This is a genomic window from Treponema sp. OMZ 855 (assembly GCF_024181145.1).
GTDB lineage: Bacteria > Spirochaetota > Spirochaetia > Treponematales > Treponemataceae > Treponema.
This window is the reverse complement of sequence record NZ_CP051194.1, coordinates 2,645,686-2,689,385: the sequence shown is the minus strand read 5'-3', so window position 1 is coordinate 2,689,385 and position 43,700 is coordinate 2,645,686. Positions and strand designations below refer to the sequence as shown.

Annotated in this window: 38 protein-coding genes; 23 read left to right on the top strand and 15 right to left on the bottom strand. The window is 43.5% G+C overall.

The window, feature by feature from the left end:
• Positions 1-221 precede the first annotated feature (221 nt).
• From E4N65_RS12175 to E4N65_RS12150, 6 genes are all read left to right on the top strand, one after another.
• Positions 222-1,247, top strand: a complete 1,026-nt coding sequence (locus E4N65_RS12175) for an ABC transporter substrate-binding protein (protein ID WP_253673400.1) — start codon at positions 222-224, stop codon at positions 1,245-1,247.
• Between the two features lie 156 nt (positions 1,248-1,403).
• The gene (locus E4N65_RS12170) at positions 1,404-2,510 is read left to right on the top strand and encodes an ABC transporter ATP-binding protein (protein ID WP_253673398.1); all 1,107 of its coding nucleotides are present in this window, start codon (positions 1,404-1,406) and stop codon (positions 2,508-2,510) included.
• Positions 2,511-2,530: 20 nt separating this feature from the next.
• Positions 2,531-4,258, top strand: a complete 1,728-nt coding sequence (locus E4N65_RS12165; RefSeq protein WP_052185479.1) for an ABC transporter permease — start codon at positions 2,531-2,533, stop codon at positions 4,256-4,258.
• Between the two features lie 2 nt (positions 4,259-4,260).
• Positions 4,261-5,370, top strand: coding sequence for an ABC transporter ATP-binding protein (locus E4N65_RS12160; protein WP_044014263.1), 1,110 nt, complete (start codon positions 4,261-4,263; stop codon positions 5,368-5,370).
• Between the two features lie 76 nt (positions 5,371-5,446).
• A complete protein-coding gene (locus E4N65_RS12155) occupies positions 5,447-6,286 on the top strand; it encodes a YARHG domain-containing protein (RefSeq protein WP_044014265.1) in 840 nt (279 codons plus the stop codon).
• Positions 6,287-6,347: 61 nt separating this feature from the next.
• Complete coding sequence (locus tag E4N65_RS12150; RefSeq protein WP_044014267.1) at positions 6,348-7,535, top strand: MalY/PatB family protein; 1,188 nt, start codon at positions 6,348-6,350, stop codon at positions 7,533-7,535.
• A 94-nt stretch (positions 7,536-7,629) separates the two neighbouring features.
• Here the strand turns inward: E4N65_RS12150 and E4N65_RS12145 are convergent, their stop codons facing one another.
• Positions 7,630-9,183 (bottom strand): BCCT family transporter, encoded by a 1,554-nt coding sequence (locus E4N65_RS12145; RefSeq protein ID WP_253673396.1) that lies wholly within the window; start codon positions 9,181-9,183, stop codon positions 7,630-7,632.
• Positions 9,173-10,954, bottom strand: coding sequence for a sugar phosphate nucleotidyltransferase (locus tag E4N65_RS12140; protein WP_253673394.1), 1,782 nt, complete (start codon positions 10,952-10,954; stop codon positions 9,173-9,175). Before E4N65_RS12140 ends, E4N65_RS12145 begins: the two co-directional genes overlap by 11 nt.
• Positions 10,955-11,151: 197 nt before the next feature.
• Between E4N65_RS12140 and E4N65_RS12135 the strand changes: the two genes are divergently transcribed.
• Positions 11,152-13,023: an MFS transporter gene (locus tag E4N65_RS12135; RefSeq protein WP_371921820.1), complete on the top strand. Its 1,872-nt coding sequence runs from the start codon at positions 11,152-11,154 to the stop codon at positions 13,021-13,023.
• A 36-nt stretch (positions 13,024-13,059) separates the two neighbouring features.
• On the opposite strand, the gene E4N65_RS12130 is transcribed toward E4N65_RS12135, so the two are convergent.
• From E4N65_RS12130 to E4N65_RS12115, 4 genes are all read right to left on the bottom strand, one after another.
• Positions 13,060-13,560: a hypothetical protein gene (locus tag E4N65_RS12130; protein WP_253673391.1), complete on the bottom strand. Its 501-nt coding sequence runs from the start codon at positions 13,558-13,560 to the stop codon at positions 13,060-13,062.
• A gap of 44 nt (positions 13,561-13,604) precedes the next feature.
• The gene (malQ, locus tag E4N65_RS12125) at positions 13,605-15,326 is read right to left on the bottom strand and encodes a 4-alpha-glucanotransferase (RefSeq protein WP_253673390.1); all 1,722 of its coding nucleotides are present in this window, start codon (positions 15,324-15,326) and stop codon (positions 13,605-13,607) included.
• A gap of 39 nt (positions 15,327-15,365) precedes the next feature.
• On the bottom strand, positions 15,366-15,842 hold the full coding sequence (locus E4N65_RS12120) for a hypothetical protein (RefSeq protein ID WP_044014275.1): 477 nt from the start codon (positions 15,840-15,842) through the stop codon (positions 15,366-15,368).
• 293 nt (positions 15,843-16,135) lie between these two features.
• Entirely contained in the window at positions 16,136-16,579 is a 444-nt protein-coding gene (locus tag E4N65_RS12115; RefSeq protein ID WP_044014277.1) for an Hsp20/alpha crystallin family protein, read from the bottom strand.
• A 512-nt stretch (positions 16,580-17,091) separates the two neighbouring features.
• Between E4N65_RS12115 and E4N65_RS12110 the strand changes: the two genes are divergently transcribed.
• Positions 17,092-18,261, top strand: coding sequence for a type III PLP-dependent enzyme (locus tag E4N65_RS12110; protein WP_044014281.1), 1,170 nt, complete (start codon positions 17,092-17,094; stop codon positions 18,259-18,261).
• 51 nt (positions 18,262-18,312) lie between these two features.
• On the opposite strand, the gene E4N65_RS12105 is transcribed toward E4N65_RS12110, so the two are convergent.
• Together E4N65_RS12105 and E4N65_RS12100 are read right to left on the bottom strand one after the other, a co-directional pair.
• Positions 18,313-18,738 (bottom strand): flavodoxin, encoded by a 426-nt coding sequence (locus E4N65_RS12105; protein WP_044014283.1) that lies wholly within the window; start codon positions 18,736-18,738, stop codon positions 18,313-18,315.
• A 51-nt stretch (positions 18,739-18,789) separates the two neighbouring features.
• Positions 18,790-19,374, bottom strand: a complete 585-nt coding sequence (locus tag E4N65_RS12100; protein WP_044014285.1) for a DUF3793 family protein — start codon at positions 19,372-19,374, stop codon at positions 18,790-18,792.
• 219 nt (positions 19,375-19,593) lie between these two features.
• Between E4N65_RS12100 and E4N65_RS12095 the strand changes: the two genes are divergently transcribed.
• The 7 genes from E4N65_RS12095 (at position 19,594) to E4N65_RS12065 (ending at position 27,268) form a co-directional block, all read left to right on the top strand.
• The gene (locus E4N65_RS12095; RefSeq protein WP_044014287.1) at positions 19,594-20,031 is read left to right on the top strand and encodes a GAF domain-containing protein; all 438 of its coding nucleotides are present in this window, start codon (positions 19,594-19,596) and stop codon (positions 20,029-20,031) included.
• A 28-nt stretch (positions 20,032-20,059) separates the two neighbouring features.
• The gene (locus E4N65_RS12090) at positions 20,060-21,508 is read left to right on the top strand and encodes a TolC family protein (protein WP_253673389.1); all 1,449 of its coding nucleotides are present in this window, start codon (positions 20,060-20,062) and stop codon (positions 21,506-21,508) included.
• 66 nt (positions 21,509-21,574) lie between these two features.
• Positions 21,575-23,041, top strand: a complete 1,467-nt coding sequence (locus E4N65_RS12085) for an ATP-binding protein (RefSeq protein WP_081984402.1) — start codon at positions 21,575-21,577, stop codon at positions 23,039-23,041.
• Entirely contained in the window at positions 23,038-24,036 is a 999-nt protein-coding gene (locus E4N65_RS12080) for an efflux RND transporter periplasmic adaptor subunit (RefSeq protein ID WP_081984403.1), read from the top strand. The genes E4N65_RS12085 and E4N65_RS12080 overlap by 4 nt, the downstream gene beginning before the upstream one ends.
• Before the next feature lie 22 nt (positions 24,037-24,058).
• Positions 24,059-24,823: an ABC transporter ATP-binding protein gene (locus E4N65_RS12075; protein ID WP_235619824.1), complete on the top strand. Its 765-nt coding sequence runs from the start codon at positions 24,059-24,061 to the stop codon at positions 24,821-24,823.
• Positions 24,816-26,039, top strand: a complete 1,224-nt coding sequence (locus E4N65_RS12070; protein ID WP_044014293.1) for an ABC transporter permease — start codon at positions 24,816-24,818, stop codon at positions 26,037-26,039. Before E4N65_RS12075 ends, E4N65_RS12070 begins: the two co-directional genes overlap by 8 nt.
• Positions 26,040-26,044: 5 nt before the next feature.
• Positions 26,045-27,268 carry an ABC transporter permease gene (locus tag E4N65_RS12065; RefSeq protein WP_044014295.1) on the top strand — a complete coding sequence of 408 codons (1,224 nt, stop codon included), beginning with the start codon at positions 26,045-26,047 and terminating at the stop codon, positions 27,266-27,268.
• A gap of 70 nt (positions 27,269-27,338) precedes the next feature.
• Here the strand turns inward: E4N65_RS12065 and E4N65_RS12060 are convergent, their stop codons facing one another.
• From E4N65_RS12060 to E4N65_RS12045, 4 genes are read right to left on the bottom strand one after another with little or no spacing between them, the layout of a single operon-like run.
• Complete coding sequence (locus E4N65_RS12060) at positions 27,339-28,028, bottom strand: hypothetical protein (protein ID WP_253673388.1); 690 nt, start codon at positions 28,026-28,028, stop codon at positions 27,339-27,341.
• A gap of 4 nt (positions 28,029-28,032) precedes the next feature.
• Positions 28,033-29,196, bottom strand: a complete 1,164-nt coding sequence (locus E4N65_RS12055; RefSeq protein WP_044014299.1) for a DUF8084 family protein — start codon at positions 29,194-29,196, stop codon at positions 28,033-28,035.
• A gap of 32 nt (positions 29,197-29,228) precedes the next feature.
• The gene (locus tag E4N65_RS12050) at positions 29,229-32,723 is read right to left on the bottom strand and encodes a tetratricopeptide repeat protein (RefSeq protein ID WP_044014301.1); all 3,495 of its coding nucleotides are present in this window, start codon (positions 32,721-32,723) and stop codon (positions 29,229-29,231) included.
• On the bottom strand, positions 32,716-33,453 hold the full coding sequence (locus tag E4N65_RS12045) for a tetratricopeptide repeat protein (protein ID WP_044014303.1): 738 nt from the start codon (positions 33,451-33,453) through the stop codon (positions 32,716-32,718). Before E4N65_RS12045 ends, E4N65_RS12050 begins: the two co-directional genes overlap by 8 nt.
• A 151-nt stretch (positions 33,454-33,604) precedes the next feature.
• Here E4N65_RS12045 and E4N65_RS12040 point away from each other — a divergent pair, with 151 nt between their 5' ends.
• The 4 genes from E4N65_RS12040 (at position 33,605) to E4N65_RS12025 (ending at position 38,069) form a co-directional block, all read left to right on the top strand.
• Positions 33,605-34,858: a tetratricopeptide repeat protein gene (locus E4N65_RS12040; RefSeq protein ID WP_235619784.1), complete on the top strand. Its 1,254-nt coding sequence runs from the start codon at positions 33,605-33,607 to the stop codon at positions 34,856-34,858.
• Between the two features lies 1 nt (position 34,859).
• The gene (locus E4N65_RS12035) at positions 34,860-35,549 is read left to right on the top strand and encodes a metallophosphoesterase (protein WP_044014307.1); all 690 of its coding nucleotides are present in this window, start codon (positions 34,860-34,862) and stop codon (positions 35,547-35,549) included.
• A gap of 76 nt (positions 35,550-35,625) precedes the next feature.
• Positions 35,626-36,681 (top strand): ribonucleotide-diphosphate reductase subunit beta, encoded by a 1,056-nt coding sequence (locus E4N65_RS12030; RefSeq protein ID WP_044014309.1) that lies wholly within the window; start codon positions 35,626-35,628, stop codon positions 36,679-36,681.
• Between the two features lie 8 nt (positions 36,682-36,689).
• Positions 36,690-38,069 (top strand): MATE family efflux transporter, encoded by a 1,380-nt coding sequence (locus tag E4N65_RS12025; protein ID WP_044014311.1) that lies wholly within the window; start codon positions 36,690-36,692, stop codon positions 38,067-38,069.
• A 67-nt stretch (positions 38,070-38,136) separates the two neighbouring features.
• Here the strand turns inward: E4N65_RS12025 and E4N65_RS12020 are convergent, their stop codons facing one another.
• From E4N65_RS12020 to E4N65_RS12010, 3 genes are read right to left on the bottom strand one after another with little or no spacing between them, the layout of a single operon-like run.
• On the bottom strand, positions 38,137-39,975 hold the full coding sequence (locus E4N65_RS12020; protein WP_044014313.1) for an ABC transporter ATP-binding protein: 1,839 nt from the start codon (positions 39,973-39,975) through the stop codon (positions 38,137-38,139).
• A gap of 49 nt (positions 39,976-40,024) precedes the next feature.
• Entirely contained in the window at positions 40,025-40,285 is a 261-nt protein-coding gene (locus tag E4N65_RS12015) for a Txe/YoeB family addiction module toxin (protein WP_044014315.1), read from the bottom strand.
• Entirely contained in the window at positions 40,282-40,542 is a 261-nt protein-coding gene (locus E4N65_RS12010; protein WP_044014317.1) for a type II toxin-antitoxin system RelB/DinJ family antitoxin, read from the bottom strand. The genes E4N65_RS12015 and E4N65_RS12010 overlap by 4 nt, the downstream gene beginning before the upstream one ends.
• Before the next feature lie 200 nt (positions 40,543-40,742).
• Here E4N65_RS12010 and E4N65_RS12005 point away from each other — a divergent pair, with 200 nt between their 5' ends.
• The 4 genes from E4N65_RS12005 to E4N65_RS11990 all read left to right on the top strand — a co-directional run bounded on the left by E4N65_RS12005 (position 40,743) and on the right by E4N65_RS11990 (position 43,644).
• On the top strand, positions 40,743-41,381 hold the full coding sequence (locus E4N65_RS12005) for a GNAT family N-acetyltransferase (RefSeq protein ID WP_044014319.1): 639 nt from the start codon (positions 40,743-40,745) through the stop codon (positions 41,379-41,381).
• Between the two features lie 74 nt (positions 41,382-41,455).
• Positions 41,456-41,923: a GNAT family N-acetyltransferase gene (locus E4N65_RS12000; protein ID WP_044017048.1), complete on the top strand. Its 468-nt coding sequence runs from the start codon at positions 41,456-41,458 to the stop codon at positions 41,921-41,923.
• A 103-nt stretch (positions 41,924-42,026) separates the two neighbouring features.
• Positions 42,027-43,340 carry an AAA family ATPase gene (locus tag E4N65_RS11995; RefSeq protein ID WP_044014321.1) on the top strand — a complete coding sequence of 438 codons (1,314 nt, stop codon included), beginning with the start codon at positions 42,027-42,029 and terminating at the stop codon, positions 43,338-43,340.
• The gene (locus E4N65_RS11990) at positions 43,309-43,644 is read left to right on the top strand and encodes an RloB family protein (RefSeq protein ID WP_044014323.1); all 336 of its coding nucleotides are present in this window, start codon (positions 43,309-43,311) and stop codon (positions 43,642-43,644) included. Before E4N65_RS11995 ends, E4N65_RS11990 begins: the two co-directional genes overlap by 32 nt.
• The last annotated feature ends 56 nt before the right edge of the window (positions 43,645-43,700 follow it).

Below are 43,700 nucleotides of genomic sequence, written 5' to 3'. Positions count from 1 at the left end.
AACTTTCATTATACTACTACTTTCCTTTTTTTGACAATATGAAATTTCAAGGTAAACACATCAGACGTTTTTTTAACACCCCCGCGGATCCGATAAGCGATTTCCTTATAGAACACGCTGATAGGCTTTGATTTTTAAGGTTTTTAAGATTCCCTATACAATTAAAAGAATAAAGTATATAATCGGCCAATTATATTTTCTATATACAAGGGGAAAAAGGTATGATGAAAAAAATTATATCGATAAGTCTGGCTGTCTTGGTTGCGGCATTGTTTATGTCGTGTGCAAAAAAGCCTGCCGATTCCGCGGCTTCCGGTTCTGAGAACAGCGGTTCGGTTATGTTGTATTCTTCTTTAAAAGAAGCCCAGCTTGAAGCGATTAAAGCCGGTTTCACCGCAAAATATCCGCATATCAAAATGGATTATTATGCAGCCGGTACAAGCAAAGTTACAACCAAAATGGCTGCGGAAAAACAGTCCGGACAAATTGCCTGTGATGTAGTATGGATAGGAGACCCGTCAAACTATATTACCTTTAAACGGCAGGGCATTTTGGAACAGTATGTTTCGCCTGAGGCTGCAAACATTGACGCAAGCTTTAAAGATGCCGACAACTACTACTGCGGCGGCCGTATGATCGTTATGGGGCTTGTTTATAACACAAACAACGTAACAGCCGAATCTGCACCCAAAACATGGGATGACTTGTTAAATGCAGAGTTTAAAAATCAGATTGTCATGACTGACCCGGGCGAAGCGGGAACAACTTTTTATGCGGTTGCCGGTTTGATGGCAGACAGCCACTACGGTATTGATTTTTTCAAGAAACTGAAAGCAATGGGGACGGAGCTTGAAAGCGGAACAACATCAACCCACTCTAAAGTAGCGGCAAATGCGTATAAGGTTTGTATCGGAGTCGATTATGTTGCGGAAACATTGGAAAGCAACGGTTCAACCATTAAGTTTGTATACCCCGAAAAAGATTTGATTGCAATTTCAAGCCCTATTGCACTTATAAAGAATTCTGCGAATCAAGAAAACGGAAAACTGCTATACGATTTTATTCTTTCAGCGGAAGGTCAGCAGATTCTTGTTGATCACAATGTTTCACCTATTCGGTTTGATGTTTCAAAGCCGGGCGCAATGTCCACAAGCGATATTGTTGCGCGTTCTATGAAAATTGATAACGAAAAAATTGCCGATCAGAGCGCAGATATTCTTGCAGCATTTGACGCAATATTCAAATAACTAAAATAGTAAAAAATCAAGGGGCTGTAAGACTGTTCCGAACGGAAGTACATTCTAGAACGATCTTGCAGCTCTCATTCGTCTGTATCACTGAGCCGCTTGTAAAAGTCAAACAACTTTGATACTGCGGTATTATGTTACCAAAATGGAGCAGCTATGGCGCAAATCAAATTTAATAATATTACGTTCCGCTACGGGAAAACACCCGTTTTTGAAAATTTTTCGCTCACGATAGAAGAAAGCCAAATTATGGGAATCGTCGGTCCGTCGGGATGCGGAAAAACAACGCTTATCCGATGCTTGTGCGGTTTTATAAAACCGGAACAGGGCGAAATTTTTATCGGTGATACCTGTGTGTACAGTGCCGAAAAGCATATCAACATTGCTCCCGAACGGAGAAACATCGGCGTTGTGTTTCAGGACTATGCGGTATGGCCTCATTTGACCGTTTGGGAAAACGTTGTGTATCCCATGAAAAAGCGGAAAATGCCGAAAGATGTAATAGCACAAAAAGCGGAGTTTGCTTTAAAACAGGTGCGGATGGATAAATATCGTAAGCATTTACCGTCGCAATTATCGGGCGGACAGCAGCAGCGTGTCGCAATCGCGCGGGCGCTTGTATCTTCCAAAGACATTATTGTACTTGACGAACCGATAACCAACCTTGATGCAAAACTACGCGAAGAAATGCTGATTGAAATTCGGCAAATACAAAGAGAAATCGGTACAACTATTATATATATAACACATGACCAAGAAGCGGCGCTCCAACTGTGCGACAAAATAGCGGTTATGGAACCCGATGGAACCTTATGCCAAATCGGAACTGATGAAGAAATTATTTTATCACCGGCAAATCGTTTTGTGTTTACCTTTATCGGGGTTTCAAATTTCCTACCGGTTGTAAAAAAAGATGACGGTATGTATTTTGAATTAAACGGCAAGATGCACAAATATCTCAATGCCGACAGTTCGCAAATGCCGGATATCGAAATCGGTAAGCCTTATGAAATGGGTATCCGTCCCAAAGATATTTTATTCGACGAGAAATCATCTTTTAAAGGAACCGTCCTGTCATCATCGTTTTTGGGAAGCCAGTGTACGTATTTCGTGGATTTTGAAGGACACCAAATCCGTATTGAACAAAACACACTCGATATACTTCAGTCAAAGGAATATGCCGAGGGCGATACAGTGGGGCTTGTATTTGTAAATCCCAAATATTATGAACGATGTCAAAATAACGACAGCGTTTCTTCGTAATCTTTACATTCGGAGGGCTTATGTTCAAAAAATATCAAAATCCCGATTTGGCACGGCTAGACGGCAAACGGTTTGCTTTTAGCCTCGACGGTATGATGACGAGTTTAAGTTTTATCATTTTGTTTATTGTTGTTATTATTCCGATTTTTATGATAATTTATAACGCATTTTTCTTTGAAGGAAAATTCGACTTACAATTATTTAAGCGCGTTATCGGGAATAAAGACAACATTGGCGCCATGTGGAACACCATAAAGATTGCGTTTTGGGTTACCGTGTTCGGCACGATTATCGGCCTGTTTTATGCATGGCTTTTAGGCAGAAGCGATATTCCGCTGAAAGGTTTAATGCGCGGTCTTTTTACCATCCCGTATATGTTTCCGCCCTTTTTCGGGGCAATGGCCTGGGACTTGATGCTTTCAGGACGCGGCGGATATTTAAATAATTGGCTTATGTCAACCTTTCATTTATCTTCTGCACCGATTAACATCAATTCAATCGGCGGAATTATCTTTGTTGAAGTTTCGTATTATTTCCCCTTTGTTTTCATGCAAGTTGTCAGTGCGCTTGAACGAATGGATCCGACACTGGAAGAATCCGCCCGTATCGCCGGTGCAAAGCAGGGGTATGTTATCAGGAAAATTACGCTGCCGCTGGTTCTTCCTGCCATTTCTGCCGGTGCGCTATTGATTTTAATTTCTTCGCTTGCGCACTTCGGCGTGCCGTCAATTCTCGGCTTCTCGCAAAATATTTATACCTTGCCGACAAAGATTTACCAGCTGATAAACCGTGCGGCAGGCGATTTCAACGGCATTCGTGAAGGTGCGGCACTTTCCGTACTGCTTGTTGTTGTCGTATCGATTGCGCTTGTAATTCAAAAGCTTGTTTTGCGTTCGGGCAGCTATGATATTATTAAAGGCAAAAGTATGCGTCCCACGTTGATAAAACTGCGAAGTGCAAAGTATCCGCTGCTGACGGTTGCCTTTATTTCGCTTATTATTATCGTTATTGTACCGCTTGTGATGATTTTCTTAGTCGGCTTACTGAAAGCATACGGACTGCCGTTAAAGTTTGCAAACTTTACATTTAAAAACTATATCGATGTTCTTGTCGGCAATAAAATGGTCACCGATTCTATCCGAAACTCACTGTTTTTGTCGGTTACAGCCGGGGTTTTGAGTATGTTCCTCGGCGTTATGGTTGCCTATGTTGTCAATCGAATCCGTCCGAAGGGAAAAGAAATGTTGGAAGTCGTTTCGGTTTTACCGTATTCGATACCGGGAACGGTTTTGGCAATCGGTGTTATCTTAGCATGGTCGGGAGCAATATTCCGTATCAATTTGTATAATACGATTTGGATTATTTTGATAGCATATATTGCACGCTATCTCTCATTTTCTATGAAATCGGCATCGGCATCCTTACGGCAGGTACACCCGTCTTTGGAAGATGCAGCCCGTTCCTGCGGAGCATCTCACAGCGAAGCGCTTAAAGACGTTACATTGCCGTTAATCCGTCCGGCGATGGTTTCCGGCTTTTTCTTAATTTTCTTGCCTGCAATGCGGGAACTTACAACATCGGTACTGCTTTACGGACCTTATACCCGCACATTGGGAGTCGCCATTTATTCGCTGCGCAGCGACGGCTATATTCCTCGAGCCTCGGCATTGGCATCTGTTGCGATTGTGCTGATTATTATTTGTAACACGATTGTAACGCAAATCACAAAAGACAGGAGGGGGGTATAATTATGGTGCAGGTAGAATTAAAGCACGTCAAAAAAGTATTTTCCGAAAAACTACTGGGCAGTGTTGTCGCCGTTGATGATTTTAATCTTCAAATCGAAGAAGGTGAATGCTTTTCGTTCCTTGGCCCTTCCGGCTGCGGAAAAACCACAACACTGCGCATGATTGCCGGCTTTGAAGATTTGAGCGAAGGCGAAATTTATTTGTGCGGACGTCCGGTTTCAATCAAAAGCAAAAATTTGTACGTGCCGCCGGAAGACCGCGGTTTGGGAATGGTGTTTCAAGCCTTTGCCGTCTGGCCGCACATGAATGTTTTTGATAACGTTGCTTTTCCGTTAAAAGTTCAGAAAGTCCCGCGTTTAGAAATAAAGCAACGGGTTGAACAGGCCTTGAAGCATACGAATCTAACCGGTTTTGAAGCTCTTTATCCGGGTAACCTTTCCGGCGGGCAGCAACAGCGTATTGCGCTTGCACGCGCAATTGTTACCAACCCCAAGGTTTTGCTTTTGGACGAACCGCTGTCAAACCTTGATCCGAAGCTGCGGGAATCGATGCGCTTTGAAATTAAAGAATTACAAAAGAAATTCAATTTTACGATTATCTTTGTAACGCACGATCAAGCCGAAGCAATGGCTCTTTCCGACCGCATGATGGTAATGGACATGGGAAAAATTGTACAAATTGATACGCCCAGAAACCTTTACAACAAACCGATTAACCGTTTTGTGCATAATTTTTTAGGGAAATCAACCTTTGTTAAAGTAAATTTACGCGGCAACAAAGTGTATCCCGACGGTGATACGACACAGGCAATTTCATGTACAATCCCCGAAAATGCCGTCGGCAAAGAGAAAATGATTATTGCGGCGCGCCCCAACGCAATCAATCTAAACAAAAATACTGGCTTTAAAACTAAAATAGAAAAGCGCGTATTCCTGACCGACTGTACGGAATACTATGTAAAAATCGGTTCCCAGTTATTGATGATACAAACCCCGCACCGTATTGTCTTTAGCGAAGGAGAAGAATGTTGTGTTGAATTTGCGGAAACGATGTGGTACGACGATGACGGAAATGCAGCGGAAGAAGAGCGCAACCGCCGTCAGTTAATTTAACACTGTTGATTCGTTATGAGAATCCCCTCTCAATGCGCTGCGTTGGAGGGGATTTTCTCTATGTGGAGTAAAAAAGATGAAAAAGAAAACATCAATATTTTTAATACTTCTTTTGTTTATCACATCCGTTTATGCGCAAGAATTTAAGAAAAACAAATATTCAACTGAAATTGATTGTGAATATCCATTCCCTTTTATTAGCGTTAGTGAATACTTAAAAAGCGCTGAACGGGAAATTGATCTTGAACAATATAAAACTGTCATTAGAAATGGTGATATTAATGCAATAGAAAAACCTTATTTAAATGATTTACAATTAGGAGCTTTAACTACAGTTGAATTAAAACTGTTCAGAAATTTATTTTATGCAAAAAAGGGATTTATTTTTTCGGATGACGAATTAACAAAATACTTTAGTCAGTTTGAATGGTACAAACCGAAATCAAAAAATGTGTCTTTTACTCAATTAGAAAAATCTGCGATAGAAAGGATAAAAATTTTTGAATCCGAATCATCGAGGACGTATGAGTTCGAAAATCGAACCATAGTCTGGGAAGCTTTTAATGGAGGAGCAGATCAAAGAGCACAGTGTCTGAAATTAAATCAAGATAAAACTTTCGAATATATTCCTTCAGAAACAATAAATAGATTACAAAGTATAAAAGGAACATGGAAAATTGTAAAAAATAGAATTGTGTTAAGTGTAGAATCAGAAAATGTGCTTTTGGGTGGTTATGTAGCAGATCATCCAAATACTCCATATATAGACAAAGGAACTCCTGTCATTATTACATATAAAAACTCAATAAAAATATCACTCCCATTAAATGAAAGTAAATTGTACAAAAAATATAATTTTGAATGGGGTGAAAAATGGATAATGATTGGGTCATGTGATTACTATATATCGAAATAAAACTCATCAGTCATTTCCATGTTTTTAGAGATGACCGATCATAATAAATAGGGGGATTTCTATGAAATATGATTTTACGACAAGGGTAAACAGAGCCGGTTCAGGTTCACGTAAATGGGATGCGATGTATCAGGTAAATCCGCACGTCGATTCGTCCGTTGTGCCGCTTTCGGTTGCCGATATGGAATTTAAGATGCCGCCGGAATTAACGGAAGGGCTCAAGCACTATCTTGACAGCGCCGTACTGGGCTATACGGGGCCTACTGCTGCATATAAAGAGGCAGTGCAAAATTGGATGAAGACACGGCATAATTGGGCGATTGAACCCGATTGGATTGTTCCGACGGCAGGCGTTGTGCCTGCAATTTTTAATACGGTTAGAGCGTTTACCGAACCGGGAGACGGCGTTATTCTCCTGTCGCCGGTGTATTATCCTTTTTTTAGGGCAATACGCTTGCAGGAGCGGAATGTTGCAGCGTGTTCGTTGCAGGAAAACGGCGGCCGTTATACGATTGATTTTGATGCATTGGAACGGCTCGCTACAGATCCGCGTAATAAGGCCCTGCTCTTTTGTTCTCCTCATAATCCTGTCGGTAGGGTGTGGACAAAAGAAGAGCTGCATAAAATAGAAGCAATCGTATTAAAGCATAATCTTTGGTTATTTTCTGATGAAATTCATTTTGATATTGTGATGCCGGGGTATACGCATACCGTTTTCCAATCGTTAGGGGATGATCTTGCAGAGCGGACAATCACTTTTACCGCTCCTTCAAAGACGTTCAACATCGCCGGTTTGGGAATCAGCAACATCATCATTAAAAATGAGAATATGCGTAAAACCTTTGTAAAAGCCCAAGAGCTTGGGGCGGGAGCATTGTTCACGGCATTGAGCTATAAGGCCTGCGAAATTTGCTATACGCAATGCGCGGCGTGGCTTGATGAATGTTTGTCCGTAATCGATGCCAATCAGCGTATTGTGCAGCAGTTTTTCCAAACGCATCATCCCGAAATTAAAGCGCCGCTCATCGAAGGCACGTATCTGCAATGGCTCGATTTTAAGGCGCTGGGAATGGAACACAAGGCTTTGGAAACCTTTATGACGCAGACCGCACAGGTATTCCTAGATGAAGGATATATCTTCGGCGAAGAAGGCAGAGGTTTTGAACGGATTAACCTTGCCGCCCCCGCATCGGTCATTACTGAAACTCTCGAACGGCTGAGCCGCGCATTGGAGACATTGAAGCGGTAAAAATAATTATATCACGCATGAGCTGCATGCAAGCCAATCAACCTTACCGTTCAGGACAACTGTCTTCGATTGCTTTAAAAACAGTCTGATGCGTTTACCCTGCCTTCCCGTTCTTTGCGTCTTTAAAAAAGCTGACGATAATACAGATCATAATGATGCCGAGCGGAAAGGCGGCGATAATCGATAAACTTTGCAGCTGACTCAGATTGCTGCCGGTAAGGATGAGCGCAGCCGGCAGTAAGATAAAAACAACCGACCAAAAAGCCCTCAGGCTCTTTTTAGGTTCACGGCCTTCCAGTTCCTGCTGCGAATAAGATGCGATAACCATCGTAATCGCATCGAAAGTGCTCGCATAAAGAGCAATCATCGTGATGATGAGCAGCACTAAACCGGCTTTCGCAAACGGCAGCGTTTCCAAAATGCTTAAAATAATCTCGTCTGGAGGGATACCGGCAGCAAGCCGTTCGGCAGCCGGTAATAATCCATGTGTTTCCAAATAAAGTCCGTAGTTCCCCAGCACGATAAACGAGCAATAGGTTCCCGCGATGCCGCACATAAGTCCGCCCAGTACGGTATTCCGTACCGTCCGCCCTTCAGAGATTGTTCCGATAAAGAACGGCGTTGCGACAAACCACGCAATCCAATATGCCCAATAAAAAATCGTCCACTGCTGCGGGAACCCTGTACCGTCTGCACCCGAAATCCGCAGGGGATCCATCCACGTAGAAAGCGAGATAAAGTTTTGCAGCATCTTCCCTATGCCGGTTATGCTTGTTTCGATAATATAGAGTTTGGGACTAAACAAAAACACAAATACAATGAGGCTGGAAAAACACACAACAGCAACCTTTGCCAGATGAGAAATGCCTTTTATTCCAAGTAGAACAGCTGAGGTATATACCGCTGCAATAATGCAGAGCACAGCTAATGTCAGCTCCCGTGATTCGGGAATGCCGGAGATGGTGGAAATTGCCAGCGATAACAACGGTGTTGCAAGCGTGAATGTTGTCGCAGTTCCTGCTAAAAGTCCCACGACCGAAAACACATCGATGACAGTACCAAGTACGCCATCGATTTTTTTACCGAAAAGAGGGCGGCACGCTTCGGATAGTTTTTGCTTTTTCCGCTGCCGTACATGGAGCATATAGCCAAATGCCACGGCGCATACGATATGAAAGCTCCACGGTGTAATACCCCAGTGGAACAGCGGGTACGTTGCCGCCCAATCTTGTCTTTCTGCGGCCGTAAGCATTCGGTGTCCGAACGGTGATGCTGTGTAGTAATATCCCCATTCGATAAGCGACCAATACAAAATATCTGCAGCCATCGTGGAGGTAAAGATCATAGCACCCCATGTAAAATTACTATAGCGCGGTTTATCGAGAGAGCCTAACCGTATTGCTCCGTATTTTGAAAAAGCAAGATAGAATGCGGTACACACTACTCCGAAACCGAGAAGTATATAAAAGAAACCGAGTTTGTTGACAAAAATATTCCATAAACTATCGATAGCCTTCATCGATTGCTGCGGAAAGGTAAGCAACAGTGCCGCAATGCCGGTTACAATGACGAGCGGCAAAAGGGTAATAATCCAGTCGATTTCTTCGAAACCGTGCATACCTTTGTTATGTTTCCGATTATTCATCATTTGTCTCTTCTTTCCGGTCATCTGTAAACTCCGTCATCTGCATAACTTGCTTGTAATAATCTTTTGCGTACCGGTACATCTTTAACCCGTACTCACCGAAGTTTTCTCCCAATGCTTGTTTATAGCATGTCCACAGCGCCCATAAGAATCCTGCAAGCGCAACATAGATATAGACACGCAGTTTTTCTTCGCCTTCCGGATCGCGGCGGAAGTAACGATGCATAAGATCGTTTATTTGCGCTTCGGAAAAGTAAGAGTAAATGGAAAACATTGCGAGGTCAGCCAGCGGGTCGCACATCGCAGCGTATTCCCAATCGATCAGTTTTACCTCACTGTCACTGATAATAAAGTTATCGCAGATTAAATCGATATGAGTCAGTACCTCCGGTTTTTTCAGTGTGTCGAGTAAATCGAGCAAAGCATTCATCTTTTCCCGGACTTCGGCATAATCATAGAAAAGAATGCCGTGCTTTGCTTCCGCGTGCTTTTCATAAAAATTAATCCGTTCCCTAAAATTAAAGCGATGCCGTACCGTAATACCGGAGGTATGCAGCTTACGGGCTATCCACATACACGCTTCCAAATCATCCGAGTTGTGAGGATCCGCTATGTGCATATTTTCTTCAAACTGACTGATTTTTACACCGGTCATTTGGTCAAAATAGATAATCTTATCGGATATGCCGAGCGGCTCAACCGCTTTATACACCGCATATTCCTGTTTCCGGTTGATAAGAATATCAGTACCGGCGCCCGGAATGCGGAAAATATATTTGTTGTTGTTCAATTCGAATATGAAAGATTTATTAGTCATGCCAAGCCGCAACGGGCGCAAATTTTTAATCTGCATTTCAGGTTGTCCGAATACGCGGGAGATCAATTCCATCCATTTGTTCTGTGTGGAAACCATGTATGATGTATCGAATTGGCGCAGTTCTTCCAAGGATTCAAATTCATATACTTGATTGGCTGGCTGTTTATTTGCGAACATCGTCAACGTATTTAAATGACGGCTCAATACGTCTTCCCAGTACCAGTCATCCGTATCCTCGCGGTGATAGGCTTCTTCAATCATCGGACGGATGGCATCGGAAAAAGCACGCGAAAAATAGACCGGCCCGTACATCACCCATGCGTTCCTACCGCCGACCTTTACCTTCATTATCTTGTCGTGTAAACCAAGCTGCAGTACCCATTCATTAGTTTTTTCATTCATTTTTACAGACGAATACCATGAATCGTATTCATACGCGTGATACATATTTTTTCGCAGCCAATTATCGCTGGACAAAATATAGGTGTTTTTGAGTTTGTCGCGGACATGATACAGCGTCGAAAGATTGTTTTTGCTTTCAAAATCGGGATTATACACAAGTTTTACATTGTATTTATCGATGAGGTATTCAAAGGTTTCTTTAAGATAACCGACAACAACCGTGATATCGGTAATACCTGCTTCTTGCAACTGCTTGATTTGACGTTCAATCATCCGTTCGCCGAAAACTTCCAGCAACCCTTTGGGGATGGCATAGGTGAGTGGAATAAAGCGCGAACCGAAGCCTGCCGCCATAATGATGGCATTATCAACCTTGCATGAATCGTATTCGGTATGAGCTTTAATAGTTAAAACTTTTTTGCCGATGGCAGGTAAGCCGTTCGTCTTAAGAAGGCTGTCCTGTTCCATAGAAAAAAGAATTTGATTGACATACGCGAGCGATATTTTTAAGGTTCCGGCAATTTCACGTTGCGTGATGGCCGGATTCTTTTTCATTAACTCGATAATCTGAAAATATCGTTTTTTCATATAGAATGAAGTATATTTCAGTTTTTGTTCACTGTCAATGACAAAACGTCGAAGAACTGAACAAAAAAGATAATAGACGAAGAATTTGTCTATATTTCAAAAGACTGATTGTAATAGAAGAAACCCTATTGTATCATAGGCGTATGAACATAAAGGAAAGAAAAATGACATGGCGTACATACCTTGCCTATGGCGGCGGGGATTTGTACGGCGGCGGCTGCTTTTTTATTGTTACGACATTTTCAATGTATTATTTGGTAAACGTTATCGGGCTGCATCCTGCGTTGGCAGGGTTAATTCCGGCGATTGGTAAGGTGTGGGATGCAGTTTCCGACCCGATGATGGGATATATTGCCGATAACACGCCGCAGACACGGTTCGGAAAGCGGCGCGTGTGGTTTTTGGTTTCCATTCTTCCGATAGCTCTATCGTTTATTCTGATCTGGTTTCCGGTTACGATAGAAAGTCAAACGGGAAAATTTATTTTTTATACCGTTGCCTATATCATCTTTTTTACCGTTTCAACCGTATCTTATATTCCGTACGCAGCACTCAGTGCCGAAATAACAAAAGATTTTTCTGAGCGGAATAAATTAAACAGCACTCGTCTGATGTTTTCGTTTGTTGCAACGCTGCTCGGCGGGCTATTAGCGCAGCCTATTATCGATCATTTCAACGGAAGTGCCCAAGGGTATTTTATCATGGGCTGCGTATTTGCGCTCATCTTTGCACTCCCGTGGATTCCGCTCTATGTTGAAACATGGGAACTTCCTCAAGATGAAGCTGGAAAAAAATCGACTCAGTCGTTTATAAAAAATTTCTTGTCGCTATTTCAAAATAAGTCATGCAGAATTCACATTACGATGTACGTGTGTTCTTTCGGTGCACTTGATATCTTTATGTCGTTTGTGCTCTTTTATATTGTTGACTATTTAAATAAGGGCAGCATCTTTGTCATTGCGCAGGGAAGCCTTCTCATTACTATGATGGCAGCCTTACCGGTGCACAGCTATTTTATCAATCGGAAAGGACATAAGCCTGTCTACATTACAGCGCTTACCGTATTCATCCTCGCTATTTTATTGATGGGGCTGCACACTCCTACTTCCGGTAGTGTTTGGGTAATACTGAATATGGTACTTATGGGAATAGGTATATCGGCGAATAACTTAATACCGCATCAGCTGCTGCCGTTTATTTCCGATATAGACCGCGTGATGAGCGGGAAGCAGCGAGCCGGTACCTATTCGGCGGCGATGACGCTTTCGCGAAAGTTATTTTTAGGCTTAATTATTATGCCGACCATCGGCATTGGGTTGAGCAGAATAGGATATAAAAATCCCGTACCTTTAATTTTGACGCAAAGCCAATTTGCAGAAGCCGAAGCGCTCTGTAAAAATACCGCGACACCGTTTTCGGAAATAGAAAAATATTACACTTTGTATGAAGACGGCAACCTGCATCTAAAATATATCAGTAAAGATACCGACGGCATAATAAAAAATGTTTACAAAAAACACAAAAATACTGCGAGTGCTGAGACAACTGCTTTTTTTGAAAACACTGTTTCTTTTACAGAGATTCCGATAAATATCTTTGATGATTTTATCGTACCGTCGTTTCATACCGGAGACTTTGCTCAAGCCGATAATAAATTCCTTGTAGTGTCTTCGTACAGGAAAGACGGAAATAGTTATAAAAAAATAGCTCCGCCTGAGTTTTATACAAAATCCGATTTATATGATTTGAAGGTGTTATTGGATACGATTGATTTTAAGTATTCGGGCATTGGGCAGGTTCAAAAGCCGCTGCAAAAACAAGAAACACTCAATAAAATCAGATTGATGTTTATTGTGCTGCCTGTCTGTATGTTGCTGCTCGGCATTTTATTTGCTTCACAATTTAAAGTTACGCCGGAAAATCATCAAATCATTTTGAATGAAATCAAACGACTTGAATCCGGCGGGAAAAAAGAAGATGCCGATGCAAAGACAAAAGCCGTATGCGAATTATTAATCGGAAAAAAGTATTGCTGAAGGGAGTACACGTGAAAAGTGCGATAGCCGTGTCGGTTACCCCCTCATCGCTTCTACCTTAGCAATAATTTGCCAATTTTTTTCATCGGTGAGTATTTCTTTTCTCCACTTAAATGACGATTGAGTAATATCGGAAAATATGTATCGCATAGCATGGTCGGTATTTTCGGTGAGGATAATTTCATCACCGTGCTTTTCACCGGTAAGCTGGAATGCCCCACCCATACACCCGTAAAATATATCCCATAGTCCGGTTTTAGGATTGTAAATTCTGATTGTTGTACCATATTCCGCATCGGGCTGGGGGTATATCTTTCTTTCATTCCGGGAGGGGACGATAAACGTGTCTTGAACTGCGGTTCCATCAAGTACCCGTGAAAACAACCATTCTCCCTTAACACTTCGCATTTCGGCGGAGTCCAAATGATCTATCCACAGGATGTTCCATGTACCGATAAGTGCACCGAATATATCTCGGTCTTGCGGAACTTTCTCATTCCGTGAATCGCTATAAAGAGATTCTAAAAACGCGTTCATAAGATCATTTCTCCATTTAGATTGTCAAAATAAAGACTCTGTAACTATATCTTCCCACACCTGCCGGATGCGATAACTAAATCCCTCAGCCATTCGGCACATTCCGGAGTAAGCAAGCCGCGCGGCATACGCCATGTCCAGTTTTTCCCAAGGGTAGAAGGTTCGTTCATGCGTGCCTCCACTCCCAGCGCATACAGGTCTTGGAACGGAATAACGGCAAAAACCGCTACGGAGAAAAACGCTTGCTTAATCAGTTCGGCACACAGGTCGTCTTTAAAAGCAGCGGCTTGCAAGGCTGTCCCGTCGTCTACTGCAGGAGACACAGCATCGGATGTGCCGTGCCGTGCTGCGGTATGCTCCGCCGAAAACAGCTCGTCGAGCAATTCTACGGCAGGTTTTTCACCGTAGAGGTAGAACAGCAGTACTTCAAAATCATCCCGCGAAAGCGTATCGAGCCATGCCCGCAATGTAGTGTTGTCATGAGTACCGGTGTACACGACAGCGTTTTGCGTATACTGATGCGGCAAAAAGACATCGGTAAAGCCTACTTCCCGTACCTCTGCGGCGCTAAAAGCGAATTGTAAAATTTTCATTCCCGGCAACCGGAAGTCGTCGCGAAGACGCTCCACCTGCGGGGTAATAACCCCAAGGTCTTCGGCAATAATCGGCAAACCTTTGGCATATTCGCTGTTCTTTTTGAGCAATACGCGTTGTACCGCTTCAAAAAAATGATGATCGGGGCCGGGCAGCCATTCGCCTTTTTCCGCAGTCGGAGCGCCGAAGGGTACCGCCCAATACGCTTCAAAGCCCCGGAAGTGATCGATACGAATATAATCGACGAGTTCCAAACATGCATCAATGCGGTCAATCCACCAGCGGTATTTATCGGCCTTCATCGCCTCCCAATTATAGAGCGGGTTTCCCCATAGCTGTCCCGTTGCGCTAAAATAGTCGGGCGGTACTCCGGCAACCGCTGTCGGTACACCGTTTTCATCCAGCTGGAAAAGTTTTTGATTCGCCCATACATCAGAAGAATCAGGGGCTACGAAAATCGGGATATCCCCGATAATCGAAATACCTTTTTCATTCGCATAGTGCCGAAGCCGCGTCCACTGTTCAAAAAAGAAAAATTGAATAGCCTTATAGCGGTCAATCTCGTGCCGATGTTCCTGCGCCCAACGTTTTAATGTCTCTATGTCGCGGCAGGCAAGTGCCTTCGGCCAATAGTTGTTCCACAATTTTCCGGATACACCTTCTTGAGCTGCCTGCGCATCGTATACTTCTTTAATCGACATGAAGAGCGCATAGTCGTCAAGATGTTTATTCGCCTTTTGAAAACGCCGGAAGGCCGCTTTCAATTCTGCACCGGCGGCACCACCGTCTTTAATCCTATTAAGAAATGCCGATGCGGCTTTTTTTAAGAGCGGTATTTTCCAATAGACTACCGAACCAAAGTCGATATTACCATTTGTAGAGAGGTACTCCGGTAACTTGATATCATCGGCAGTCAAATATCCTTGCTCCGAAAGTGTGTCCAAGTCGATCAACAGCGGGTTCCCGGCAAAGCTCGAAAATGCCGCATAGGGAGAATCCCCATAACCGGTCGGACCGAGAGGCAATACCTGCCATAGCCGTATATGCGCGGAATGAAGCCAATCGATAAAATTATATGCAGATTTTCCAAGAGTTCCTATTCCTTCATTACTGGGGAGGGAAGTCGGGTGCAGCAGAATTCCTGCCGAGCGGTTTAAAAGCTTTTGGGTCATAATACCTCCGGTAGGCAGATTAAAGTTCAAGTATTTCTATTAATATTCGCCGGGCAGAAGCGCTATGGAAAATAATTCTTTGCCGTTTTTATCCATATAGATATAAATCACGGTAATACCGTCTTTTCTTATTTGATAGATCATTTGGTTTGTTTTCAGTTTTTCTTTTACCATATTTTCTACTGATTTCTGTACAACGCCCCACATTTGTTCAGTCATGTCTTCATAAACACCGCCGGAAAAAAGATATGTGTATACAAGCGCATGCTGTTCCTCTTTGTACTCGAGCTTTGTGAGAGTGGTTGCTTCATCAATTTCCAGAGGGCATTGCTTCGTTACCCCTTCTGCCATGGCATGATATAAACCGGCTTTTGAATTTGTATTTTCGGTAGACGTGCGGGGCTTTTCTTTTGCCTTAGCAGCATTATTTGCCGTTTGGCAAGATGACAGACAAACCCAACACAAGGCAAGAACTATTGATAATACGATCCGTTGCGTGTTTTTCTGCAATTTCATATATGACCTCCCATTAAAAATCTCAAAGTTTTCGAGACGCTCTATACTGAAAGAATGTACCACACTTTTCGGTTTATGAAAAGATAATGCGGCAGCGGTATCATATTGATAACCTGTATCTGTTTAGATTAAAAAAGAGTGTTTTTATGATATAACGTATACCTTCGGTATTATACGAATAGATACGATTGATATTTCGAAAAAAAAGCCCTCCGCATACTTATCATGCAGAGGGCTTTTCACTTAGTTTCTACGGCTTCGGTCAATCGCAATTCCGATTGATCGGGAACCCCTTAGTTTGATTTTATCGCAATCTGCCGGCGGGGAGCAATCTCCTTGCGCGGTATATTGACGGTTAACACGCCGTTTTTAAAGCCGGCTTCAACCTTGTCTTGGTCGATATCTTCGGGTAGCGTAAACCGTCTGACAAAACGGCGTTGTGTGCGTTCACGGATAAGGAATTGTTCACCGTTGGGTTTTTCTTCCGTCTCTTTTGTTTCCTCATGGCTGGAAGCAACCGTCAAAACGCGTTCTTTTAAGTGAATAGTAACATCTTTTTCCGTATAACCGGGAAGATCGATGTCCATAATATAGGCGCCGCTTGTTTCGCGTACGTCAACAGTCGGATAAGTTGCATTCGCCAACGGACTGAAAACGCCGAAATGGGAGTTGTCGTGATTTAATGAGTCAAGCATAGAGTCCGCAAATAAGGGATTAAAAATACTTAGTGAGTTCATAGTTTTCCTCCAAAAGGCTTCGTAATAATAGGACTTTTAGAAAGTCCTTGAAGTTTTTCAACTTCACTTATTATTAAGCAATCAGCGTGCCAAGTTTAATTACAAAAAACCTCGGTGTATATGGCTGTTTTTCCACAATAATTCAGCGTATACAGTACAAACAGCAGTTAAAACAGGTTCAAAACCGGTTCTTTTCTCAATTTTTCGAAACTCAAACAGCATTTCAACCCCTGATTACGCTCTTTTTCCGGCACACTGTGTCATTTTATATACCATATTGGGTCAATATTTTTGATATAAATAAAATACTGTGTCATTATGAAACATATTTGACAGCGTCGTAACTATTGCTCTTTTTTTCTATTTTTCTCTTTAAAAACAGAAAAAATCGGTTATACTATCTCTTATTCATTTGTTGACAGATAAAAACAATATGATTATGGTAATACCTCTCTTATAGCGAAAGCTATGTTAATATCACCATAGTCCCAGAGACGCATCCGGAGGCGGGCATGAATGTAACCGATTATCTTAGCGAAACCGAATGGAAAAGGCTGCTGCAGTTTTCCGAAAAACTTGAAACGCCCTGTGTTGTTATCAATTTAGATCGAATTAAAAAAAATTATCTTGAATTAAAGAAGTTCTTTTCCACTGCTGATATTTATTATGCGGTGAAGGCAAATCCTCATGAGGAAGTTTTAAAGCTTCTCATTGAGCTGGGAGCAAACTTTGACATTGCCTCACGTTATGAACTTGATAAGATTCTTGCCCTAGGGATAACCCCTGACCGTCTCAGTTATGGCAATACGATCAAAAAAGCAAAGGATATTGCCTATTTTTATGAAAAAGGCGTTCGACTATTCGTTACCGACAGTAAAGATGATTTAAAAAACCTCGCAAAATATGCACCCAAATCGCATGTCTATGTCCGCATCTTGGTTGAAAACACCAATAGCGCCGACTGGCCGCTTTCCCGTAAGTTCGGCTGCCATCCCGATATGGCCTACGATCTCTGTATTTTAGCGAAAGAACTGGGGCTTATTCCTTATGGTATTTCATTCCATGTCGGCAGCCAGCAGCGGGATATCGGGCAATGGGACGATGCTATTGCAAAAACAAAGTATCTGATGAGCTCTCTTGAAGAAGAAGAAGACATTGAACTCAAGATGATCAATATGGGCGGCGGATTTCCTGCTTCGTATGTTGTGCCGACCAATGAGCTTTCCGAATATGCAAGCGAAATCAATCGATATCTTGACGACGATTTCGGCGATGAACGTCCCCGTATCATCCTTGAACCGGGACGGTCTATGGTTGGCGACGCCGGCGTTCTTGTTACCGAAGTTATCACCGTTTCGCGAAAGAACAATACAGCTTTGCAGCGTTGGGTCTATGTTGATGCCGGCGTTTTTAACGGATTAGTGGAAACACTGAACGAAAGTATTAAGTATCCTATCATAACCTCAAAGGATTCAAATTGCAGTAGACGCGGTGAGGTGATTCTTGCAGGACCGACCTGTGATAGTATGGATATTATGTATGAAAAGCATAAATACCAACTTCCAATTAATCTTAAACCGGGGGATAGGGTCTACTTTCTGAGTGCCGGTGCATATACGGCAAGTTATGCATCTGTGGAGTTTAACGGCTTTCCTCCGCTTAAAACCTATATTATGAAATAAAAAACGGCACAAAGAAAAGTTCTTTGTGCCGTCTATTACCGCATTGTACGGTTATTTCGCAAAGCGTTCGCCGAATTCCTTGCACTTTTTCTGTGCCTCTTCATCGGGATCGTCATAAGCAATGAGTCCTTCTTCAAACACATCGGCTCCATCACGCTTTGCCCGTTCTACCCAAGTCTGCATCCATTCGCCATCCGCCCATTCGTAAGACCCGAACAGCGCGATTTTGCGTCCTGAAAGCTTATTTTCGATAGAAGCAAAGAACGGTTCAAATTCATCCGGTTCAAGTTCCTCAGACCCCATCGCAGGGCAGCCGAAGGCGATTTTGTCATAACTATCTAATTTGTCCGCACTGAACTGCGAAACAGTGAATAATTCCGCCTCTGCTCCGCCTGCTTTCAGTCCGTCCATAATACAATGAGCCATTTTTTCGGTATGACCGGTTCCGCTCCAAAATACTACTGCAACTTTTGCCATAGAAAACTCCTTATAAAGTGTGATGAGAATAATATAAGTATTATTCTACTGTTAGGCAACACAAACTATCTCAAAGATAGTCATGCCGCTCTTTATCTGTAAAGCAAAACGCTCTTTACATTCCGTATATTGATGAAACACTTGTAATGCCTGTTCCGGATTGCTGTATACCTTCCAATACCCGCAAAACAGACAATTTTGTCCCCCCGTTCTTACATACTGCATTACATCGTCGGCAGGATAGCCTAAAAAAAGGCCGATCTCATGCGGAAAGTTTTTTCCTTGCTCTCTGCTCCGTGTTCCTATAAAACCAGACATCCGCTCTTTTAATCGTATAATAATTGCATCAAGCCCGCATTCCGGCTGATACCCGAAATACCGTAGCGCTGCAAACACTTTCGGCTGGCAGCAAAAATGAGCAAGCAAATCCTTCCGATATACTAATACTTGAGCACGATCTTCGCATACGCAAATCGGAGTAAAATATATTCCTTGGTCATTTAGCATTGCATTATAAGCATCGCACCATTGAATATCGGCACTTGGAAACGACACGAGATTCGCCGGCTTAATTCCTGCCAGACAGGGGGCGGCATGACGAGCAAGGGCTGCCTCAACGTAAGCGTACGGTAACATATTCTTATTATGAGCATAGAACCCGAAAAATGTCAACTGGAAGCAACAGCGATTTTCGAGCAAATGCACCAATTTGTGCTGATGAGACGGCTTTAAATGCTTGAATATTATACTTGACAATATATTATATTATAAATAATATTATACTATCCAAAGAAACACTGCTAACCGTATTAAAAACGGTTTCCCTTGGTTAAAGATAAAAGTAGGAGCAACCCAATGAAAGAAAAATTAGCTCAATATCACTCATTAATCGAAAGCGAAGCCGATATTATCGCGGTAATGGCAAATACCAGCGCTTTTATTATGGAAAATCTCTCCGGTTTAAACTGGGCAGGTTTTTATCAAATGAAAGGTGATGAATTGGTACTGGGGCCATTTCAAGGCCGACCGGCTTGCTATCGAATTAGTCATGGAAAAGGCGTCTGCGGTCATTGTGCAGTCAGTCGAAAAACGATCATGGTACCCGATGTACACGCTTTTCCAGGGCATATTGCCTGTGATGCAGCAAGCAAAAGCGAATTAGTTGTACCGATTATTCACAATGGTATTTTATTCGGTGTAATTGATCTCGATGCACCCAAGTACGATCATTTTACCGATGCTGACAAGCGCCTTATCGAGGCTATTGCCGAGATATTTTCCCAAAAATTATAAAAACTGCTGCAAGGAGTTATTCGCCTCTATGAAAAAGATTGCTTGTATAACGATATGTCTATCCGCGGCCATTGCCCTTTTTGCTCAAACGGAAACAGGGGCGGCTCAAGATTCAGTGTATCAAAAACTCTTACAGTACCGTGTTGAACACGACAGCCATTACCGGCAGCTGCAAATGCAGGCGGATATTGCAGCCAATAAAGCAGAAAAAGCAAAAACCGAATCGTTAGTAACAATGGAAGTCGGCAGCGGAAATACGCAGCTTGTTCTTAATACGGATGCGAATAAACGAGGTATTACAACCGAACCGTATGCAAATATCGCATTACCTTCGTACAATAATACAGGCATAAAACTGAGCGTACCGTACAGTAAAGTAGGGCAGCGGCAAGAAACCGGCACCGAGGTTTCTGTGTCTACCGATATCTATTCCAAAAATGCAGAAGCAAAAAAATATACGCTTAACCTTGCGCAATCCGCGGCAGATCAAGCGCGGCGAGCAAAAGAAGAAGGTTTGGCGCTTGCTGAAAAGCAGTTCCTTCAAGATATTCAGCAGCTTTTGGACGATTATACAACACTGCTTGATAAAGAACTGAGCGAAGTAAAAGCTGAGATTCAATATAATCAAACAAAGGCACAAGGCTATGCCGACAGTTCTACAAAAATGCGTACGGCCAATTTAGAGCGGTTGGGTGCAAAACGGGAACATCAGAATGCGGATTTTAACTTTTCGGCGTCATACCATGTTTTTGCGGAAAGCTGCGGACTTTCAACCGATGAGGCACCTCAAACGTTTTTAACGTCGCTATGGGATTCCATCCCCATACAAAAGGCCACGGATATTGAACAGTATCCTCAAACTGCTTATAAAAAACTTGTTGAAGCGGAACAGCAGCATACTCAAAATGCGGCTAAACGGGATATTGAGCTGTCTCCGTTTTCCATCGGGGCAGATGCCGGTTATAAATTGCGTAATACGAAAATCGGCAACGCCTCCGCAAAAAATGAGCATTCCGTCTTAGGCGGATTGAGTATGCAATTCCCCGGAGGGAAGGCGTACACCGGCGTCGAGGTTCCGCTTTCCGATCCTAAAAACACGGCAATTAAACTGTCATTCAGCTGGAATCCTTTTTCGATTCAGTATCGGAAACTCGATAAAAAAAATGCAGAGCTTGAAGATGCGATTGAGCAGCTTAAAATTGAAGATGCAAAGGAACAGTATCAAAAACAGCTCCATACCAATAAAACAGCGAAGGAGCAGATGATATGGCAGCAAACGGCGACAGCGGATGAATTAAGCATCTATAAGCAAAATGCCGATGACCATGCCCAATGGTACCGCAACGGTGTTATCAGCAAGGTTGAAAGCCTGCAAGCAGAACTTGAGTATAAAAAAGCGGAAGTCCGCTATGCAAAGGCTAAAACAGCCGTTATGATTTTCAATATCGATACGGCGCTGCTGTTTGAAAAGCGATAATGCAATACTATCAGGAATAAATCTAAGGACAGCCTCTAATGAGAGGTTCTTATAAGGCAAAGAATTATGAAAACGGAAAAGCATAAAGAACAACAGAATGTAGAATGGAAAGCTGAATGGAAGGAAGAGTACCTCAAATGGATATGCGGCTTTGCAAATGCGCAAGGAGGCAAAATATATATCGGTAAAGATGATAAGGGTGAGACGGTCGGCCTAAAAAATGCAAAAAAACTGCTGACGGATATTCCCAATAAAGTACGAGACGTATTAGGCATCATTGTCGATGTAAATTTACATACCAGCCATACTAAAGAGTATTTAGAGATCAGTGTTTCTCCGAGTTCATATCCGGTTAATTATAAAGGGGAATATCATTATCGCAGCGGCAGTACAAAACAGTTGCTCAAAGGCGCTGCTCTTACGCAATTTCTGTTTGAGCGTACGGGACTTACTTGGGATAGTGTTCCGATGGAAAAACTTGATATGAAGGATTTCTGGCACGACAGTTTTGCTCTTTTTCGTAATCAAGCACTCCTAAGTAAAAGGATGGACGAGAAAGATTTGCAGATAACCGATGCGCAGTTGTTGGATCATTTAGGTCTTGTCAAAGACGGGCATATTTTAAGAGCTGGTATGATGTTATTTTATCAAGACCCTGAAAAATGGATTAATGGCGCGTATATCAAAGTCGGTTATTTTAAATCCAATACCGATATTGCATATATGGATGAAATTCACGGGTCATTGATTAGTCAAGCGGAAAAAGTAATCGATTTATTGTTTACAAAATATTTGACAGCTGATATCACGTATGAAGGTGTTACCCGTATTGAAACATATCCGTTCCCTAAAGCCGCAATTAGGGAGGCGGTGTATAATGCGATTGTTCACAAAAATTATGCAACTCAGATTCCTATCCAGATTAGCGTATATAAAGATAAATTATATATTTCCAACGACTGTATCCTGCCTGCAGGCTGGACAGTCGATACACTGATGAGTAAGCATCGTTCAAAACCATTTAATCCGAATATTGCGAATGGTTTTTTCAGAGCCGGTTTAATAGAAACATGGGGGCGCGGTATCGAAAAAATCTGTGAGGCATGTATTGAACACGACACTCCTATACCCAAGTACACTGTACACCCAGAAGATATTATGGTGATGTTTGAATGCTGTAAAAAAGAGATACATACCGGTGTCGTATGGGAGAAGCCGCAGAGATTCTATGATAAACGGTATGAATATCGCATGAATACCGACATGAATACCGACATGAATACCGACATGAATACCGACATGAATACCGCTGTCGGTACTTCTACTGATGATACTGTTATCCAAAGAGTATTGCATTTTCTGATACAATACCCCAAGAGCACGCAAAAAGAAATCAGTGAAAAACTTGAGGTAACGACCCGGACGGTCGAACGTACAATTGCAACATTAAAAGAACAAGGATATATCAAAAGAGCTGGGAATAACCGTTCCGGATATTGGGAGATTAAAAAATATAATTGGAGGACACGATGAGTATCAATAAAAAGCCGCTGACGACACGGCAGCGAAAATCGCGGAAAACGAGAATTATTGTTATTGTATGCATAGCGGCGTTAGTAGGCGGCTGGTATATTTTTATGAAGCCTAAAAGCACAAAAACAGGTGATTTACCACCTTTAACGGTAAAAAAGGAAATCGAACACAATCAAATTGAGGTGTCCGGTTATATCGAAGCGGCACAGACGCAGGTTTTAGAAGCGCCCGGCGAGGGGTTTATCGAACAGGTGCTGGTAAAAGAAGGTAATAAAGTAAAAAAAGGAGCACTCTTGTTTGCGCTTGATACCGATAAACAAAGCTATGATGTTGCCCGGCAGTCATTTGCAATAAAACAAGAGCAAATAAACGGTTCTTCGCAGAAGTTGAGCTTGATGGAACAGGAATTGCGGCTTCTGGAAAAACAGCTCGCCGATCGCAAAGTGTATGCTAAATTTGACGGCATTGTTGCAGCTTTCACGATTTCGCAAGGACAATACGCCAAGGCCAAAGATACCTTTGGCACACTGATTGACCGCAGTTTTCTTAAAGCCACGGTCGAAATTGCCGAAAGCGATGCGTCCCGCCTTGCAGTCGGACAAAAGGTTGATATGACATTCCCCGCCGAACCGGATATTAAAGTGCAGGCGGAGGTTATCTCCTATCCGGCAATAGCGCGGCTGACCAGCCTTGGGCGGACGGTTGTCGATACGCTGATCCGGCTGGATAATCCGCCGGAGAAAATTCTTCCCGGTTATTCTTTTAACGGAACCATCGTAACCGGCGCCGATTCCGAAGCGCTTATAGTAGAGCAAGACGCCATCCGTTATGTGGAAGGGAAGCCGTTTGTCGATAAAATCGATGGCAATACCACACAGGAAATTGCGGTAACTGTTGAACCGTATATTAAAGGCTTTGTGAAGATTCTCTCCGGCGTACAGGAAAACGACGTGCTGAAAAATCAAGCAAAGCCGAACAACGATAGAGATTTCTAGGAGACGAGCAGTGAAACCAGGGATGATTGTCTCCCTTGATTCGGTGGTAAAAACCTTTTTTATGGGAGAAAACGAAGTACATGCCTTGCGCAGCGTCTCGTTCGATATACCGGAAGGGAGCTTTGTTTCGCTTATGGGACCGTCCGGTTCAGGTAAAACGACCTGTATGAATATGATCGGCTGCCTTGACCGTCCGACGGCAGGCGCTATCTATGTTGACGGAGAAAACACTGCCGAAATGACCGAAAAAGATTTGGCGTTTTTGCGGAATAGAACGATCGGGTTTGTCTTTCAGCAGTATTTTCTTCTGCCTACGCTTACCATTCTCGAAAACGTGATGCTGCCGCTCCGGTATCAGGGGCTGCCTGCCTCCGAACGGAAGAAACTTGCCGCCGAAGAGCTGGACAAAGTAGGATTGAGCAACCGCCTCAAGCACCGTCCAAGCGAGCTGTCGGGCGGACAAAAACAGCGTGTTGCCATTGCCCGCGCCCTTGTAACCCGGCCTAAACTGATTCTTGCCGACGAGCCGACCGGAGCGCTGGATTCCGAAACGGGGCAGTCCGTACTCGATCTTTTTTTCGATATAAACCGGCAAGGCACGGCGGTTATCATCGTCACTCACGATCCTGACATCGGTGCAATGGCACCGCGCTCCATCCACCTTAAAGACGGGAAAATCATCTCCGACACGGCGGTGCCGGAGATGAAAGTATGTACAACGGATACGGCTGTCGGGACAGATATAGAAAAGCATACATCAGACACTGCGGACGGCTCTCATGTTTGAAGATATCCTTTCAGCATTGCAGAATTTCCGGCACAATAAGATGCGCACGCTCCTTTCGCTTTTAGGGATTATGATCGGTGTATGCTCGGTTGTTATTACGATGAATTTAAGCCGTTCGCTGGAAGCAAGCGTTGCGTTGGTGTTTAAGGATTTCAGCAGTTCGATAGTCGCCGTGTGGCCTTCGTCGTGGCGGAATTCTGCAATTACTTTTAACGACCGCTATGCCGATATGCTGAAAAAAAAGATACCGCAGATAAAACGCGTTTTTTGGTTTGATTCGTTTAATGCCGCGGTCATGCGTGGCCGCCTGAACGCCGGCACGAAGGAATGTTTCGGTGTAGAATACGGGTATATGGAAGCGCAGAAATGGCATCTTGAATACGGCACGGGATTTACCGCTTCGGATTTTATGAGCGGTGCGCAGAAGGTTATTATCGGGGAAGATATTGCCAAAGGCCTATTTCCGGAAGGAAGCGCCGTAGGTAAAACGCTGACGCTGTCGGTGGACAATGGAAATGCTGCGCCGCTCCTTTTTACGTGTACGGTTATCGGCGTGCTCAAAACAAAACAGACGACGGTAGGGCAGATGCAGCGGTTTGTATTGATACCGCATTCATTTATAAGGCTGCAATTCGGCCGAAAGGAAGCTGACTCGGTTGATGTTGAATTGTACGATACCGTAATGGATATCGAAGCTGTTGAAGAGGCGATTAAAGCAGCCTCCGACGAATATGCAAACAGTAAAAATGCGGTACGGATATGGTCGGCGCAGTCGATGCAAAAACAGGTTCAGAGCAGTCTTGCGATGATTGCCGCTGTGCTGTCCGGTATTGCAGGGCTTTCGCTGTTGATAGGCGGTGTCGGTATTATGAATATCATGCTCGTAACGGTTGCGGAGCGGCGGCAGGAAATCGGCATCCGCAAAGCAATCGGCGCTACGACGGGAGCAATCCTTTCGCAGTTCTTAACGGAATCGGCAGCCATCAGCATTGTCGGCGGAGGCATCGGTCTTACAGCAGGTTTTTTAATCAGCCTTGTCGCCGTTACGCCGATTTTATCTCAGTTTTCAGGCGGAAGCGACGTTGTATTATCGTTCAATATGCGGGGTGCCTTGATGGCGTTTTTGATTTCCGCAGGAGCGGGCATTTTCTTCGGGCTATACCCCGCATGGCAAGCCGGCAAACTCGATCCGGTCAAGGCGCTGGAGGAAACATAAACACCATGTGGGAAGATTTTATCAATGCGTTCGGCAATTTCCGCAGCAAAAAATTGCGGACGGTACTGTCCCTTTTAGGGATTGCAATCGGCGTTACCGTTGTTACGGTTATCAGCAATATCGGCAGCTCTATGCAGGCAAGCATGGCGAAATTATTCAACCTTGATGCGATGAATATGATTCAAATTGAGCCTCGCTGGGATTTTGATAAACAAAAGCATCATATCAAACTGACTGAAAAATACCGTGAAGCATTAGAAAAAAATGTACCGCTCGTAAAAAACGTATTTTATTCAGGTTTTTTCAACGCAACAGTGTCGCACAATTCGTTTTATCTGAAAAATCAGCGGATAGTCGGTATTGAATACGGTGCGCTTGAAGCAAACGGGTACGAATGGTCTTATGGAAAGAGTTTTAGTCTTGATGATTTTGCGAATCGCCGGCATAAAATTATTCTGGTTGAAGATGAAGCAAAGGTGCTATTCCCCGAAGGAAACGCTATCGGGAAAAGAGTTACGCTTACCGTTCCGTATAATCAGGGACGCCAGTTTATTCCATTTTCGTTTGAGGTATGCGGTGTTGTAAAGCCGCGCAATCGGTTTTCCAGTATCGGTTCTTTTATGGTGCCGCGGTCATTTGTTGCAGAGGATATGGGTATCGGCAAAAATGATTCTGATCTCGCTTCGGTGCAGATTTACGATCCGGCATATATTGACGAAGCAACGACGCAGATAAAGGCATTTTCCGATTCGTTTGCCAAAACAGAGAACGCCTTATGGACGTTTTCGGAAAAAGATCTGATGAATCAAATCAATTCGCAAATCGGGCTGGTCAGCGTCGTACTTACCGTGATTGCAGTTATGTCACTTCTGGTCGGCGGTATCAACATTATGAATATTATGCTGGTTACCGTAACGGAGCGGAAAAAAGAAATCGGCATCCGCAAGGCGCTCGGCGCAAGCGAAGCGGTAATACGCAATCAGTTCTTGGTGGAGTCCGCGACGTTGAGTTTGACGGGAGGCATATTCGGTATGCTGCTTGGCGGAGGGCTTAGCATGCTTTTGGTACAAACCGTCTTTCAGTCCGACAATTTCAAGATGGTCTTTTCCCCGAATATTAGCGGTTCGGTTATTGCATTTGCCGTGTCCATAACCATCGGTATTTTCTTCGGTTTGCGACCGGCGGTTAAAGCCGCGCGGCTGGATCCGGTTAAAGCATTGGCGGATTAACATGGCAGCCTATAAACACAGTCAGCTTATAGACTTCCTTCATACCGGTATCTAAACTGTTTTATTCCGGCTAAGGCAACGGGAGCGGTGTACTAAGAAAGCCGATGGATTGATCTGTATTTTCTCCAAAGCACTGGATATACCGTACATCCGTGGGTCTATTCTCAAACATTGTAAGCGCGCCGTTTTGCCGGTCCGTGCCGTTCGTTTGCAGTTGATATACGGTAAGAGGTTGTAAATCAGCACTCAACATAATCAATGAAAAAGATGAACACGCATTGCTATCGGTAATGTTCAGCGTCCATTGCTCATTTTCCAGTGTAAATTCAAATGGTAAAAAAGTGATTATCTGCGGCGCTTGCAGTGAAAAGGTTGTCTCCGTTTTATTTCCGCCCAAGTCGGACGCGCTCAGCGTATATTGTCCCGCAGGAAAAAAACGGCGGGGGTACTTAAACTTATTTGAACCGACCCATTGTGCATTCTTGGAATATCCTGTTTCCTGTAAAAAAACGGTGTTTTCCCGATGAAGAGCCCATTCAAGACCGGTAGTATCTTCACGCAGCGTCAAGTCTTTATAATCATTTCTGCCGTCACCGTCTTCAAGCAACATAAAAACGGCCAACCGCTCCGTTAAAGCCCCCTGTTGATTATAGCTATATATCCGCTGTTTTTTTACCAGTACAACAGTCGGCGTATTAAATGAACATGACGCGTACAGTAAAACAGCTGATAACAGACAGATAAAAGACAGGTGCTTCATCGGCCTAGAACATAAAAGAAAGATTAACAACCGTTAAATCGGAAGCCGATTTGCTCGCGCTGGATTCAAAGTGAACATTTCTGCTTTCGCATTGTTCTATAAGATACGAAATATAATACATACCAAGACTGCATATATCCGATCCTTCCGGTAATGCACGATAAAAGTCGATGAGCGAATTTTTATTAATATCCGCTTTTTTCATGTCGTTTATACTTGCTTTTATCGCTTCTGAAGAATCAGCTTTGTTATACACTGAAATTTGCATCTTACCCTGTGTACCGATCGAAGTGGTACTACCGCCTCCGATTTTCCATGAGACAAAGACCTTTACTTCCTTCCGTTTGAGTTCGGCAATAAGTAATTGGCGGACTTTCGGATCGAAAAGTGCATCTTGAGGATCTTCGATATTAGGGAATAGCTGCTTTGCCTCATTCCGCATATTTATATTTTCAGCACTTAAAATAAGCTCCATCAACACCAGCGAGATATATTCGGCTATCTTAGTTTTATCGATATATTCGGTAAGGCTGGTACGGATTGTCCGTATAATAAGGTCAAAATTCGGGGCTGCTTTAAATTTCGTAATGATAAACCAGATAAAAGGCCGCAGATTATTCAGGAATTTTTCACTCAGAAAAAGTTTCATATTTTTATCTGCGGGAGAAAGATCTTCTTTACTGATAAAGGCAGACAACGGAGCAAGAATTTCTTTTTTTGTTTTGTAAATGAGGTCTTCATTTTTCTTTAAAATCGCTGCCAGATATTGTTGATTGATGTGTGTTTTTTCATCAATAATATTTGCAGGATTGAGCCTGTTCCATTTCTTTATTACCGGCGAAGCCAAAATCTGTTTGAATATGAACATATCGTACTGCCGGTATAACAGGGAGAATACAATCAATTTTGATAAGTCCATAATTTCTTGGCGTGAAGCAACCAGTTCCGACTGCGAAATTTCAATCTTTGAAATATAGTTTGCGAGGATGAGGCGTTGAATGTTATCGGGCACAAAAGAATCCAGAGAGATTCCATACTCTTCAACATTCCCCGCCAGAGTAAACCGCAGCAGTTTCTTATTTTGCTTAATAAAGAAAGTTGAACCTTCCTGTGTTAAAACCAACTTAATAGGAAGATTTAATAACCGTTTCTTTTCTCCTGATGCCATAATCGTTGTCCTCGCCTTAAAGATACTATTTCTTAGAGATTAACCAATAACTTTCTCACTTCTGCTGCATAGCGGTAATTCGGTTTTTGCTTAAGCAACTGCTCAAAAATAGCCTTTGCCTCCGCTTTGTTATCTAAACTAATATACACTTTTCCAAGCTCATAGTAACTATCCCATGCTTGCGGATTTATTTTGATAATATCCCGATAGGTATCGCGTGCATTTTCTTTTAATCCTGCTGATAAGTAGACAGCTGCAAGATTTTGACGGGCATCGATATCTTTCGGCATAATTTTTATCGCATTTGTATAATAATCGATAGCTTTACCGTACTGATTTTTTAGCCCGTAGAGCTTTCCTAAATTCATATTCACTTCAAAGTTTGAAGGCTCCGCCCGATATGCGGCCAAGAGATGCTGTTCAGCACTGTCGAGATGACCGGCTTCAAGCTGAATCCGTCCAAGGTTGATACGTGGCTTGCTATAGTTCCCGTCAGCTGTAACCGCACGGGTATAGTAATCTTCAGCTTCGCGCAGCCGGTTGTTTTTTTCAAGTGCTAATCCATACGTGTATAAAAAGCGGGCGTCTTTATCGTTAACTGCTAAGGCTTTTTGTGCATTTTGTAACGCTTCTGCCGTCTTGCCGAGTTCAAGTTGTACCGCAGCAAGGTTATAATATGTTACCGGATCGGCATCACCGAGCGTTAACGCTTCTTTAAAATAGCGTTCCGCTTGTTGAGCATCTTTTTGTTTTGAATACACTTGCGCCATCTCTTTTAATGCTGAGGTGTTCGAAGGTTCCAATGACAACGCTTTTCGGTAGTTGTTAATTGCCTCACCGTAATTGCGCTTTTTATCCTGCATACGGGCCATTTCGATCCATGCCCTGACGTAATCCGGCTTTAACGCTGCGGCTTTTGAAAAGGCCGTAAGAGCGGCATCATTTGCGTTCATAATCTTGTGCGTCATACCGAGGTTGAAAAAAGCCGCTTCAAATTGCGGATTGGATTTTACGGCTTGTTCAAACGCAGTGCGCGCTTGCGGGTATTTTTTCTGTGCAAAATACTTTCTACCCAACTCATAATTATATTGAGCATTCTGCGGATCGAGCCGGCGAGCGGCTTCCAATTCCTGCACTGCAAGCGATCCATTGTTTTGGGCATCTGCAATTTGAGCATATACATAGTGAGCCTTGGCATCATCATTTTTAGAAGCTATCGATTTCTTAATATAGTCGGCGGCATCTTTTAACGCTTGGTCTTTATGGGCAGGAGAGGTCTTGGCAAGCGACTGCATGGCATCGGCCATCTCCCTGTATTGTTCTGCCGCAAAAGCAGCATCTCCTGACGGTATTTGCGCCGCGGCTTTACTGAAAGCGCTTTGCGCTGCGGCAAAATTGCCGCTTGCTGCGGATTTTTTGCCTTGTTGCACCAGTGCATCTACTTCATGTTTTTTAGCCAGCAATTCTGCTTGTGCTTTTTGTGCAGCCTCCGCTTGGGCTGCAGCGCGGGCTTGTGCTGCCGCTTGCGCGTTTGCATTATTTGCCGTATTAGCTTGGTTTGCCTTATTTGCGTCGGTATTTTTTTGCGGCGCGGCCTGATGCGTTTGCTGTGCAGTCTGCGGCTTTGCAGCGGAATTTGCTTGCGCTTGCAGTGCCGATTGCGCGCCGGCAATTTTTGCAGCCAACGCTTGTGATTCGGAAGTATTTTTTGAAGCAAGTCCTTTTTTAATATACTCATCGGCTTTTTTCAAAGCACCCGATTTTGTCTGCTTGTCCGTCGAATTTTCCGCCAAGTTAAACATTGCATCAGCCATTTTGCGATAAGACTCTTCCGCAAAATCATCATCCTTGGGCATGAAGCGGCTTGCTCTGTCTAAAGCAAGAATAGCGTTATTCAGCTGTTTGCGTTGTGCTGCGGTTATTCCTTGCGCTATCAGATTTTCTACCTGCTTGTGTGCCGCTGTTTTCGGCTGTTCCTGCTGCTTACGCTGCGCCTCGGCTTGGGCAGCCTGTTCTTGCTGTTTACGCTGGGCTTCGGCCTTTGCCTGTGCAAGCCGCTCCTGCTCTTTGCGTTGTTCCTCGGCTTTCTTCTGCGCCGCGGCTTGGGCAGCCTGTTCTTGCTGCTTACGCTGGGCTTCAGCCTTTGCCTGCGCAAGCCGCTCCTGCTGTTTGCGTTGTTCCTCGGCTTTTTTCTGCGCCGCGGCTTGGGCAGCCTGTTCTTGCTGCTTACGCTGGGCTTCGGCTCTTGCCTGTGCAAGCCGCTCCTGTTCTTTCCGTTGTTCCTCGGCTTTTTTCTGTGCTGCGGCTTGGGCAGACTGTTCTTGCTGCTTACGCTGGGCTTCGGCCTTTGCCTGTGCAAGCCGCTCCTGCTCTTTGCGGGCGTCAAGTATTTTAGCGTAAAGATTACGGGCGCCGGAGCTGTTCTGTGCAGCAAGCGCTGCTTTAATGTAGTTTTCGGCCTTATTCAGCGATGTCTGCACATCGTTCGGATTTGAGAGGTGCTGTGCAAGATTGAGCATTGCATCAGCCATCTCCGTGTATGAATCGCTTGCAAACTGTTTATTGTCCGGCATTGAGGCAGCCGCTCTATCGAATGCCGATGCGGCACTATTCAACTGCCGTTTGTTTACGGCGTTTTTCCCTTGTCCGATCAGTTCTACAACCTGTCTCCGCTGCTGCTCTGCTTGATCTTCTTTACGTGCGCGTTCTGCCGCTTGCTGTTGGGCTAACAGCGCCTGCTGACGCTTTGCTTCGGCTGCTTTTTGATATTCAGCTATAATATTACTATAGAGTTCGCGGGCATCCGTATTATTGCGGGCTGCAAGCGATTTCTTTATATACCGTTCAGCTTCATCCCGGGCTTTTTGAGCAGTCTGAGTATCGGACGTTGTTTTCGATAATAGAAAGAGGGATGATGCCATATCATGATACGATGCGGCTTCAAAATCTTTGTCATCAGGCATCGCTTCATCTGCGTGTTCAAAAGCGGTAAGCGCATTGTCCAGCTGATTTTTTTGAGCGGCACTTTTTCCTTGCACAATATAGCCGCGTACTTTATTACGGTCTTCTTCAAGTTTTTGATTTCCGATTGCCCGCGCTGTTTCCTGTTCCTGTGTTCCGCGGTTAAGCGCAAGCGCATCATAACCGAACACTCCCGGATAGGCACTCCCTGTTCCATCCGTTTGGCTATCCAATAAACTTTGCTGATTTTGTAGGTTACTTCCGTCTTGGGTACCATACTTTTTAGCAAGACTTTCATTTGCAGCTTGTGCAGCTAAAAGCCGCTCCTGTTGCTCTTGCGTAAGTTCATTACTGTCATTTTCGGCTGCGAAGAAACCGTTATTTCCTAAAATATCGGAAGATTGCCCGGAAGCGGTTCCAATAGCGCCGCCATTCAGTTCATTTGTTGAAATCGGTACGTTATTTGTCCCTTTCCCACCGAAAATAAGAGAGTACCCGCCCCAAATTAAAAGACATAGTACAATACCTGCTGCTGTTCCGATTAAATATTTGTGTAAATCATTCAAGATTATAATCCTCCGAATAGTCTAACGTTTCATCCGAACCGACAGAAAGAGAAGAAGCATTATCTACTGATTGTAAACTCGCATTTATTTCATCTTGCAGTTTTTTATACCGATCTTCTGCGGCTTTTCGTTCGGCTTCTTCCGCCAACCTCCGTGCTTCTTCTTGCATTCGAATCATTTCCGCTTCACGGTGTTCCGATTCTAGAAGCGATACCATACGCTGAATCGCCTGTCTTTGGGAAGTAGCGGGGTCGAGATTTAAATAAAATTTATAATCTTCCAATGCTTGCGGATATTGTTCCAATTTAATATAGGTATTCGCTCTATTCAATACAGCCGGCGGATAGGCGCGGCGCGCTGCCAAGGCCGCGGTATAAGCTTCTTCCGCCTCTGTAAACCGGCTTTGCAAAAAGTAAACATTTCCCAGATTATATGAGTAGAGATATGAGCCAGCCGCATCTTTACTTTTACCTGCCAACAGCTGCTGTTCGGCTTCCGCATATTTACCGAGGCTGATGTAGCACACCCCCAAATACAAGTTGATTTTAGAGTCGCCCTTTCCGTCTGTCATTGCCTTATAGAAAAGCGGTACAGCCTTATCCGGCTGATTATTCAGTAGAAATTTTTTGCCTTGCGTTAAAGCATCTTCTGTAAAGCCCGGTGCAACTATTATTAGATAAATAACAATCGAAATCAATTGTCGAGCCGATATACGGCAAATACGCTTCATTGACATTACCTCTCAAAAATTATACCATAAAATTATGTCTTTGTACCTTATTAGTTTCATTGGTGTCCTTGCTTTTTTCGTTCTATTATTAGCTTTTTTACTGATACGTTCGATTATTTCACCGAAAAAAACAGCTGTAATAGAAAAATATATGAATGCCGGCAAGTATGCGACAGCAATTAAACGGGCAAAAGCCATTATAGCAAAAAACCCGCGTGATACAAAAGCCCACTATCTCCTTGGAAAAGCTTATTTGGCTGACGGCCGCGCCGAACTTGCTTTAATGGAGTTTAAAACCATCAGCAAGGCCGTATTTGAATCAAAAGCCGAAGAAAAAGAATTCCGAAATTTAACGGCACAACTATATGAACGTTTTCAACAGCATATGGAAGCGCTCGCAGAATATGCACTGCTGATAAAACTTGACCCTCAAAATGCGGAATATTATTACGCAATCGGACAGCTTTTTGAACAGCTTAATAAAACGGAACAGGCTATCTTTCATTATCGGCAGGCGATTAATCTTAATTCAAAACATGCCGCCGCCCATGCAGCTCTTGGACTGCTCCTGTTCCGCAGTAAGATGATGAACGAGGCAAAACAAGAAATTGCTACTGCCTTGAAGCTGGAACCGGATAATACGACTGCGTTATATTATCAAGGGCGGCTGCTCCGTGAATCAAAAGAATATGCACAAGCACTGGCTTCATTTGAAAAGGCAGCCCGCAATGCGGATCTTCGGCAAAAGTGTTTTACCGAACGCGGCTTATGCTATCTTGATGCAAACAGTCTTGAAAAAGCTGCTTTCGAGTTCGATCGCGCACTAAAACTCACAACTGCAAAAAATTCGAATCCCGATACATTGCGTCTCCGCTATGCGGCTGCGGCATGTTACGAAAAAATGAGAGACCTTGACCGCGCTATTGAGCAGTGGGAAGCAATCCACACCGTAATGCCGAGCTACAAGGATGTTACAGACAAGCTCAACCAGTATCGAGACCTCCGTTCAAATGATTTAATGAAAGAATACCTTACCGTCAGCACGGAGGCATTCCTCAAACTCTGTAAAACAGTTACGGAACAAGCCTTTGCGCTTTTGGTTCAGTCTCAAAAAGAGATCAAACAGGGATGTGCTATTATTGCATTGGAAGATAATTCCGAAAAATGGATGAACGTACGGAAGCAGCCCAAACTCTTTATCTATTCGCGAGATAGCGACATCATCGGTGATTCTTTTTTACGTTCGTTACACGAACAGATGAAAGCTCAAGGGTTGGTACGAGTTGTCGTCATCACCTCAAGCGGTTTTTCACGGGCTGCATTAAGTTTTGCAGAAAACCGGCCGTTTGAACTAATCGATAAAGACAAACTGGAGTCAATTCTAAAAACGATAAAAGGCATATAGCATGAAGATCCTCTGCATTTCCGATCAAATCGATCCGCTCATTTACAGTGTCAATATCAAAGAGCGGTACAAAGATGTCGATCTTGTGATTTCTGCCGGGGATTTACCGATGGAGTATTTGGAATTTATCGTTTCATCGTTGAACAAACCGCTTTTTTTTGTGTTTGGGAATCATAATCTCAGTGCATTGCCGTACTATCATAAAAATCTTAGAGCGGACGCCTCTTTGCAATCCATTGCCGAAATCCGGCCCGAAGGGTATGGTTCAACGTATCTCGGCTTTACCACACGCCGAGAAGGCAATGTACTTTTTGCAGGGGTTTCAGGAAGTATCCGGTATAATAGCGATATCGGGCAGTACACCGAACATCAAATGAAGATGCAGTTGCTTGCACTGGTACCGCGCCTCATTTACAACAAGCTGCGTTACGGACGATATTTAGATGTTTTTGTCGCCCATGCGGCGCCTTTCGGCATTCATGACCGTCCCGATCCGTGCCATATAGGGTTTAAATGCTTTTTATGGTTTATAAAGAAGTTTAAACCGCGCTATTTTTTACATGGGCATATCCATCTTTACGACCTACAGGCGCCGCGGGTAACCGTTTACGAAAACACAACCGTTATCAATGTATTTAGCAACTACCTGTTGGAATTTGATACCGATCAATTTACAGAACAATCCAATTAATAATGATTTAGCAGCGATTCCCCCTTTTATAAAACAGCAATCCGATATATTTTAAAGCGATACAAGGAGTATTTTTATGATAGACAATAAAACGGTGCTTTCCCGTAAAAAGCTTTTTAACGAAACAGGTGATATCGAAGTCCATTTACGGAAAATGATAGGCGGCAATACCACAAACCTCAACGACTTTAACAATATGAAGTATACGTGGGCAAGCGAATGGTATCGGCAAGCAATGAACAACTTCTGGATACCGGAAGAAATCAATATGAACACCGATGTTCAGGATTATCGTAAGCTCAGCCCCGCGGAAAAAACAGCCTACGATAAAATCTTATCATTCCTCATTTTTTTGGACAGCATTCAGACGGCGAATCTACCGAATGTCGGGCAGTATATTACCGCAAACGAAGTAAACCTCTGCCTTACCATTCAGGCATTTCAGGAAGCGGTACATTCGCAGAGCTACAGCTATATGCTCGACACCATCTGCTCCCCCGACGAGCGGACAGCCATCCTTTATCAATGGAAGGATGATGCACATCTACTCAAGCGGAATAAGTTTATCGGAGACTTATACAATGAGTTTCAGGATGATAAGAGCGCATTGGCTTTGTTGAAGGTAGCCATCGCCAATTACATTCTGGAAGGGGTGTATTTTTATTCCGGCTTTATGTTCTTTTATAACCTCGGACGGAACAACAAGATGCCCGGCTCCGTGCAGGAAATCCGCTACATCAACCGTGACGAAAACACGCACCTGTGGCTGTTCCGCTCGATTATCCATGAGCTGCAAAAGGAAGAACCGCAGCTATTCACACCGGAAAATAACGAGCTGTTCCGCAGCATGATCCGCGAAGGCTGCGAGCAGGAAATTGCGTGGGGGCATTATGTTATCGGCGACGACATTCCCGGCCTGACCCGCGGCATGGTTACCGATTACATTCAGTACCTCGGCAACCTCCGCTGCGAAAACCTCGGTTTTGAACCATTGTACGAAGGGCACCGCGAAGAACCCGCCTCCATGAGCTGGGTAAGCCAGTACAGCAATGCAAACCTCATCAAAACAGATTTCTTTGAAGCAAAGTCTACGGCTTACGCAAAATCTTCCGCGTTAAAGGATGACCTATAGGGCAGAAAATGCAATTAAAAAGATTTTCGTTGGGACCGCTCCATTTTTACCGGCAGGCGCTCGGATTTGCCATACCGGTAATGATTCAAACCTTTGTACAGAGCCTCGTTTCGCTGATTGACAACTTTATGGTCGGCGGGCTGGGCGACATCAAAATGAGCGCGGTCAATATCACCAATCAATTTACCTTTCTCTTTTTGGTAACAGTCGGGACGTTTTCCGAAACCGGCGGCATGTTTATGTCCCAGTTTAACGGTGCAAAAGATGCCTCAGGGATGCGACAGGTCTACCGCTTCAAACAGATTATGATGCTCGCCTGCGCCGTACTTTTTACCCTTTTCTCGTTCTTTTTTTCGAGGTATATACTCGGTTTTTTGGTACACGGAAATCAGCAGGCACCGGAAATCGTAGCCGAGGGGCAGCGGTACCTGCATATTATCCTTTTCACCTTTATTCCGATAGCTTTTTCAACGGCGATTGCCTCTTCTTTGCGCGACATCGGCAAGGTAAAGATCATTATGTACAGCGCGATTATCTCTACGTTGATAAACACCTGCGGAAACTACATTTTGATTTACGGCCATTTCGGGGCGCCGCGGTTGGAGGTGAAGGGCGCTGCATACGCGACGCTGATAGCCCGCTGTGCTGAAGTTGTTCTCCTGCTTATCTACGTACATGTCAAAAAGCCTGCGTTCTACGTGCGGATTACCGCGCTGTGGAAGGTGCATTGGCCGCTGTTTATGCAGATGGTTAAAAAACTCGGGCTGGTGTTTGCCTCCGATATTTCGTGGGTGGGAACCGAAACGATTGTTGCCGCGCTGTATAATAGCCGCGGCGGGGCGGAGGTGGTTGCGGGCATGGCAGCCGGTTGGACGATTGCAAATATTTTCTTTTTAATCTTTCCGGTGATTTTTACCTGCGTACGTATTATTGTCGGCAGCTCGCTCGGACAGAACAAATTGGACGAAGCCCGCAAACAGGCGCGGTGGTTCCTTTCAGGCTTTTTTATCTTCGGTATTTTTGTCGGTATTTGTGAAGCTCTGACGGTGTTCCTTATTCCCGTTGTGTTTATTCGGCTTTCGCCTGCCTCGCATATCATCACGCGGAATCTTATATGGGTCATCGCGCTTTATATGCCGTTGTGGTCATATCTTAACACGCAGCTCGCAATTTCCCGCGCCGGCGGCGATGCGCAACTTGGCGCATGGGTGGATATCAGCGTCAACTCAATCGTATTCCTACCGGTGATGATTATCTTTACCTACTTTACTGCGCTTTCTCCCGTCGCGATGTTCGGCCTTGCAAAGCTGAGTGATTTTTTTAAGTTGCTCATCGCCGGTCATCAATTAAAAAAAGAGCGGTGGGTAAAGAACTTAACCATTGCGTAAGGGTTTACAAAAAAGCAATACAACACTGCACAGAGTACAAGGGGCTTATGCCTTGCACACAGAACAATCACGCTCTGTCTCTGTCGGTCCGCGGCATTCCTTCTTCTTCCTGTAGGAACTGCATTGAATAGAGCTGATAATAGTGTCCTTTTTTCTGCAGCAGTTCTTCGTGCGTGCCTGCTTCTATCATTCTGCCTTTTTCGATAACGATGATTTTATCGGCATTGCGGATAGTGGAAAGGCGGTGCGCGACTACAAATGAGGTTCTGTTTTTCAACACGGCGGCAATCGCTTTTTGAATTTTTTGTTCCGTTTCCGTATCGACGGAAGAAGTGGCCTCGTCCAACACAAACAGGCGCGGATTCCGCACAAGCGTACGCGCAAACGAGATGAGCTGCTTTTGCCCCGTTGAAAGTAAGCCACCGCCTTCGCCTACCTGCGTTTGGTAACCGTTCGGCATCGCGGAAATAAATTCGTGAGCGTCAACAAGCTTTGCCGCCGCGATAATTTCTTCTTCCGTTGCATCAAGCTTGCCGTAGCGGATGTTCTCTTCGATTGTGCCCGAAAATAAATGCGGTGATTGTAATACATAGCCGAGGTTTTCGTGTATCCATGTTTCCGGCATTTCGGTGTAATCGATGTTGTCAATTAAGATACGTCCCTGCTTCGGTTCATAAAATCGGCAAAATAAATTTACGATAGTGGACTTTCCCGCTCCGGTAGACCCGACTAACGCGAGCGTTTCGCCGGCCTGCACCGTCAAATTAAAATCGGTTAAAACAGGTTCGCTTTCCTTATACCAAAATGATACGTGCTCAAATTGTACGGTTCCTTTTATGGCAGGACGCTGCACTTCCGTCGGGTTGAGTGCGGTGCCGTATTTTTTGATAACCACTTCCGTATCCTGAATATCAGGCTTTTCTTCAAGCAACGCAAAAATACGTTCCGCCGCTGCTTGTGCCGATATCAATTCCGCAAACAGCGCGGATGCTCCTGCAAGCGGGGCGTTGAACTGAGTAACATACGAAAGGAACGCAACAAGCAGTCCCAAACTAATCGCCTGCGAGATAACAGCGCTTCCGCCGTAAAAGACGACCAGTCCCGTACCTACCGATCCGATAATCTGTACCGCAGGCATCAAAATAGAAGAAAGCAAAATTCCACGTATCGAAGCAGCCTTCATATTCTCTGTTTTGGAGAAAAACTCTTTTGCGTTCAACTCCTCTCGCACGAGCGTCTTGGTCGTCTTTGCTCCTTGGATATCTTCGTTATATGCCGCCGTCAGCTGCGCATTTACCGCCCGTACTCTCCGTTGCGCTTTTAATATCTTTGCGCGCAGATAAATGCTTAATGCAATAATCAGCGGGAAGGTCGTTAATACAATAAGGGCGAGTTTAATATTGTCGTGGAACATCGTAAAGATGAGCGCGAACAGCATAAAAAAGCCCCACAATAAATCGGATACACCCCACGCCACCAGCTCCGATAATTTATTGATATCCGAAGTGATGCGTGACATAAGAGAGCCGACTGAATTCGCATCGTAAAATGAAAGAGAAAGACTTTGTAAATGATTAAAGCAGCGGATCCGTAAGCGATTGCACATCTTTACTTCGACCGTGCCGATTGTCATAATATAGAAAAACGTAACGAGAACTGCGAACACTATGAAGACACTGGTCAGCACGACGACCGGAATAAAATTCTGTAAATTCTGCTCTTTTACAAAAACGTCGATAACATAGTTGGTGATTTTAGGTTGTGCAATTGCGCAGATTCCTTCAAGCCCTGAAAAAATAAAACCTGAAATAAAGAGCAATTTAAAGAACGCAAATTCTTTTACAATCCGCTTCCAAACTCCGCCATTAAACTTTTGGTTGTAATCGTTTTCCTGATCTTGTTCCATAATAGTACCTTGTCGTTACAATGCTATTGGGGCTTTTCAAAAAATTCAATTAATTATCGTAATGTCCGCGGCAGGAAAGGATTTCTAAAGTATTTTTACTCACTCGGTACACAAGCCTGTTCACGTCATCAATACGGCGACTCCAAAACCCGCTCAATTCGCCCTTTAGAGGCTCCGGTTTACCTATACCGTCAAAGCTTCCCCGTTCAATATCTTTAAGCAGCATATTGATACGCTTTATTGTTTTTTTATCTTGTAGTTGCCAATACTCATAATCTTCCCAAGCTTCATCAAACCATATTTTTTTCATTCATATGCCTCGATAAGCTCATGCTCTACGCCTTTCCCGGCATTCAGAGCCTCAATGCCCCTGCGTAAGTGAGCCATGTTGCTTTCACTGTAGAACGGATCCGTTGATATTTCAAACGGTATTTTTTGTTTCCTGACCGCCGTTTTTGCAAATACGCAAAATGCTGTTGTCATGGTCATTCCAATATCGGAACAAAAAGCCTCAAACTGTTTTTTTAGGTTCTCGTCCATACGGATATTTATGTTTGTCTGTGCCATAGTAGTAACTCCTTCTATCTTTATTGTAGATAGATTTATTGATGATGTCAATATAATTTCAACTTTAGAGATATCATACCGGAAGTTTTGTTGACTTTGTACTATAGGTTATTCGTGCAATATTACATCATCATATTGACATTTCTACACTGCCTATCAATACTACTCGGACAGAAATTTCTCTGCATAAGGAACTCACAATGAATAAAAACGACTATATCATCCGTTTGGAAAGAAAAGAAGAATACCGTGATGTTGAAAACCTTGTACGAGAAAGTTTTTGGAATGTGTACCGTCCGGGGTGCCAGGAACATTATATTCTCAAGCAGCTGCGGGATGATCCGGCATTTGTGCACGAGCTTGATTTTGTGATGGAAAAAGACAGGAAGCTGATCGGGCAGAATATCTTTGTCAGGGCACTGATTAAAACTGATGACGGACGCGATCTTCCGATTATGACGATGGGTCCGATTTGTATTGCGCCGGAACTAAAGCGGCATGGCTACGGAAAAATACTGCTGGATTATTCCCTTGATAAAGCAACGGCGCTCGGCTGCGGTGCGGTATGCTTTGAAGGTAATATCGATTTTTACGGCAAGAGCGGATTTACGTACGCGAGTGCATACGGCATCAGGTATCACGGATTGCCGGAGGGAGCAGATGCTTCGTTCTTTCTCTGTAAGGAATTAATTCCCGGCTATCTGACCGGTATTACCGGAGAATATGCTACGCCGAAGGGCTATGCTGTCTGCGATGAATATCCGAATGACTTCGCCGCGTATGAGTCGGGCTTTCCGTACAAAGAGAAGTTAAAGCTGCCCGGACAGATTTTTGAGTGAAATAAGCGGGAATAGTTGACCGGCTGTGTGGGACTCATGGAGAGTGGGTGAGCGGTATCGGTGGAGGACGCATTATGACAACAATTCTTAAAATAACAGATAGTGATGAAAAAGCTCATATCGTTGAATATGTTTTATCAGACTTGCCCGAATGGTTCGGTCTGCCTGAAAGCACGGCGGAATATATACATGATTCAAGAGAACTGGACTTATGGGCTGCAAAAGATAACGGTGAATATATCGGATTTATAACGCTGAGCCAATCGAGTACCGATTGCGGAGAGATACACTGCATGGGCGTCAAAAAAGCCTATCATAGGAAAGGGGTAGGTACTTTATTGCTTGAAGCACTGAAAAACTTTGCAAAGACAACATACGAGTATTTACAGGTAAAGACGGTCGATGAAGGACACTACAAAGAATACGATCAAACAATAGCTTTTTATAAAAAACAAGGATTCAAAAAGCTTGAAGTGTTCCCTACGCTATGGCACGAATGGAATCCATGCCTTGTAATGATACAAAAGTTGTATGCACGTTAACTAGAAATTGATCTCATTTTTGCAAATTTTCAGCAAAAATAGCTTGTATTTTATGAATAAAAGATGGTATTGTATGCGCAGTTGATGATAGAGGAGCTGCGCTATGGTGCTTGAGTTTTCTATAACAAATACATTTTCTATTAGTGAAAGACAAACTATTAGTTTTGAATCGGCTCTGAACGATCCCACAACCGACGGGCAGCACTGTATAGACTGTAACGGTAAGAAAATACTCAAAATGGCGTGTATATACGGTGCAAATGCTTCAGGGAAAACAAACATACTTGAGGCGCTTCGCTTTTATGCGTATTTTATGCTCAGCTCATTTACCCGTTTAAAACCGGATGATGCGATTAATTTTATTCCGTTTAAGTTTGATCCGCAGCTTCAAAATCAGCCCGGTGCGTTTGAAATTATCTTGTATCTAAAAAATAGTAATACCGAAGGCTATACCCGCTATGAATATAACCTAAAACTTACCCGTATCGCTGTTGTCTACGAATCTGTATATTATGCACCGAAAGGACAGAAAAAACTGATCGTTATGAGGGATGAGCATACAGGTATAAAATGGGGCAGTGATATTTCCGGACCTAAGAAAGCAATTGAAAACCTTGTGCGTCCTAACTGCTCGTTGCTGTCGGCATGTCAGCAGCTTCCATTTCCTGCACTAGAACATTTAACACTCTATTTAAGCGTGTTTTTTTCCGGGATAATAGGTATGTCAAACGAGTTTTTACGAGGGAACGCGTTTGCTCACATAAGACCTCAGTTCCCTCAATTTAAGGACTATCTTGTGCAATTACTTTCTGCTTCTGATATGGGAACAATCAGCGATATAAACGTTGAACATATACCGATTACCGAAGATTTAGCGGCAACGCTTCCCCAAGAAATGCAAGAACGTGTTGTAAACTACAATGGAAAATTGACAGTGCAAGATGTACAAGTAACACATCGCTATGATAATCATGACTATACGCTATCAATTGATGAAGAGTCTGCAGGAACAATACGGATGATAGAACTGAGCGCACTATTGCACTCATTGAAATACGAAAACATTGCTTACATTATTTCTATAGATGAACTTGAGACTTCATTACACCGTGAATTGATAGAGACGTTTCTCGAGCTTTTCTTGTATGTTGCTACAGAGTCACAACTCATTTTTACCACGCATGATCAAGATTTATTAGATTCCGGTCTTTTACGGGACGATGAAGTTTGGTTTTGCTATAAAACGGATAAGGGGAATAGCGTATACAATAGCATCACTGACTATACAGGGATCCGCAAAGGAGTTTCGCGCAAAAAGCTGTATAATGCCGACAAATTCGGTGCCTTACCGCTTGTGAACGTCAATGTATTGAAGGAGCTGTTTTATGCCGAGAAAAACTCGGAAAATACAAAGTAACAAAACGGTGTTGATTGTTGTTGAAGGGACAACGGAGCTGAATTACTTTTCTGAAATGAAAGCCGTTGAACGAATTCCCGGTATAACAGTTATTCCGAAACAAGCAAAATACAGTTCAGTTGCAAGTATTTTCAAAACAGCATTTGAGGAACAAAAAACAAAAGTGTATGATGTTATCTGGTGTGTATTCGATTGCGATACTATTTCAAAAACAACGCCGTGTGAAAAACTGGAAAAGCTAAAACGGCAAGCTGAACACAACAACATACACATTGCAGATTCTCTACCTGCATTTGAAATATAGTTTTTATTACATTATGTGCTCCCTAAAAAATATTACACAGATCAGGAATCTCTTAT

Excerpts from the sequence above, each read along its gene's own strand:
- E4N65_RS12040 (WP_235619784.1), top strand. The coding sequence starts at position 33,605 with ATGAATGCCGGCAAGTATGCGACAGCAATTAAACGGGCAAAAGCCATT.
- E4N65_RS12030 (WP_044014309.1), top strand. The coding sequence starts at position 35,626 with ATGATAGACAATAAAACGGTGCTTTCCCGTAAAAAGCTTTTTAACGAA.
- E4N65_RS11995 (WP_044014321.1), top strand. The coding sequence starts at position 42,027 with ATGGTGCTTGAGTTTTCTATAACAAATACATTTTCTATTAGTGAAAGA.
- E4N65_RS12130 (WP_253673391.1), bottom strand. The coding sequence starts at position 13,560 with ATGAACGCGTTTTTAGAATCTCTTTATAGCGATTCACGGAATGAGAAA.
- E4N65_RS12120 (WP_044014275.1), bottom strand. The coding sequence starts at position 15,842 with ATGAAATTGCAGAAAAACACGCAACGGATCGTATTATCAATAGTTCTT.
- E4N65_RS12100 (WP_044014285.1), bottom strand. The coding sequence starts at position 19,374 with ATGTTACCGTACGCTTACGTTGAGGCAGCCCTTGCTCGTCATGCCGCC.
- E4N65_RS12110 (WP_044014281.1), top strand. The coding sequence starts at position 17,092 with ATGAATGTAACCGATTATCTTAGCGAAACCGAATGGAAAAGGCTGCTG.
- E4N65_RS12080 (WP_081984403.1), top strand. The coding sequence starts at position 23,038 with ATGAGTATCAATAAAAAGCCGCTGACGACACGGCAGCGAAAATCGCGG.
- E4N65_RS12060 (WP_253673388.1), bottom strand. The coding sequence starts at position 28,028 with ATGAAGCACCTGTCTTTTATCTGTCTGTTATCAGCTGTTTTACTGTAC.
- E4N65_RS12000 (WP_044017048.1), top strand. The coding sequence starts at position 41,456 with ATGACAACAATTCTTAAAATAACAGATAGTGATGAAAAAGCTCATATC.
- E4N65_RS12090 (WP_253673389.1), top strand. The coding sequence starts at position 20,060 with ATGAAAAAGATTGCTTGTATAACGATATGTCTATCCGCGGCCATTGCC.
- E4N65_RS12025 (WP_044014311.1), top strand. The coding sequence starts at position 36,690 with ATGCAATTAAAAAGATTTTCGTTGGGACCGCTCCATTTTTACCGGCAG.
- E4N65_RS12095 (WP_044014287.1), top strand. The coding sequence starts at position 19,594 with ATGAAAGAAAAATTAGCTCAATATCACTCATTAATCGAAAGCGAAGCC.
- E4N65_RS11990 (WP_044014323.1), top strand. The coding sequence starts at position 43,309 with ATGCCGAGAAAAACTCGGAAAATACAAAGTAACAAAACGGTGTTGATT.
- E4N65_RS12085 (WP_081984402.1), top strand. The coding sequence starts at position 21,575 with ATGAAAACGGAAAAGCATAAAGAACAACAGAATGTAGAATGGAAAGCT.
- E4N65_RS12015 (WP_044014315.1), bottom strand. The coding sequence starts at position 40,285 with ATGAAAAAAATATGGTTTGATGAAGCTTGGGAAGATTATGAGTATTGG.
- E4N65_RS12160 (WP_044014263.1), top strand. The coding sequence starts at position 4,261 with ATGGTGCAGGTAGAATTAAAGCACGTCAAAAAAGTATTTTCCGAAAAA.
- E4N65_RS12105 (WP_044014283.1), bottom strand. The coding sequence starts at position 18,738 with ATGGCAAAAGTTGCAGTAGTATTTTGGAGCGGAACCGGTCATACCGAA.
- malQ (WP_253673390.1), bottom strand. The coding sequence starts at position 15,326 with ATGACCCAAAAGCTTTTAAACCGCTCGGCAGGAATTCTGCTGCACCCG.
- E4N65_RS12170 (WP_253673398.1), top strand. The coding sequence starts at position 1,404 with ATGGCGCAAATCAAATTTAATAATATTACGTTCCGCTACGGGAAAACA.
- E4N65_RS12140 (WP_253673394.1), bottom strand. The coding sequence starts at position 10,954 with ATGAAAAAGAATCCGGCCATCACGCAACGTGAAATTGCCGGAACCTTA.
- E4N65_RS12065 (WP_044014295.1), top strand. The coding sequence starts at position 26,045 with ATGTGGGAAGATTTTATCAATGCGTTCGGCAATTTCCGCAGCAAAAAA.
- E4N65_RS12075 (WP_235619824.1), top strand. The coding sequence starts at position 24,059 with ATGATTGTCTCCCTTGATTCGGTGGTAAAAACCTTTTTTATGGGAGAA.
- E4N65_RS12020 (WP_044014313.1), bottom strand. The coding sequence starts at position 39,975 with ATGGAACAAGATCAGGAAAACGATTACAACCAAAAGTTTAATGGCGGA.
- E4N65_RS12055 (WP_044014299.1), bottom strand. The coding sequence starts at position 29,196 with ATGGCATCAGGAGAAAAGAAACGGTTATTAAATCTTCCTATTAAGTTG.
- E4N65_RS12115 (WP_044014277.1), bottom strand. The coding sequence starts at position 16,579 with ATGAACTCACTAAGTATTTTTAATCCCTTATTTGCGGACTCTATGCTT.
- E4N65_RS12035 (WP_044014307.1), top strand. The coding sequence starts at position 34,860 with ATGAAGATCCTCTGCATTTCCGATCAAATCGATCCGCTCATTTACAGT.
- E4N65_RS12145 (WP_253673396.1), bottom strand. The coding sequence starts at position 9,183 with ATGATGAATAATCGGAAACATAACAAAGGTATGCACGGTTTCGAAGAA.
- E4N65_RS12150 (WP_044014267.1), top strand. The coding sequence starts at position 6,348 with ATGAAATATGATTTTACGACAAGGGTAAACAGAGCCGGTTCAGGTTCA.
- E4N65_RS12165 (WP_052185479.1), top strand. The coding sequence starts at position 2,531 with ATGTTCAAAAAATATCAAAATCCCGATTTGGCACGGCTAGACGGCAAA.
- E4N65_RS12175 (WP_253673400.1), top strand. The coding sequence starts at position 222 with ATGATGAAAAAAATTATATCGATAAGTCTGGCTGTCTTGGTTGCGGCA.
- E4N65_RS12135 (WP_371921820.1), top strand. The coding sequence starts at position 11,152 with ATGACATGGCGTACATACCTTGCCTATGGCGGCGGGGATTTGTACGGC.
- E4N65_RS12070 (WP_044014293.1), top strand. The coding sequence starts at position 24,816 with ATGTTTGAAGATATCCTTTCAGCATTGCAGAATTTCCGGCACAATAAG.
- E4N65_RS12155 (WP_044014265.1), top strand. The coding sequence starts at position 5,447 with ATGAAAAAGAAAACATCAATATTTTTAATACTTCTTTTGTTTATCACA.
- E4N65_RS12010 (WP_044014317.1), bottom strand. The coding sequence starts at position 40,542 with ATGGCACAGACAAACATAAATATCCGTATGGACGAGAACCTAAAAAAA.
- E4N65_RS12045 (WP_044014303.1), bottom strand. The coding sequence starts at position 33,453 with ATGAAGCGTATTTGCCGTATATCGGCTCGACAATTGATTTCGATTGTT.
- E4N65_RS12005 (WP_044014319.1), top strand. The coding sequence starts at position 40,743 with ATGAATAAAAACGACTATATCATCCGTTTGGAAAGAAAAGAAGAATAC.